General features: G+C 42.8%; 59 protein-coding genes and 2 riboswitches. Of the genes, 37 read left to right on the forward strand and 22 right to left on the reverse strand.

The genetic code is table 11. From position 1 onward, the window contains the following. Positions 1–342: 342 nt before the first annotated feature. Both GD002_RS14460 and GD002_RS14465 read right to left on the reverse strand, forming a co-directional pair. Positions 343–1,833: a glycine betaine uptake BCCT transporter gene (locus GD002_RS14460; RefSeq protein ID WP_153733074.1), complete on the reverse strand. Its 1,491-nt coding sequence runs from the start codon at positions 1,831–1,833 to the stop codon at positions 343–345. A 187-nt stretch (positions 1,834–2,020) separates the two neighbouring features. Further along, positions 2,021–2,506 carry a QueT transporter family protein gene (locus tag GD002_RS14465; protein ID WP_153733075.1) on the reverse strand — a complete coding sequence of 162 codons (486 nt, stop codon included), beginning with the start codon at positions 2,504–2,506 and terminating at the stop codon, positions 2,021–2,023. Positions 2,507–2,660: 154 nt separating this feature from the next. On the opposite strand from GD002_RS14465, the gene GD002_RS17815 reads away from it, so the two are divergent. The 7 genes from GD002_RS17815 to GD002_RS14495 all read left to right on the forward strand — a co-directional run bounded on the left by GD002_RS17815 (position 2,661) and on the right by GD002_RS14495 (position 11,540). Then, entirely contained in the window at positions 2,661–2,837 is a 177-nt protein-coding gene (locus tag GD002_RS17815; RefSeq protein WP_194841621.1) for a hypothetical protein, read from the forward strand. A 258-nt stretch (positions 2,838–3,095) separates the two neighbouring features. Continuing rightward, positions 3,096–3,283, forward strand: a riboswitch (cobalamin riboswitch). Between the two features lie 159 nt (positions 3,284–3,442). After that, entirely contained in the window at positions 3,443–4,969 is a 1,527-nt protein-coding gene (locus GD002_RS14470; RefSeq protein WP_153733076.1) for a prenyltransferase/squalene oxidase repeat-containing protein, read from the forward strand. A 112-nt stretch (positions 4,970–5,081) separates the two neighbouring features. Beyond that, positions 5,082–7,385, forward strand: a complete 2,304-nt coding sequence (locus GD002_RS14475) for an S-layer homology domain-containing protein (RefSeq protein ID WP_153733077.1) — start codon at positions 5,082–5,084, stop codon at positions 7,383–7,385. A 63-nt stretch (positions 7,386–7,448) separates the two neighbouring features. Further along, a complete protein-coding gene (locus tag GD002_RS18110) occupies positions 7,449–8,318 on the forward strand; it encodes a DUF4430 domain-containing protein (RefSeq protein ID WP_153733078.1) in 870 nt (289 codons plus the stop codon). A 17-nt stretch (positions 8,319–8,335) separates the two neighbouring features. Further along, a complete protein-coding gene (locus GD002_RS14485; RefSeq protein ID WP_153733079.1) occupies positions 8,336–9,214 on the forward strand; it encodes an energy-coupling factor transporter transmembrane component T in 879 nt (292 codons plus the stop codon). Then, positions 9,196–10,869, forward strand: coding sequence for an ABC transporter ATP-binding protein (locus GD002_RS14490; protein ID WP_153733080.1), 1,674 nt, complete (start codon positions 9,196–9,198; stop codon positions 10,867–10,869). The genes GD002_RS14485 and GD002_RS14490 overlap by 19 nt, the downstream gene beginning before the upstream one ends. Then, on the forward strand, positions 10,842–11,540 hold the full coding sequence (locus GD002_RS14495) for an ECF transporter S component (RefSeq protein WP_153733081.1): 699 nt from the start codon (positions 10,842–10,844) through the stop codon (positions 11,538–11,540). Before GD002_RS14490 ends, GD002_RS14495 begins: the two co-directional genes overlap by 28 nt. Positions 11,541–11,586: 46 nt before the next feature. On the opposite strand, the gene GD002_RS14500 is transcribed toward GD002_RS14495, so the two are convergent. Together GD002_RS14500 and GD002_RS14505 are read right to left on the reverse strand one after the other, a co-directional pair. After that, positions 11,587–12,183: a hypothetical protein gene (locus GD002_RS14500; protein WP_153733082.1), complete on the reverse strand. Its 597-nt coding sequence runs from the start codon at positions 12,181–12,183 to the stop codon at positions 11,587–11,589. Positions 12,184–12,362: 179 nt separating this feature from the next. Continuing rightward, the gene (locus GD002_RS14505) at positions 12,363–12,548 is read right to left on the reverse strand and encodes a hypothetical protein (protein WP_153733083.1); all 186 of its coding nucleotides are present in this window, start codon (positions 12,546–12,548) and stop codon (positions 12,363–12,365) included. Between the two features lie 182 nt (positions 12,549–12,730). On the opposite strand from GD002_RS14505, the gene GD002_RS14510 reads away from it, so the two are divergent. From GD002_RS14510 to GD002_RS14560, 11 genes are all read left to right on the forward strand, one after another. After that, positions 12,731–13,420, forward strand: coding sequence for a response regulator transcription factor (locus GD002_RS14510; RefSeq protein ID WP_153733084.1), 690 nt, complete (start codon positions 12,731–12,733; stop codon positions 13,418–13,420). Further along, complete coding sequence (locus tag GD002_RS14515; protein WP_153733085.1) at positions 13,398–13,580, forward strand: hypothetical protein; 183 nt, start codon at positions 13,398–13,400, stop codon at positions 13,578–13,580. The genes GD002_RS14510 and GD002_RS14515 overlap by 23 nt, the downstream gene beginning before the upstream one ends. Next, entirely contained in the window at positions 13,577–15,790 is a 2,214-nt protein-coding gene (locus tag GD002_RS14520; RefSeq protein ID WP_153733086.1) for a sensor histidine kinase, read from the forward strand. The genes GD002_RS14515 and GD002_RS14520 overlap by 4 nt, the downstream gene beginning before the upstream one ends. A 149-nt stretch (positions 15,791–15,939) precedes the next feature. Next, positions 15,940–16,290, forward strand: a complete 351-nt coding sequence (locus GD002_RS14525) for a hypothetical protein (protein WP_153733087.1) — start codon at positions 15,940–15,942, stop codon at positions 16,288–16,290. 67 nt (positions 16,291–16,357) lie between these two features. After that, positions 16,358–16,819, forward strand: a complete 462-nt coding sequence (locus tag GD002_RS14530) for a DinB family protein (RefSeq protein WP_153733088.1) — start codon at positions 16,358–16,360, stop codon at positions 16,817–16,819. Positions 16,820–17,164: 345 nt separating this feature from the next. After that, positions 17,165–17,512 (forward strand): lmo0954 family membrane protein, encoded by a 348-nt coding sequence (locus tag GD002_RS14535; RefSeq protein ID WP_153733089.1) that lies wholly within the window; start codon positions 17,165–17,167, stop codon positions 17,510–17,512. 14 nt (positions 17,513–17,526) lie between these two features. Then, positions 17,527–18,144, forward strand: coding sequence for a PspA/IM30 family protein (locus GD002_RS14540; RefSeq protein WP_153733090.1), 618 nt, complete (start codon positions 17,527–17,529; stop codon positions 18,142–18,144). 62 nt (positions 18,145–18,206) lie between these two features. Next, positions 18,207–18,908 (forward strand): cell wall-active antibiotics response protein LiaF, encoded by a 702-nt coding sequence (liaF, locus tag GD002_RS14545; RefSeq protein WP_153733091.1) that lies wholly within the window; start codon positions 18,207–18,209, stop codon positions 18,906–18,908. Continuing rightward, positions 18,905–19,948, forward strand: coding sequence for a sensor histidine kinase (locus GD002_RS14550; RefSeq protein WP_153733092.1), 1,044 nt, complete (start codon positions 18,905–18,907; stop codon positions 19,946–19,948). Before liaF ends, GD002_RS14550 begins: the two co-directional genes overlap by 4 nt. Beyond that, positions 19,923–20,555, forward strand: coding sequence for a response regulator transcription factor (locus GD002_RS14555; RefSeq protein WP_153733093.1), 633 nt, complete (start codon positions 19,923–19,925; stop codon positions 20,553–20,555). Before GD002_RS14550 ends, GD002_RS14555 begins: the two co-directional genes overlap by 26 nt. Before the next feature lie 531 nt (positions 20,556–21,086). Next, positions 21,087–21,917 carry an undecaprenyl-diphosphate phosphatase gene (locus GD002_RS14560; RefSeq protein WP_153733094.1) on the forward strand — a complete coding sequence of 277 codons (831 nt, stop codon included), beginning with the start codon at positions 21,087–21,089 and terminating at the stop codon, positions 21,915–21,917. Positions 21,918–21,960: 43 nt separating this feature from the next. On the opposite strand, the gene GD002_RS14565 is transcribed toward GD002_RS14560, so the two are convergent. Beyond that, the gene (locus tag GD002_RS14565; RefSeq protein WP_153733095.1) at positions 21,961–22,695 is read right to left on the reverse strand and encodes an MBL fold metallo-hydrolase; all 735 of its coding nucleotides are present in this window, start codon (positions 22,693–22,695) and stop codon (positions 21,961–21,963) included. 227 nt (positions 22,696–22,922) lie between these two features. On the opposite strand from GD002_RS14565, the gene GD002_RS14570 reads away from it, so the two are divergent. The 6 genes from GD002_RS14570 (at position 22,923) to GD002_RS14595 (ending at position 30,073) form a co-directional block, all read left to right on the forward strand. Further along, positions 22,923–23,828 carry a PhzF family phenazine biosynthesis protein gene (locus GD002_RS14570; RefSeq protein ID WP_153733096.1) on the forward strand — a complete coding sequence of 302 codons (906 nt, stop codon included), beginning with the start codon at positions 22,923–22,925 and terminating at the stop codon, positions 23,826–23,828. Positions 23,829–24,312: 484 nt separating this feature from the next. Further along, the gene (locus GD002_RS14575) at positions 24,313–25,506 is read left to right on the forward strand and encodes a class I SAM-dependent rRNA methyltransferase (RefSeq protein ID WP_153733097.1); all 1,194 of its coding nucleotides are present in this window, start codon (positions 24,313–24,315) and stop codon (positions 25,504–25,506) included. Positions 25,507–25,603: 97 nt separating this feature from the next. Further along, positions 25,604–25,990: a hypothetical protein gene (locus GD002_RS14580; RefSeq protein ID WP_153733098.1), complete on the forward strand. Its 387-nt coding sequence runs from the start codon at positions 25,604–25,606 to the stop codon at positions 25,988–25,990. Positions 25,991–26,013: 23 nt separating this feature from the next. Continuing rightward, positions 26,014–26,502, forward strand: a complete 489-nt coding sequence (locus GD002_RS14585; protein WP_153733129.1) for a DUF1648 domain-containing protein — start codon at positions 26,014–26,016, stop codon at positions 26,500–26,502. 84 nt (positions 26,503–26,586) lie between these two features. Continuing rightward, a complete protein-coding gene (locus tag GD002_RS14590; RefSeq protein ID WP_153733099.1) occupies positions 26,587–28,284 on the forward strand; it encodes a DUF2207 domain-containing protein in 1,698 nt (565 codons plus the stop codon). A gap of 373 nt (positions 28,285–28,657) precedes the next feature. Beyond that, positions 28,658–30,073, forward strand: coding sequence for a cryptochrome/photolyase family protein (locus GD002_RS14595; protein WP_153733100.1), 1,416 nt, complete (start codon positions 28,658–28,660; stop codon positions 30,071–30,073). Here GD002_RS14595 and GD002_RS14600 read toward each other — a convergent pair. Further along, positions 30,070–30,951, reverse strand: coding sequence for a MerR family transcriptional regulator (locus tag GD002_RS14600; RefSeq protein WP_194841622.1), 882 nt, complete (start codon positions 30,949–30,951; stop codon positions 30,070–30,072). The two genes, GD002_RS14595 and GD002_RS14600, sit on opposite strands and share 4 nt — an antisense overlap. Before the next feature lie 133 nt (positions 30,952–31,084). Between GD002_RS14600 and GD002_RS14605 the strand changes: the two genes are divergently transcribed. The 4 genes from GD002_RS14605 (at position 31,085) to GD002_RS14620 (ending at position 34,732) form a co-directional block, all read left to right on the forward strand. Continuing rightward, positions 31,085–31,525, forward strand: a complete 441-nt coding sequence (locus tag GD002_RS14605) for a hypothetical protein (RefSeq protein ID WP_153733102.1) — start codon at positions 31,085–31,087, stop codon at positions 31,523–31,525. A 147-nt stretch (positions 31,526–31,672) separates the two neighbouring features. Beyond that, on the forward strand, positions 31,673–32,965 hold the full coding sequence (locus GD002_RS14610; RefSeq protein ID WP_153733103.1) for a globin-coupled sensor protein: 1,293 nt from the start codon (positions 31,673–31,675) through the stop codon (positions 32,963–32,965). A 16-nt stretch (positions 32,966–32,981) separates the two neighbouring features. Then, positions 32,982–34,052, forward strand: a complete 1,071-nt coding sequence (locus tag GD002_RS14615) for an ABC transporter permease (protein ID WP_153733104.1) — start codon at positions 32,982–32,984, stop codon at positions 34,050–34,052. Positions 34,053–34,054: 2 nt separating this feature from the next. Next, entirely contained in the window at positions 34,055–34,732 is a 678-nt protein-coding gene (locus GD002_RS14620) for an ABC transporter ATP-binding protein (protein WP_153733105.1), read from the forward strand. Positions 34,733–34,859: 127 nt separating this feature from the next. Here GD002_RS14620 and GD002_RS14625 read toward each other — a convergent pair whose 3' ends face one another. The 9 genes from GD002_RS14625 to GD002_RS14665 form a co-directional block, all read right to left on the reverse strand. Next, complete coding sequence (locus GD002_RS14625) at positions 34,860–35,813, reverse strand: calcium/sodium antiporter (RefSeq protein WP_153733106.1); 954 nt, start codon at positions 35,811–35,813, stop codon at positions 34,860–34,862. Positions 35,814–36,197: 384 nt separating this feature from the next. After that, positions 36,198–36,431 carry a hypothetical protein gene (locus tag GD002_RS14630; protein ID WP_153733107.1) on the reverse strand — a complete coding sequence of 78 codons (234 nt, stop codon included), beginning with the start codon at positions 36,429–36,431 and terminating at the stop codon, positions 36,198–36,200. Between the two features lie 93 nt (positions 36,432–36,524). Continuing rightward, positions 36,525–37,544, reverse strand: coding sequence for a ThiF family adenylyltransferase (locus GD002_RS14635; protein WP_153733108.1), 1,020 nt, complete (start codon positions 37,542–37,544; stop codon positions 36,525–36,527). After that, positions 37,541–38,314 (reverse strand): thiazole synthase, encoded by a 774-nt coding sequence (locus tag GD002_RS14640; protein ID WP_194841623.1) that lies wholly within the window; start codon positions 38,312–38,314, stop codon positions 37,541–37,543. Before GD002_RS14640 ends, GD002_RS14635 begins: the two co-directional genes overlap by 4 nt. Then, the gene (thiS, locus tag GD002_RS14645; protein ID WP_408020097.1) at positions 38,311–38,511 is read right to left on the reverse strand and encodes a sulfur carrier protein ThiS; all 201 of its coding nucleotides are present in this window, start codon (positions 38,509–38,511) and stop codon (positions 38,311–38,313) included. The genes GD002_RS14640 and thiS overlap by 4 nt, the downstream gene beginning before the upstream one ends. After that, on the reverse strand, positions 38,501–39,124 hold the full coding sequence (locus GD002_RS14650; RefSeq protein WP_153733111.1) for a thiamine phosphate synthase: 624 nt from the start codon (positions 39,122–39,124) through the stop codon (positions 38,501–38,503). The genes thiS and GD002_RS14650 overlap by 11 nt, the downstream gene beginning before the upstream one ends. A gap of 87 nt (positions 39,125–39,211) precedes the next feature. Further along, a riboswitch (TPP riboswitch) is annotated at positions 39,212–39,320 on the reverse strand. A gap of 72 nt (positions 39,321–39,392) precedes the next feature. Then, a complete protein-coding gene (locus tag GD002_RS14655) occupies positions 39,393–40,091 on the reverse strand; it encodes a Crp/Fnr family transcriptional regulator (RefSeq protein ID WP_153733112.1) in 699 nt (232 codons plus the stop codon). Beyond that, entirely contained in the window at positions 40,069–41,970 is a 1,902-nt protein-coding gene (locus GD002_RS14660; RefSeq protein ID WP_153733113.1) for a heavy metal translocating P-type ATPase, read from the reverse strand. Before GD002_RS14660 ends, GD002_RS14655 begins: the two co-directional genes overlap by 23 nt. A 15-nt stretch (positions 41,971–41,985) precedes the next feature. Continuing rightward, the gene (locus tag GD002_RS14665) at positions 41,986–42,207 is read right to left on the reverse strand and encodes a heavy-metal-associated domain-containing protein (RefSeq protein ID WP_153733114.1); all 222 of its coding nucleotides are present in this window, start codon (positions 42,205–42,207) and stop codon (positions 41,986–41,988) included. Positions 42,208–42,374: 167 nt separating this feature from the next. On the opposite strand from GD002_RS14665, the gene GD002_RS14670 reads away from it, so the two are divergent. The 5 genes from GD002_RS14670 (at position 42,375) to GD002_RS14690 (ending at position 46,759) form a co-directional block, all read left to right on the forward strand. Then, positions 42,375–43,055 carry a phosphoribosylaminoimidazolesuccinocarboxamide synthase gene (locus GD002_RS14670; RefSeq protein WP_153733115.1) on the forward strand — a complete coding sequence of 227 codons (681 nt, stop codon included), beginning with the start codon at positions 42,375–42,377 and terminating at the stop codon, positions 43,053–43,055. A 591-nt stretch (positions 43,056–43,646) separates the two neighbouring features. After that, positions 43,647–44,171, forward strand: coding sequence for a diaminobutyrate acetyltransferase (ectA, locus tag GD002_RS14675; RefSeq protein ID WP_228548393.1), 525 nt, complete (start codon positions 43,647–43,649; stop codon positions 44,169–44,171). Positions 44,172–44,236: 65 nt separating this feature from the next. Then, positions 44,237–45,517, forward strand: a complete 1,281-nt coding sequence (ectB, locus tag GD002_RS14680; protein WP_153733117.1) for a diaminobutyrate--2-oxoglutarate transaminase — start codon at positions 44,237–44,239, stop codon at positions 45,515–45,517. Positions 45,518–45,529: 12 nt separating this feature from the next. Continuing rightward, positions 45,530–45,919 carry an ectoine synthase gene (locus GD002_RS14685; protein ID WP_153733118.1) on the forward strand — a complete coding sequence of 130 codons (390 nt, stop codon included), beginning with the start codon at positions 45,530–45,532 and terminating at the stop codon, positions 45,917–45,919. A gap of 249 nt (positions 45,920–46,168) precedes the next feature. Beyond that, positions 46,169–46,759 carry a superoxide dismutase family protein gene (locus tag GD002_RS14690; protein ID WP_153733119.1) on the forward strand — a complete coding sequence of 197 codons (591 nt, stop codon included), beginning with the start codon at positions 46,169–46,171 and terminating at the stop codon, positions 46,757–46,759. 89 nt (positions 46,760–46,848) lie between these two features. Here GD002_RS14690 and GD002_RS14695 read toward each other — a convergent pair whose 3' ends face one another. The 3 genes from GD002_RS14695 to GD002_RS14705 all read right to left on the reverse strand — a co-directional run bounded on the left by GD002_RS14695 (position 46,849) and on the right by GD002_RS14705 (position 48,796). Next, positions 46,849–47,139 carry a DUF2653 family protein gene (locus tag GD002_RS14695; RefSeq protein ID WP_153733120.1) on the reverse strand — a complete coding sequence of 97 codons (291 nt, stop codon included), beginning with the start codon at positions 47,137–47,139 and terminating at the stop codon, positions 46,849–46,851. Then, positions 47,124–47,570: a hypothetical protein gene (locus tag GD002_RS14700; protein ID WP_153733121.1), complete on the reverse strand. Its 447-nt coding sequence runs from the start codon at positions 47,568–47,570 to the stop codon at positions 47,124–47,126. Before GD002_RS14700 ends, GD002_RS14695 begins: the two co-directional genes overlap by 16 nt. A gap of 98 nt (positions 47,571–47,668) precedes the next feature. Further along, positions 47,669–48,796: a CAP domain-containing protein gene (locus tag GD002_RS14705; RefSeq protein WP_153733122.1), complete on the reverse strand. Its 1,128-nt coding sequence runs from the start codon at positions 48,794–48,796 to the stop codon at positions 47,669–47,671. Between the two features lie 276 nt (positions 48,797–49,072). On the opposite strand from GD002_RS14705, the gene GD002_RS14710 reads away from it, so the two are divergent. Both GD002_RS14710 and GD002_RS14715 read left to right on the forward strand, forming a co-directional pair. Beyond that, the gene (locus tag GD002_RS14710) at positions 49,073–49,534 is read left to right on the forward strand and encodes a hypothetical protein (RefSeq protein WP_153733123.1); all 462 of its coding nucleotides are present in this window, start codon (positions 49,073–49,075) and stop codon (positions 49,532–49,534) included. Positions 49,535–49,555: 21 nt separating this feature from the next. Continuing rightward, positions 49,556–49,723: a hypothetical protein gene (locus tag GD002_RS14715; RefSeq protein ID WP_153733124.1), complete on the forward strand. Its 168-nt coding sequence runs from the start codon at positions 49,556–49,558 to the stop codon at positions 49,721–49,723. A 204-nt stretch (positions 49,724–49,927) separates the two neighbouring features. On the opposite strand, the gene GD002_RS14720 is transcribed toward GD002_RS14715, so the two are convergent. From GD002_RS14720 to GD002_RS14735, 4 genes are all read right to left on the reverse strand, one after another. After that, a complete protein-coding gene (locus GD002_RS14720; protein ID WP_153733125.1) occupies positions 49,928–52,057 on the reverse strand; it encodes an MMPL family transporter in 2,130 nt (709 codons plus the stop codon). A 163-nt stretch (positions 52,058–52,220) separates the two neighbouring features. Continuing rightward, complete coding sequence (locus GD002_RS14725) at positions 52,221–52,421, reverse strand: cold-shock protein (RefSeq protein WP_009766462.1); 201 nt, start codon at positions 52,419–52,421, stop codon at positions 52,221–52,223. A gap of 191 nt (positions 52,422–52,612) precedes the next feature. Further along, the gene (locus GD002_RS14730; protein ID WP_153733126.1) at positions 52,613–53,623 is read right to left on the reverse strand and encodes an inorganic phosphate transporter; all 1,011 of its coding nucleotides are present in this window, start codon (positions 53,621–53,623) and stop codon (positions 52,613–52,615) included. 13 nt (positions 53,624–53,636) lie between these two features. After that, on the reverse strand, positions 53,637–54,257 hold the full coding sequence (locus GD002_RS14735) for a DUF47 domain-containing protein (RefSeq protein ID WP_153733127.1): 621 nt from the start codon (positions 54,255–54,257) through the stop codon (positions 53,637–53,639). Between the two features lie 196 nt (positions 54,258–54,453). Between GD002_RS14735 and GD002_RS14740 the strand changes: the two genes are divergently transcribed. Together GD002_RS14740 and GD002_RS14745 are read left to right on the forward strand one after the other, a co-directional pair. Beyond that, entirely contained in the window at positions 54,454–55,152 is a 699-nt protein-coding gene (locus GD002_RS14740) for an ABC transporter ATP-binding protein (RefSeq protein ID WP_194841625.1), read from the forward strand. Then, the coding region (locus tag GD002_RS14745) for an ABC transporter permease (RefSeq protein ID WP_194841624.1) at positions 55,142–55,793 on the forward strand (652 nt) is incomplete at its 3' end. The genes GD002_RS14740 and GD002_RS14745, both read left to right, overlap by 11 nt.

Genomic DNA, 55,793 nt, shown 5'->3' on the forward strand with positions numbered 1-55,793 from the left:
GGAAATCAACTTTTCCTGGCGTTTACTCTATTGTAAAAGAAAATAGACTGTAGGAAAACTCCAAATTTCCGGAGTTTTTCTACAGTCTGAAGCCACCGTTGATCGGTGGCTTTTTGGTATTAATGTGTAACCGAGCGAAACATCTATTGCACCGATCCAAAAACTGGTGGAACGAGCGAAAGTCAGTCCGCAACGCACCAAAGTGTTTTGGAACCGAGCCAAAACCTCTCGGGACCGAACATTTATTGAGGCACACCGCTCCAAACTAGCAACCCACGAACATTTCCTCAATCTAGAAACAGACTAGGATGAAGTAAGTTTTCCTCATTAAATATGAAGTAGTCATCGTCGTTTTACTTTCTTTCGCTCTTCCTTCAAAGACTTGAACAAGGAAGTGACCATCATGATCAAAATAATGGAAAAAGGCAAGGCGGCGATGATAATGACATTTTGCAGCGCATTGAGACCACCGACAGATAATAGAATAACTGCAATCGTTGACTGAATAATTCCCCATATAATTTTTAAATTATTGGGCGGTGTTAACGACCCGTAGGATGACTGCATACCCAATACGAAAGTGGCAGAATCTGCAGAAGTGATGAAAAATGAAATGATAAGCAAAATGGCGATCATGGAAATAACAAAGGACCAAGGCAATCCGCTAAACATTTCAAAAATCGTCAGTTCGGTTGCAGTGGAAGCTAAATCAATAATCCCTTCTTTTTGCGTTTCGATGGCAGTAGTACCAAATGCTGAAAACCAGATTGCACTTAACACTGTTGGCACGACTAGCACGCCAATCATAAATTCTCGAATAGTTCTTCCTTTAGATACTCGCGCGATGAACATTCCGACAAATGGTGACCAAGCCATCCACCAAGCCCAATAAAATATTGTCCAATCATTGAGCCATGTACGGTTTTCAGGATCAAGAGGTGCAGTTCGGAAGCTCATGCGAATGAGATTCTCCAAATAACCCCCGACAGAGTCCGTGAACATATTGAAGATCAGTAACGTTGGTCCTAACGCAATGACGAATATTAATAGAGCGAGCGCCAATACCATATTGGCATTCGATAGGATTTTGATACCCTTACCAAGTCCGCTCCAAGCGGAAATTAAAAACAAGACGGTTACAATCGCAATAATGATCAGTTGAGATGTAAATCCGACCGGAACTCCAAAAAGATAATGCAGTCCACCATTTATTTGAACAGCACCAAAACCTAGAGATGTGGCAACGCCAAAAACTGTAGCGAAAATGGCAAATACGTCAATTATGGTACCGAGAGGCCCGTTTACACGGTCACCGAGGATAGGGTGCAAAGTAGCAGAGATCAAACCAGGCTGACCTTTGCGGAACTGAAAGTATGCTAACGCAAGAGCTGTCATCCCATAGACTGACCATGCGTGGAAGCCCCAATGAAAAAAAGTCTGTCGCATAGCTTCTTTATAAGCCGCTTTTGTTTCTACGGCTGTAGTGGCGGGATTCACTGCATAATGGGATAGTGGCTCTGCTGCCCCGTAAAAGACCAGTCCAATCCCCATGCCTGCAGAAAACAGCATAGCGAGCCAAGAAATCATAGAGAATTGCGGTCTATCACTATCTTTCCCTAAACGAATTCTTCCAATTGGACTAAATATCAGAAAGACTGAAATGAAAAATAGCATAGAGACTGTCAATAAATAGTACCAGCCCGCTGTATCAGCAATTATGTTTTTTATAGTAGTCGTCATTTCCTCAAAGTGATCTGGTGCGATCACTCCGTACCCGACTGCGAATATGACGAGCGCCATGGTGATGTGAAATGTTAGTGAAATTTTTTTCATAAGTCCCCCTTTAATGCCTGTAGTCCGCGCAGATACTGACCGGGTAGGTAAATATGGTCACATACCCTTAATTGTACCCATTTGTCAGATGTCACAAACTTTAAAAGTGACCATTAGTTAAATAGCAATCTTTCAAAATATATAAGATGAGAAAATGTCTAATTGACATCCGTTTTTTCAGTAGTAGTCAAATCAACTTAGCAAAGTGCAACCGTTTATTTAGCGCTTGCATAATGGGTATTCCAATTGCCATGACAGCAAACTCTCCTATTGCTACATACAGCCAAGTTAGAAGGAATGGTAGATGTAGCACAATGTTTAATTCCCAAGCGATTAAAAACATAGTAGCTGTGAAGGTGAACGTGTTGAAGACCATCCGTGCTAATATATTGGAAGTGAAGCGGGAAAATAGAATTGTCAGCGATAGAGCAAGGATGGATTGTCCTACGCCGAATACTAGATCAATCGGTCCCAGTTCTGATAGCAGGAGGTTTGAGACGAACACCCCAACTACGACTCCAAAAATATAACGGGGATTAAAGACGATAAGATGATTGAACATTTCGGATACCCGGAACTGGATATTGGTAAAGCCAAATGGAAGAATGGCTAAAGTGACGGCTGTATAAAGTGCCGCAATAATACCACTGACGGTGAGTGTTTTCACATTCATTAATAAGACTCCTTTAAGAAAAAATAGAAAAATCTTTTCCAGTATATCGACAACTGATGTTTTTTTCTAGGTGAATGATCTAATTGCATTCCTAGACGTAATTTCAGACGTGCGTGCTATACTAAAGAAACCAAAGTAATAAGGAGGGAATTTCATGCAATATAATCAAAATAAAATGTCTCAGCTCGTAAAGCAAAGTCCTGAGTTGAATAGACAATTGAAGGCTATTATGAAAGAGCACGAATTAGAAAAAAGTTTCGCTTTAAAAGCGTTATACCATGCAGAAGTGAAAGATGGGGGAACGTACCAGAGAGATTACCAGGAACTTTGATACATTCTCTTCATTACTTAGGTATACAGCCCGTGTTTTCATTGATCATACCAGCTGTTCAAACCAACTAGAAATAATGGGAAGGTGAACATCACCATTGCGGACGTCGAATCAGCAAGTGAAGTTCATCTAAAAAAATCGATCTGTAGTGAAATGAATATGCAAAGGCTGATGGATAGACATGAATCATCAGCTTTTTTTGCTGTTCTCTTAAAATACTAAATACTATAATGGTTCTCTATGGTATACTGGTTTAAAAGTTTAATAGAATATTTTGGTTCTTTGTATTAGGTACAAAGATGAAAAAGGAATCAGGTGAAAATCCTGAACGGTCCGGCCACTGTAAATGAGTAGCGCCTTCAAAAAGCCACTGGTGAATAACTGGGAAGGATGAAGGTGTGTTAGCGCTCATAAGTCAGGAGACTTGCCAAAATAACATGCATTACGCCTCCCGGAGAGAGGTCTGCATATTGTATTGGATCAAATCCTTGATGTAATGTCCTTATACATAGTGCCCTTGTCTCTTTCTGGAGGCGAGGGCTTTTTACGTTTATGGAACAACATCTATTATATATAGATGAAAATTATCTTAAGGGGGAATTTAATTGTACAAGCGTTATTTATCGGTCTTTGCGAGTATTTTACTGGCCTTGACCTTGTTGTCTCCAACAGTAAATGTGGCTGCGAGTGAGCCTCAGGAAACTGTTTCTGTAATGAAAGCCACACAAGATGATGTTCAGCAGGCATTGCAAAAAGTAACTGCTTATATCCTACAGCAGGGTGTTTCCAGTGAGTGGGAAGCAATCGGATTAGCGAAAGCAGGCGTTACTGTTCCAGCTAGCTATGAGGAAGTGTTTTATCAAAATGTACAAGACCAAGTTATCGGACAATCTGGCGGAAGCCGTCTAAAAATAACAGATGTGGAACGCCTAGCTATAGCTTCTGTAGCTATTGGAAAAGATCCAACGAATATAAAAGAGTTTAACTTGTTGGACAAGATCTACAACAGTGAAGATATTAGAGATATCGATACGATGACACGTCAAGGAACGAATGGGTTGATTTTCGCGTTGATTGCATTGGACACGAAAAACTACAGTGTTCCAACTAATGCGCGCTGGGATCGTGAAAAAATTATTGCAGAATTGCTTAGCTATCAAAGAGACGACGGTGCTTGGAGTCTATCAACTAGCAATACAGGTTCTTCAAGTTACGACATGACCGCAATGTCATTGATTGCGTTAGCCCCTTACACCGATCAATCTAATGTTAGGAATGCAGTAGATCGCGCTGTAAACTTTTTATCTGAACATCAAGGGCCAACTGGCGGTTTTGAGGAAGCATTTGTTGGAGGGATTTCTAGCGAAGCAACGGCACAAGTAATCATCGGATTGACTGCGAATAAAATCGATCCACAAGGCGAACGTTTTACCAAGAATGGAATTAGTCTGTTGGATCATCTATTAGGCTTTCAAGCTGTAGATGGCGGTTTTAAACATACAGCAGGAGATTCGGCATCGAACAACATGGCTACAGAACAGGCATTGCAAGCGCTCGTAGCATTCGATCTATACACAAAAGGTCAAGGAAGTTTGTATGACTTCTCGCAAGCAGAGACGCAGCCACAGCCAGAAATTTCAGGACATTCTTCTCTTAAAGGAGTCTTGAATGACAGTCTTCTCAGCGTACAGAAAAACAAATATGGTGCATGGTCTCAAACCTTTATCGAGAAAACGGAGACAAAGGACGGGTACTTCATTGTCCAAGTAGGAGAACAAGGCAATCAGCAAACGGCCTCGATACCACAAGGAACAAAACGAGTCTTTTTGGTGGATAATGATCGATCATACCACTATTTCCCGGCACAAGTAGTCGAGCCAAATAAAAAGTGGAATATCACATTTAATAAAACGCTACAGAATACTCCATCTAATCTAAATAAAATTTATGTGGAAGATGCACAAGGACAGCGAGTCCCGGTCAGCATTACAGTAAATGGAGCTGTAGCAACAGTGACACCGCAAACAAACTATACAAGTAGAGAGTTGTATTCGCTGTTCATCGTAGAATCAGTTTCTGAAGATGGAACAACGTTAAAGCAAGCAACTCGCAAATTATTCATCATTCAATAATATAGGTTCTCCTTTAAAAGAAGAGAGAAATTAGGAGGTATGCTTTATTTCTACCATCAGGAAATTCACTCAGTTAACGGCCGCCTTTGCTTTAGCAAGCGCAGCGATCCTCATGCCGATTGCACCAGTATCCGCACAAGAACCGGCACCAATCTTAGCAAAGCAGGCAACACAAACTCTGCAGCATTCTATCGTTATTTCGTCATCAGAAGTACCGATGCCGATTTCATCCGTAGTAGTTAAGGAGGGCGACACAGTTCTTGATGTGTTAGAACGCAGTACGGCAGAAAATGGAATTCAAATGAAAGCGATCGGAAATGGACCTTCCGCCTATGTAGAAGGTATCGATGGTGTCTTTGAGTTTGATCGTGGTCAAGGCAGTGGCTGGATGTATAGCGTTAATGGTATATTCCCAAATCGCGGTGCAGGAGTGATTAAACTCATTCCTGGAGATAAAGTCGAGTGGCAATATACGACGAACTTAGGTCAGGATCTCAATGCCGAACTGGCACCGTTCAGAGAAAACCTGGAGCCGACGCTCTCGGTTTCAGGAGTAACTTCAGGCGCTACCGTTGAACAGCAAACACTTCCATTGCAAGTAGATGCTAAGAGTTATTTTGGGACACAGCTTGTACCGACAGTAACTGTAAATGGTCAGCAGATGACGGTCACAGGCAACTCCGTGAATGCTATATTGCAAACGGGTGACAATACGATTTCAATACAGGCGACGGATGCGCAGAATGAAACAGTGACGAAAACATTGAATGTCACCTATCGGCCTGCGGTAACAAATCCTGAGCCGGCACCGAATCCAAATCCAACACCAAATCCTGTGCCGAATCCAAATCCTGTTCCACCCGTGCAAAAACCAGATCCGGAACCAATTATCCCACCAGTAAAGGACTACACAAAAGTAGTGTCGGCAGCGATCAATCAAGCGAGTTCCAATATCCTAGCAGGTAAGGTGGATAGCGAATGGCAAGCAATTGGTCTGGTGAAAGCCGGAAAGAAAGTACCGGATTCCTATAAGAAAGAATTCCAAGCACATCTTCAAGATCAAGTCATCAGCAGATCTGGAAAAGGTCGAATGAAAATTACGGATGTAGAGCGTCTAGCGATGACTGCCGCTGCGTTAGGGATCGATCCTAAGAACGCGGATGGCAAAGGCTTTAACTTGTTAGACAAAATATACAATAGTGAAAAGCATGCAACAGGTGCTGACAGTATGACGTTCCAAGGAAATAACGGTATTATTTTCGCTTTAATCGCACTGGATTCAAAAGGATACCAAGTGCCGAGTAATGCGAAATGGACACGTGAAAGCTTACTTGCTGAATTATTGAAATATCAAAAAGACGATGGTTCATGGAGCCTTTCAACAGATAAAGCAGGCTCAACTAGTTTTGATATTACAGCTATGGCATTGATTGCAATTGCTCCATACACTGATCAGCCGCAAGTTCGAAACGCATTGGACCGTGCTGTTCAGTTCTTATCACATGCACAAGGGCCAACTGGTGGTTTCGACGAAGCATTCGTTGGAGGAATTTCTAGCGAAGCGACAGCACAAGTAATCATCGGATTGACAGCCAATCAAATCGATCCGCGTATTCCGATGTTCACGAAGAATGGCAACAATTTATTGGATCATCTACTTAGCTTCCAAATGCCAGACGGTGGATTCCAACATACAGCAGGAGATCGCAGTTCCAATGCGATTGCGACTGAGCAGGCATTGCAAGCATTAGTTGCCTATGATTTATTCACTAAAGAAAAGGGATCATTGTATAGCTTTAGTGAAATTCCGGTCATGCCGGCTCCAGAACCAGAACCAACTCCAGACCCAGAACCAACACCAGATCCAAATCCTACACCGCCGCAGTTTACGGATATTAAAGGACATGGATCAGCAAATTATATCCAACAAGCTGTTGACAAAGGAATTTTCAGTGGCTATAAAGATGGCACGTTCAGACCGAATCAATCTTTGACTCGTGCACAAGCTGTATCGATTTTAGTACGTGCATTGGATCTCAAGACAAATAAAGAGAATCCATTCGTAGATACCAAAGGCTATTCAAAAGATACACAGGCTGAAATGGCTGCTGCGTATCATCATGGGTTAGTGAACGGTAAAGATGGTAAGTTCTTGCCTACTCAAAAAGTCACACGTGCTCAAATGGCGCTCATGTTGTACCGAGCATATGAAGTACAAAACGGTAAAAAGTATCAAATCAGTCAAGTGGCTCCGTTTAGAGATATCAATAGCTATAATATAGAGGCAATTCGTGCCATGACGATGCTATATGATCTTGATATGGCAAAGGGAATCAACGGTAACTTTAAGCCAGGTGATTCCACTACACGTGCACAAGCCGCTAAAATGATCGTAGAGTTTTTGAATACAAAATAATCAAGCAATCTTGCACTCTAGAAGTGCAAGATTGTCTTCATTTTTCCATAAGGAGGTTTCATCTTGAAACAACTACAGAAGTTTACAGGTTTCCTGCTCATTCTGACGCTCGCTTTCCTGCTGACTGCGTGCGGTTCTTCTCTTCAAAAGCCCACAGGACTTGAAGATCAGGACATCGAGAACGTTCCCACTATCGAGGAACAGCCCAATGAACCAATAGATGAAGAATTATCCGGCGATTTGAAAGAAGATAACAAAGGGAATCCTGAACAACAAGCAACAAATGATGGAGAATCTACCACCGACGATAAGGTAGATACAGCTAAAACAGAAACAGCACCTGTTGCTAAACCAAAACCTGCACAGCCAGAAGTGACGAAACCAAGAGAGGAAAAACCTACAACTCCATCGGAAAAACAACCGACGAAAGTAGAAAAGCCGGCACCTAAACCAACGGAAAAACCTGTCGCAAAACCAACAGAAAAGCCAGCGTCTAAGCCGACAGAGAAACCAGCGGTCAAGCCAGATCCAAAACCTACACCTCCTGCTGTAGAAAAACCAGCTGCTCCAGCTAAAAGTAAAATTGTCTACTCAATTGTGATCTCACCAAGTGAAGTCCCTTTACCTCCAACCGAAATGGAAATTCAAGACGGAGATACGGTACTAGCAGCTTTAATTGAAATTACGAAGAAGCATAAAGTGCAAATGGATTATCGCGGAGGACAAGGAGCGACTGCCTATGTAGAAGGAATGGCAAATGTCTATGAATTTGACAGAGGACAGGGGAGTGGCTGGATGTACCGTGTCAATGGAATATTTCCTGACCGTGGTGCGGGCGTTGTGCCATTGATGGACGGTGACCAAGTCGAATGGCTGTATACAACGAATTTAGGTGTAGACCTGAATGCGAACTTAAAGCCGTTCCGTAGATAAAGAGAGGGGAATTACTGATGGGCAACGGAATACAAGCTGTTCACCCTTTCGTGATGTTTTTCTATTACATATGCGTTGGCTTTTTCGCGATGTATTTTAACCATCCCATTTTTTTATTGGCAGGTTGTCTGGCATTGATTGCGGTCAATTTTACGCATGATGGAGGGCAAGCCATGAAACAATGGGCTCCATGGATGATCGGTATGACATTGCTGATCATCTTGATTAATCCGTTCATCAATTCAAGAGGTACGCATATCTTCTTTTATTTTAGGGGGAAGCAAGTGACGCTAGAGGCCACGCTTTATGGTGTTGTAACGTCTATGTCCTTATTGATGATCCTTTTATTATTCATCTCGTTGAACATCGTGTTGAATGGCAATAAATTATTATTCATCTTCTCTAGAATCCTACCGAAAACAGCCTTCTTGGTCATGCTATCGATACGATTTGTTCCATTGTTGAAAAGACGTTTGACGGAAATCCAAGACGTTCAGCGGCTGAAAGGGATGACGATCACGCAAGGAACACTTCGTGAAAGAGCAAAAAGTGGCATGTCCATCCTACAGATTTTGCTTTCTTGGTCATTGGAGGAAGCGATTGAAACAGCAGATTCTATGAAAGCGAGAGGCTATGGATTAGGCAAACGGAAACCCTACATACCCTATCGAATGAACAAATCCGATAAACGATGGCTCGTCTATCTTGTGTTGCTGTTCACGGTCTGCGTCGTTGGAGGATTTTTAGGCTATGGGAAAATCATTATCTACCCTGCGCTTGGCACGTTGCATTTATACCTGTTAGATTGGTTGGTATTTGTAAGTAGCTTGGCTATCGCACTATTTCCAGTATTTGTAGAAGGGAGAGAACAGCTAAAATGGAATTATTCAATTTAAATCATGTGTCGTTTTCTTTCCCTGATGCAAACCAAAACGTGCTGACAGACATTAGTTTTTCTATAAATGAAGGAGAATTTGTTGTAATCGGTGGTGCTAGCGGCAGCGGTAAGACGACATTGTTGAAACTGCTAAAGAGAGAATTGACGCCTACGGGTAATCTGGAAGGTGACATTCTGTACAAAGGCAAACCGCTAAATGAATGGGAACCTCGCCAGATGATAGAGCAGGTAGGCTATGTGTTTCAAGATCCTGACAATCAAATCGTCATGGACGAAGTGATGCAGGAAATCGTATTTGGCTTGGAAAACCTAGGCTATTCTACGTTTGAAATGCGTAAGCGAGTGGCGGAGATGGTTCACTTTTTCGGTGTGGAAGACTTGCTGAACGCCAAGCCTTCAGAATTGTCGGGTGGACAGAAGCAAGTACTAAATCTATTGTCTGTGTTGCTGATGAAACCGCGTGTCCTGTTGTTGGATGAACCTACCTCACAGTTAGATCCGGTAGCTGCAAAAGAACTTGTCCTAATGTTGGAACGGTTGAACAAAGAAACGGGTATGACCATTGTTCTGGTGGAGCATCGATTGGAAGAACTGTATGCCATGGCGGATCGAGTGATTCTTATGGAGAACAGCAGATTGCGCTATAACGGCACTAGCCGACAAGTTATTGAAGAGCTATATGCGGATCAGGAAACAGCATTTTATCCCTATCTCCCAGCATTTGCGCGTCTCTATATGGAGTTTGAAAAACAGCCGATTCGTCAATCTATTCCGTTGACTGTTAAAGAGTGTAAGCAATGGATTGGTCGGGAAGAACGGGAAGCTATTGGTTCTGATGTGCAGCTGAAACCACGCATGGAACAGATGCTGCTGGAGATGGAGGACGTACATTTTCAGTATAAGAAGAAAGAGCCGTTCGTTCTGAAAAGTTTTCATTTAGGGATTCCTAAAGGACAATTCTTTTCATTGGTTGGTGGAAATGGTAGTGGGAAAACGACTGCATTGCGCGTGAGCTTGGGAAGCATCAAGCCGCAACGAGGGAAAGTTCGATTTAAGGGAAGGGATATGAAAAAAAGTAAGGATACGGATTGGCTGGGCAAGATTGCGTATTTGCCGCAGAATCCTCGTACGTATTTCGTTCAGCAAACGATTGAAGAGGAGATGAAAAGTCTGGGCGAACGTCTCGGATTAGATGATACAACGAAGAGGATCGAGCGATTGCTTGAAGCATTTGGAATTGCCCATTTGCGCTCGAGACACCCTTACGATTGTTCAGGTGGCGAGGTTCAAAAAGCAGCACTCGCCTGTATTTTATTGGGGGAGCCGGAGATGCTGTTCATTGACGAACCAACGAAAGGAATGGATCCAATTTCGAAGCAACAGCTCGGTGAATTGCTGTCCGGCTTACAAAAACAAGGACTGACGATTTTCATGGTCACGCATGATATCGGGTTTGCTGCAACATATGCAGAGCGCTGCGCAATGATGTTTGATGGGGAAATCGCAGCGGACGGAACGCCGAATGAATTGTTTAAAGGAAATTATTTTTATACGACGGCGATCAACCGCGCGACACGGGAAACACAACAGCCGGAAGTCTTAACGTATGAGGAGGCTGTTGCGACATGGAGCGTTCCCGCAAATATTTACTAGCCGTCTCTTTAGTGTTATTGGCGTTACTCGTCATTTCGATCGTTTTTCTTCATTATAAGGCATATTTATTGTTGAGTTTGATTATGATTGCGTGTATTATGATACCGTTTTTCGCTCGATTCGAGTGGAGGGAAGTCGCTGGGCGGGAAGTGGTTCTGCTTGCGATGCTAGCGGCGATAGCAGCAGTCGGGCGTGTTCCGTTTGCTGGCTTGCCAAGCGTGCAGCCAACTTCTTTCATTATCATTATGGCCGGACTCGTTTTTGGTGCTGAATCGGGCTTTATCGTCGGTGCAGTAGCTGCCATCGTCTCGAATTTCTTTCTTGGACAAGGACCGTGGACGCCATGGCAGATGTATGCGTGGGGGATGATGGGAATGAGTGCAGGTTTATTGCGCAATACACGGTGGATGAAAACGCTGTGGGGAAAATGTGTCTTTGGCTTTTTATGGGGCTACTTATTCGGCTGGTTCATGAATATATGGATCATTGTCAGCAACATCGAAGCGCTGTCTTGGGAGTTTTTCGTTGGGATTTACGTGTCGAGTATTTACTTTGATTTAGCACATGCTTTGTCCAATGTATTCTTCCTTATCGTCTTTGGTGCTAGTTGGATCAAGATTTTACAGCGGATTCAGCGGAAGTACGGATTATTGGAGCAGCAGACGGGATGAAAAGAAGCAGCCAGACGGTGTCTGGGCTGCTTCTTTTTTCAATCTATTATAAACGAATAATTTTCACAGCATCGGTACGTTTGAAGAAAATGGTTTTGTACTGTACGCGGTTTTGAGAATCTGAAAATAAAGTGATACGTTTAAAGTGGTTATCTTCTACAACACGTGTTTTATAGCCAGTCAAGTCAACCTTAGCAGATAGAGCTTCGTACTCTGGAGTAGCGGGTTTAACAGCTGGTTTAGTAGGCTTTTGTACTTGATCAGCTGGTTGCTCAGTAATTACTTGATTGAATACAAGACCGCCTCGTGTGTTAATAATTTTTAGATGTTTCGTTGTTTTATTATAAATCGTTTTATATTGTGTACGTCCTTTCGCATCATTCAAAAGCATTTTACGAATACTTGGCTGATCGGTTACGATTCCAAAGTTGAGTCCAGTTACGTCTACTTTCGTTGCAATCATTTCATATTCTGGAAGTGTGGTGATGTCAATTGAAGCAGTGTGTTGGTATCCACCTTGATAATGGGAAATGGCAGCTGACTGATGAGATGTGGAAGGTTGGCTCGCTTCAACGTTTACTCCGTGAAGAGCACCTGTTGTTAACATAAGTGCACCTAGTGTAGAAATGATTTGTTTTTTCATGATGAATCTCTCCTTTAGAATGTAGTGAATGTTGCATAATTACATCTTACAGGAGCTAATTTATAAGAAGCTGTGAGGAAAATGAGAGTTTCATGAGAAATTACTAAATATGACCACATTCTTTTTTGAAATATATGAAAAGCACCCATTCACAATGTGATGGGTGCTTGTTTGGATGCTTATGGATTGGTGGTATAGTCGTCACCAGTCTGCACACGTTTCTTATCTTTTTGTGAATTGGCGTTATTCTTCTTTGCCGCATCATTTTGCCCGATCACGTCAAAATCATCTGGACTGAGATCATAGCCGTACCCATACTCTTCTCTCATTTTGTCATTCTTTTTGCGTTTGTCTTTATTCGGCATTGTCGTCACCTCCACTTTAAAAGTGTGGCTTGTTTTATTGGGATTATACGGATGAAGGTTTTTGTTGTGAGTGTTTAAGGATAGACTATATGGAAACCTTAAGATTTTCTTCATACTTATCATGAATCTTTGTTAAGAGATGGGTGGTAGAATGAAGTTATTAGTGAGGCGGGGTGAGGAAAGTGGCAGAGTTTACGGTGTTGGTAGCTGATGATGATAAGGAAATCCGGGATGGGATTGAGATTTATCTAAAAAATGAAGGTTATTGCGTGCTGAAGGCAGAGGATGGTCGAGAAGCGTTGGAACTGCTCGCTTCAAATGAAGTACATTTACTCATTTTGGATATTATGATGCCGAATATGGATGGGATTACAGCAACGTTCAAAATTCGGGAAGTGCAAAATATCCCGATCATCATGTTGAGCGCAAAAGCGGAGGATTCAGATAAAATTCATGGCTTGTCTGTCGGTGCGGACGACTATGTAACAAAGCCGTTTCATCCGCTGGAGCTAATGGCTCGCGTGAAATCGCAACTTCGGCGCTATGTGCAACTTGGAACATATGATGGACAAAAAATGATAGAAGTCGATGGGCTCGTCTTGAATGAAGAGGCGAAGGAGCTGACGGTGGATGGGACACCGGTTCGGCTCACTCCAATCGAATATAAGATCACGGAATTGCTCATGAAGCATCCGGGTCGAGTATTTTCCATCAATGAAATTTATGAGCGTGTGTGGAATGAAGAAGCGTATAATGCAGAAAACATTGTGGCGGTGCATATCCGGAAAATCCGGGAGAAAATTGAGGCGGATCCGAAAAATCCTCGGTACGTGAAGGTGGTGTGGGGCGTTGGCTACAAGATCGAGAAATAGTAGTGGGCTTATTTGGTCAATCATTGCCATTGTCCTTGCAATTGGCAGTCTGTTGTACTGTGCGTCATTCGCGGTCGATTTATTCGCAAATGGATGGGAACGCTTGAGTATGGCTGTTGATTACTTTGGACGCCTTGTAAGAGGAGGGACGATAGGATGAATAAAAAAATACAATTAGGAATCTGGTCAGCGCTAGTTACAATTGTTCTCATCGCATTGCCGTCCGTTTTTCATTATGCTCCGCAGATTGTTGGGAAAACGCTCATTGATCAAGAGGATTTTTCATGGAGAATGGAGCGCACATATGATCACTTAGGTGCTGCTGTACTAAATCCAATTGATTTTGAAAAAGCAGCTAGAGAATTGCCGGTTTCAAAAGATGAGATTGAAGAACATCGCAATAGGTTTGGAACATTAGCTGAACAATTGAGCAATATTCAAGAGCAGTATGCAGAACGGATCATGCAAGCAAAAGAAGAGAAGAATGAAACGCTATTATTAGCCCTAGTGAAAGAGCGTGATATCAAGATTGAAGATATTCAGAAAAATTTTGAAAGTGATGAACATATAGAGGACAAGATTCGCAATCAGAAAGCAAAACAATTGGAACTTTATATAGAAGAAATAGAAAACAGGCGGCAGGATAATTTACCGATTTCCTATGAATTGGTCAATGTGGACACTGGTGAGCGTTTTACGAAAGGTGACGTCAGCGTACCCGTAGCTTATAAGAAAAAATTTGACGAATCTAATGGATATTTTAAGGCGGATTCAATTCTACTAGATCACAATAGTTACTCAGAGTATACAGGAGACGCTGCTGTAGATTCATCTATAGAACTAACAAGTGAAGATGTTCGTAGCGTCAGTCAAAAACCACAATACTTTCGAGGGACCGTCATTGTTTCTAAAGAAGCACTTGCTGCAGGCGGCTTGTATGAAAAGAGTCAAGAATTTACGCGTGGGAAATATAGCATGTACGCATTTTGGGTGGTTGGTATACTGTCACTTGTGGCGTTGCTCACTGTAGTGAAGTTTCGGAGAGAATGGGTATTGTTTTCTCGGTTTGCACCTGCCTATTCACGCTGGAAAATTGATTTGAAAGCTGCTGTCTTACTGCTCACTGTACTCTTTCTCGCAAACTATATACAAACAGAAACATGGAGTATCCTGAATAAATTCACATATTTCACACTGGGAACAGCGGGTAATATGGTGGTAAGCTTTCTCTTATTCGGAGTCTTGTTGACGGCACTTCTAACGTTTCAAGTAGTCCATTTAATAGAGCAAGTCATACAGCCAGGCTATTTGGAGCAGGCATTACGAGATAGTTATACAGCTACATTTATTCAGAATGTTGTGGAGATGTTCAGCAACCGAACAATTGGTGTTCAATTATTCATCTTGCTGATTGGATTCTTTTTGGCAGGTATCGGTTTTGTTGGAGGTTTTATAGAACCTTTCTTTTTCTTAATTTATGCAGCTTGTGTAATGTTTTTGGGTTTACCTGCACTATACGTATTTGCCAGTAGAGGTGCTTACTTGAATCGAATTTTTGCTGCGACGAGTGACATGGCAGCAGGGCATTTGACACAAGCAATTCCAGTCAAAGGAAAATCTGCTCTCGCTAAGCACGCTGCAAATTTGAACAATTTACGTGAAGGAGTCCGTGTCTCCATTAATGAACAAGCGAAAAGTGAACGATTGAAGACGGAACTGATAACGAATGTCAGTCATGATTTGCGGACACCACTAACTTCCATCATTACGTATACGGATTTATTGAAAGATGAAACACTATCTACTGAAGAGCGAGCCAAATATGTTGGCATTTTGGATCAGAAATCACAGCGTCTAAAAACATTGATTGAAGATTTATTCGAAGTTTCCAAGATGGCAAGTGGGAATTTGGAGCTGACAAGGCAACGAGTGGACTTGAATCAGTTAATGCAACAGGCGTTGGCGGAGCATGCGGAAGATTTTGCGGTGTCGAGTTTAGATGTTCGAATTACGTTGCCTGAAATTCCGGTCTATGCCATGGTGGATGGACAGAAATGGTGGCGTGTGCTGGATAATTTGCTTATCAATGCATTGAAATATTCATTGCCGGGTACGAGAGTGTATGTGAACCTTCAAAAAGTCGGCACGCAAGCACGCATTACCATAAAAAATATAGCGAAATATGAAATTGGGGACAATACCGATGAATTGTTCGAACGATTCAAGCGTGGCGATGAATCTAGACAAACAGAAGGCTCAGGTCTTGGACTAGCAATTGCCCAATCAATTGTTGATTTGCATGGTGGAAAGATGGAAGTGGAAGTCGATGGAGATTTGTTTAAAGTAACGGTAGATATAGTCGCTGGGTAAAAGGGTTCAGAGAAAAACAGGTGAAAACTCCTGTCTTTCTCTGAATTTTTAGATTAGAGAAGGAAATGGTTTAGCTGTTGGCGAACTAGGGTATATATAGGACGTGGAGTCTCTATATCATCGAGAGCATGAAAGGGAGGAGTGGTAGCATGACAATTGTTGACGGTAAGTACCCAAACAAAAAAGATTTAGAACCTAAAGTGAAAGACGAGATATATGGTGGGAAGAAAGCGAAACGATCAGATGAACTTCCACTTGCAGATCCTGCAGATTCTGATTCCACTACGGTCTTCAGAGAAAATGCACAAGATCGGACAGGTGAACACAAACCATCTGCGTACAGTCAAAATAAATCGCCAAGCCAAAATTATCACGATCTGAAACCAGGCGAACAATTTCCATATGGGGATCAGGAAGAATATAACAGACAATATAATCAGCAAGCACACGATGAATGGAATGAACATAAATCTATAAAAAAACCAACAGATCCTTCTTGACCTCAGCCAGCTAACCTGCGTGGCTGTTTTTAGATTGATAATAGTGGAATGTGAGAGGGTGGAATAAATGGGAGCAATTCAGCAAGCAGCACTTGCAAGAGGTTACACATTAGGACAGATTAAGAAAGCAAATGAGGATGCATGGGATACGCAACCAGAAGGCTTTTCCAATACAATTCGCTGGAATGTGGGACATATCTACGTATCTACCGAAGAGTTTTTGAGCCAAGCGTTGGATCAGTATGAACCGAGCCACGGGGACTGGTTTTCGTTTTTTAAATCAGGCAGCAGTCCTTCCACTTGGCAAGATACTCCACCGAGTGCCGAAGATTTAGTCGTAGCACTAAAAGAACAAGGTAAACGAATTCCACAAGTTGTAGAGGGGCAGTTAGATCGTGTATTGGAATCGCCTATTTCTATCGGTAAATTGCTGACAATGAACACGGTGGATGAAGTTCTTCAGTTTATTGCGTGGCACGAAGGAATTCATGCCGGGGTGATCGATGGTTTAGCTCGCATAACCAAATGATGATGGACAGTCAGAGAAAATCTGGCTGTTTTTTTTATGGTAAAAATGTCGGATAGCGCGAAAGTCAGGGAGAACCGATCGAAAGTCGAGAAGTACCGCGCCAAAGCCAGAGAGGACCGAGCGAAAGCCGAGGAGAACCGCGCGAAAGTCAGGGAGGAGCGATCGAAAGTCGAGAAGGACCGCTCCAAAGCCAGAGAGAACCGAGCGAAAGCCAAGCAGAACCGCTCCAAACAAGTCTTACACTCCACTCAGCCTTAAGTCGTAGAATGAAATCCGCTGTGGGGCTGTCGGAGAAATGGTGAATTCATTATAAACTAGAGTTACAAATGAAGGGAGGACATACACATGAAAAAATTTGGACTTGTGCTGCTGGGAATCGTAGCGGGTATTACGCTAGTAGCGAATTTGGCACCGATGATCGCACTTGCAGTCTCCGGATTGATTGCGTTTGTTAGTTTTCATTACTGGAGAAAGAGCCAATCAACATTTGCTAAGGTAGTTTGGATGATCGTGTTGATTTGTAGTTTGATCAGCTCGGTTTCAAATATTCCCGCATTCGTCGGCATCATCGCATTGATAGGAGTTTATTATGTGTGGCGGAAATGGAATGAGCGTGAGGTTCAGCCAGTTATCACTAAATCAGATGATCCGTTTACAAATTTCGAACGCCAATGGAACGAACTTACAAAGTAAAGGAGAGATGAACCATGAATGCATTTTGGCATCGTGTAAAATATACAGTACAGGAAGATTTGAATGGATTATTCGATAAAAAAAAGAAGGAAAATCCATTAGCTACTCTGAATCAATACTTTTTGGATGCGCAGCAGCAAACTGTAGAAATTGGTAAATTGCTAGAGCGACAAGGTCGGCTGAAAGAGGAATTGGAGCAGGAGCGACAAGACGCAGAGTTGATGGCGATGAAACGTCGTCGTCAGTTAGAATTGGCGGAAGCGACCGGAGAAGAGGAATTGATTTCATTTGCAAAAGCAGAAGTCGAAGCGTATGAGGGACGTGTGGCACGATTGTCCGCGAGCATTCAAGACGCCACGCATGAATTGCTTTCATTGGAACGAAAGTTTGAAGAGATGAAGCATCGTGTGAAAGATATGCGAGTTCGTCAGCTACAATTGATGGGTAAGGAGAACGTCACGCGAGCGGAGGAGAAGATGAATCGCTTTGTCGCTCCAGAAGACATGTTTTCGACGCTGGATCATTTGCATGCGTATATTGAAAATCTTGGTGGTTCGACGCCATCGAAGCAATCTGCATCTTCCATGGAGCAGCGCTTGGAGTCATTAGAAAAAACCAACGCAAACTCATAGGAAATTGTGTAAACTATAGAGGGAAGCATTGGGCTTCCCTCATCGAGAAGGAGGAGAATGAAATGAATAGCGAAGGCTCCAATAAAGTCGCGATGTTTGCGCTAGGTTTCCTAGTGCTAGTGTTTATAGAAGCGTTTTTCTTTTCAAACGGCAATATCATTTTCCTCCTTTTGGGTGGGGGATTTTTCTACTATGGATATCGAAAACGGGCCAAGTGGACAGCGATCCTCGGTCTGTTTTTCATTGTCATGGCGCTGCTGACACTTTGGAGTCTGCGATTGCTAATTTTGGGCGTTGTGCTATATATTTTAATGAAAATGTGGAAAGGTACGCCTGCTAATGAAATTTTTGGATCGCTGAGGACACCTCAGTCTAGCGTATCCAATGGTTTGTGGAGGAATCGTTTATTTTCTGTTCAATCTACACCGTTTTCTACGTATGAGTGGGAGGACGTGCACATTCAAGGGTTGTTCGGAAATATTCATGTGGATGTGACGGATACCGTTTTGCCAAAAGGAGCTTCTTTTATTTCCATTCGTCAAAGTGTTGGAAAAATTACGATTGAGCTTCCGTACGATATTCCAGTGCGTGTCCATTACGCTACACTGTTTGGAGAAACACGTATCTTAGGGCGTGCCCCCAAGCGATTGGTGAATGAAACCTTGCAAGAAAAAGATGGCTATGAAACAAAACAACCGAATGATCCAGAACTCATTATTTCCATATTTACTTGGATTGGCGATGTGGAGGTGCGGAGGAAATGAAAGCGATTATAGGCCGTACCTTATTCCTAACATTGATGTTTAGTGGGCTAGTGGCTGTGTTTTTTTATGTATTTATTGATCTGTCTGTAGAGGAATACGGACGACTGTTATTAAATACAGAAGCGGCTGACATGCCACTGATTGCATGGTTACTGACGACTATCTTTATCATCAGTTTAGGAATTTCCAGTTGGATGAATCTCAACAATCGGACGAGAGAGAATTTCATTACAAAGAAATTAGAGGATTTACATTCTAAACAGGAATTTATCACTTCCAATAAAATGAGGAAACAAACGAATCACTCGATTGAACAATTGTATCAAGTTCTGGAAGCGCAACGCAGCAGCTTGAGGCGAATTACAGATGAACGAGTGGAAGCGCAGGATAAAATTATTCAAGAACGAATCGTCCAAGAACGGCAGCGATTAGCAAGGGAGCTTCATGATTCGGTTTCCCAGCAGTTATTTGCCGCTTCCATGCTGTTATCCGCGATCACAGAGCAAGCGAATGAAGGACCTATTCAAAAACCACTGTTACAAGTGGAGAAAATGGTTCAACAAGCACAGCTTGAAATGCGTGCATTGCTTCTCCATTTACGACCGGCTGCCTTGCATAATCAGACCCTCGCAAAAGGTTTGGAAGAGTTATTGATCGAGCTGAAGGAGAAAGTGACATTCGACATTCGGCATCGTTTAGAAGAAATTCAACTTTCCAAAGGTGCGGAAGATCATTTATTCCGTATTGCGCAGGAAACTTTGTCGAATACGTTGAGACATGCTCAGGCAACTGAAGTGGAAGTGTTATTAATTGAACGAGATGGATTGTCCATTTTGCGCGTACAAGATAATGGTGTTGGTTTTAAGCAAGACGATGGCAAAGGCGGATCGTATGGACTGCAAAATGTTCGCGAGCGGGCAATTGAAATCGGTGGCAGTTGTAAGATTGTGTCGGTACCATCCCAAGGAACGATTGTAGAAGTGAAATTGCCAATCCAGAAAGGAGAGCTGTCGGATGATTCGGATCTTGTTAGTGGATGATCATGAAATGGTGCGCATCGGCGTATCGACCTATTTGCAAATGCAGCCTGATATGGAGGTCATTGGGGAAGCTACGAATGGCAAGGAAGCGGTGGAAAGTGCGCTAGAGCTAAGACCTGATATTATTTTGATGGACATGGTCATGCCGGAAATGAATGGGGCGGAAGCGACTGCTGCAATCATTGGGAAGTGGCCGGAAGCCAAAGTGATTATCGTCACGAGCTTTCTTGACGATGATAAATTATATCCAGCGCTTGAAGCAGGAGCCGTCAGCTATATTTTGAAAACATCCAATGCCAAGCGAGTGGCGGATGCGATTAGAGAGACGATGCAGGGGCAAACTGTGCTAGAACCCGAAGTGACATCGAAAATGATGAACAAGATGCGTAACGGACAAGCGCATGCCTTGCATGAAGATTTGACAGAACGGGAACTTGAGGTTTTATTACTGCTAGCAAAAGGCAAGTCGAATCAAGAAATTGCAGATGAATTGTTCATCGCGCTAAAGACTGTGAAGACCCATGTCAGCAATATTTTATCGAAGCTAGAAGTCCAAGATCGTACACAAGCGGTCATTTATGCGTTTCAAAAGAAGCTGGTGGATTGATTTATTGCTGGAAAATGCGAAAAAGAGGTCGCACTGAGCAATTTTCTACTGCTGGGCCGAGTGAAACTAGTACGGAACAGAGCAAATCAGACAAGAAACCAAACAATTCCATCTAGTGACCGATTTGTTATATTTATGTAGAAATCCTTTCCGAAGCAGATCGCGCGTAGGAAGGATCTTTTGCGTTCTGGTAGTAGAAGATTCCAAGTGATATACTGAACAAGTTTACTAGCAAGTTGAATCATACCAATTTATTTGGCATATAATCAGATAGCATCTAGTTTTGTGGATAACAACTATTTATTTCATGAAATAATCAGAAATTACTAACTTTTCCACAATCTATCCACTGGTAAATGTGTATAACTGTTATATTTACACAAAATGTTAGATTATGAACATGTGGATAAAAACTTCACGTGAAACTTATCCACTAACTATGCGTCATGATTACGGTGTATTATTAAGGTTGTATTCAAGAAAAAGAATAGGTGAGGGGCGACCTTCGCGGAAAGAGAGTCAGAGAATCATATGGAATTATTCGATTTAATTAAAGCGTTAATTTTGGGATTTGTAGAAGGGATGACCGAGTTTGCACCGGTGTCCTCGACGGGCCATCTTATTATTGTTGATGATATGTGGTTAAAGACAGAGGAGTTTTTGGGGAAATATCCGGCTATTACGTTTAAGATTGTTATTCAGCTAGGTTCGATTTTGGCCGTTGTCGTTGTATTTTGGAAACGATTATTTAGTCTGGTCGGTTTGTACAAAGTGGATAATGATGTCAAGATGAGTGAACGTTTCAACTTGCTTCATGTAATTGTTGGTATGTTGCCAGCAGTCATTTTCGGTTTTGCATTTAAGGATTTAATTGATGATTATTTATTCGGAGTCGAGACAGTCATTATCGCGTTAGTTGCAGGGGCTCTATTGATGATTGCGGCGGATCGTTTTGGACCCAAACATCCAAAAGTACAGACGCTGGATCAAATTACATATCGGCAGGCGTTTACAGTCGGGCTCGTTCAGTGTTTGTCGTTATGGCCAGGGTTTTCTCGTTCGGGTGCGACGATTTCTGGAGGGGTGTTATTCGGAATGAATCACCGGACTGCAGCAGATTTCACGTTCATCATGGCAGTACCGATCATGGCTGGTGCAAGTCTTGTGTCCGTGTTGAAAAACTGGGAGTATATGTCGATGGATCATATTTGGTTCTATGTAATCGGGTTCTTGAGCGCATTCGTCTTCTCGCTCATCTCCATACGATTCTTCCTGAAATTGATTTCTCGAATTAAGTTAGTACCATTTGCGATTTATCGTATTGTGCTAGCAGTAATTTTAGCAGTTATTGTATTTTTATAAGAAGGAAAAACGACCTTGCCATGTGTGCATGGTCGTTTTTTCGTCATAGTGTATATAACTTTCCAACTTCCGCAAGTTCTGTTGGGCCACTGAAAACGGTTTTCGCTGCATATAAAATATCTTGGATGTTGCCATGATGTGGCAAGTGAGTGAGTACGAGTTGACCAACTCTAGCATCATGGGCTAGTTTTCCTGCCTGACTGCCCCCGAGATGTCCGGGCGATTTACCGATATGCTCTTCATACAAATTTGCTTCACTAAACAGCAAATTCGTTTGCTGTGTGAATGAAACGAGTTGATCTGACCATTCTGTATCTGCCGTAAAGACGACTGACTTGTCTGCAACAGTAAATTTCATTGCCAGACAGTACACCGGATGAACGGTTGGACAAAATGTGACAGTGAATGGACCGATTTGTACCGATTGATCCTCTGAAATTTCCACACCGCGTGTCTGCTCTTTGTACGTTAGCTTCGAAAATTGTTCTTCATCTTGAGCATGACCATAAATCGGCAAGACGGGTGATGGTTGTCCAAGATAGTACTGAATCAATCGGCTATATTGTAGGCTGCCAATATCCGCGATATGGTCAGCATGATAATGGCTGATCATGACTGCATCGAGTTGTTCGAGTGTGATATGGTTTTGCAGAGCAGCTAACACGCCACTTCCACAATCCACCAAACAATGAAATCCGTCATGTTCGATGAGAAAAGAAGATGTTGCGCTATTTGCTTTCGGGTAGCCGCCCCAAATGCCGAGTGGGATAATTTTCATGGGATTCCTCCTGTTTAATTGACCTTAACAAATAAATACACAAAAAGCAGCCCCACTAAGACCAATTCAAAATGACTAAACGTGCTAAATTACCTTCTATTGTGAACATAGTACCCTATATTCACCAAATTATGTGGCTTCCAGATACATGAACATGCACAACCTCCTCGTATTCTACTTTTCTTTACTATACACTTATATCAAATTGACTTCTGGAGGAATAGAAAATGAAATCTATAAAGGTTTATCATTACGATGCATTTAGTAAAGAGCCCAATAAAGGGAATCCTGCGGGAGTCGTGTTGAATGGGGATCACCTAACCGATAAAGAGATGCAAGAAATTGCTTTCAAAGTAGGATTCAATGAAACTGCTTTTCAAATGAAATCGGAAGTGGCTGACCTGAGGATACGTTTTTTTACACCGGGCCAAGAAATGAACTTATGTGGTCATGCGACAATGGCTACAGTATATGCGCTAAAAACAAAAGGATTATTAGGCGAGAAAACAGAACTTACAATTGAAACAAGGGCAGGGATTTTGCCAATAAAAATCAAATCAACAACTGAGAGTGGAATAATGATATCAATGAAACAAGCTTCTCCGCAATTTGAAGAATTTAAAGGGTCTAAGGAAAAACTAGCGAGTTCGATTGGTTTAAAGCGATCAGATATTGATGATGACTTGCCTCTTCTATACGGAAGTACGGGTGCTTGGACACTATTGATTCCAATAAAAGGATTGGGTGCTTTTAAAAGAATGAGACCTAATAATCAGGAATTCCCTTCAATTTTAAAGGAAATGCCTAATTCATCTATTCATCCGTTTTGTTTGGAAACGTATGATCAACATGCTGATATGCATGCGAGACACTTTTCTTCCCCATTTTCAGGCACTGTTGAAGATGCGGTCACGGGAACGGCTTCTGGGGTAATGGGAGTATTCTTTGCTGAGTACATAAAATGTGGTGATTTTGAAGATTCCTTAGATCTTATAATAGAGCAAGGTCAAGAAATGAATAAGGATGGTAGGGTCATGGTGTGTGTATCGAAAAATAGTGAATCCTATGATGTTGAAATAACAGGAAATGCAGTTTATGTCCAAGAGTTTGATGTTTGTTTTGAAGAGGAATGAAGTTTTTCAACAAAAGGGTCTTTTTAGCAATTCCTCCAACGTCTGTAACAGCTACCCGACGCCTTTCACTTTTGGTTCATCCAGTTGCAGGTGGCAGAGGCTCGGGACATAAGCCAAAGCTGCTGTGCGGCAAAAAGCGCCGCTTCGCATCTTTGTCTTATGCCTGCCGCCTCTAAGCGCCACCTTTCACTTTTGGTTCATCCAGCTCCAGCGGCTAGGGTCTCGGGTCATAAGCTAGCCTGGTCATGAGGCAAAAAGCGCCTCAAGTCCAGTCCGTCTTATGCCTGTCGACCCTGACCAAGCCGCTTTCGCTTTTGGTTCATCTAGTTGCAGGTGGCAGAGGCTCGGGACATAAGTCAAAGCTGCTGTGCGGCAAAAAGCGCCGCTTCGCATCTTCGTCTTATGCCTGCCGCCTCTACCCGACGCCTTTCACTTTTGCGTCATCCATGCGATAATGTAGTAAATACATTTTAAGGATGACGATATGAGTAAAATAGTTGAGATACAGTTAAATGCGCAAGGGACAGTGGCTTTGAAGAAGGGCTATCCGTTAATTTTGAAAGATGCAGTGATGAGTGAGGTTCGGGCGGAGGAAGGTAGTTTGCTTCGTTTGACGGATCGCTATCATAAATTTTTGGCAAAAGGCTATTATGGGAAGCAAAATAAAGGCATCGGTTGGGTACTGACTTCGAATGAAAATGAAGAAATTGATTTTGATTTCTTCGACCAGAAAATGACGACGGCTTTTGAGCGTCGTGCATCGTATATGGAAGATCCGGACACAACGGCGTTTCGTTTATTCAATGGTGAAGGCGACGGAATTGGCGGCTTTACGATTGATTATTTTGATGGGTATTATATGGTCAGTTGGTATAGCGAAGGAATCTATGCGTTCCGTCATCATGTCTACAATGTGCTCGACAAACGTGCGGAATACCAGGCGATCTATGAGAAAAAGCGCTTTGATTCGAAGGGGCAGTATGTGGAGCAGGATGATTTTGTAAAGGGAACACCTGGAGATTTCCCGATTATCATTAAAGAAAACGGAATGCAGTTCGCGGTCGATTTAAATGATGGGGCGATGACGGGGATTTTCCTAGATCAGCGAGATGTGCGAGAAGCAATTCGTGATCACTATGCGGAAGGGAAAGAAGTATTGAATACTTTCTCTTATACTGGGGCGTTTTCAGTGGCGGCAGCTTTAGGTGGTGCCAAGAAAACGACGAGTGTCGATTTAGCTAAGCGTAGTGTAGCGAAGACGATTGAACAGTTTAGCGTTAACGGTATCGATTATGAACAGCAGGACATTAAAGTGATGGACGTCTTCGATTATTTCCGTTATGCCAAGCGTCATGACATGAAGTTTGGACTTGTTGTTCTCGATCCACCTAGCTTTGCTCGTTCGAAGAAATATACGTTTAGCACAGCGAAAGATTACCCGATGCTGATGAAAGAAGCAATTGCAGTAACGGAGAAGAATGGTTTTATTGTGGCTTCTACAAACAACGCTAGCTTCAGCATGAAAAAATTCAAAAGCTTCATCGATCAAGCATTCAAAGAGACAGATATTCGCTATAAAGTAGTGGAAGAATCTACATTACCGAGAGATTTCCGTACTCCACGCGACTATCCTGAGTTTAATTATTTAAAAGTCGTGATCGTGCAGAAGTTGAAGTAATAGGAGTGACCGAAATCGTCACAAAAACGTTGGGTGACAATTGCCATATTCCCTAGTACTCTTGTGGTAACGAGTTGTGAAACGGGAGGTAGTGGATATGAAACAGTTGCTCGCGTTCTTGATCGTAACGGGATTGCTATTCGTCACGGGATGCTCCAACGTATACGATTCTGCCGATGGCTACCGAATGGCGGTAATCAATCAAGGATTCCCTGTACCGAAAAATGCCTATGAAGTGAAGCCGGAAGATTGCACAACCGAAATCTCCAAATCAGCGAAATATAAGTTGCAGGGTATAGGGGATCAGGATGGCAATCCACCTGCTCATTATCTGAATACTATTGAAGAGTGGGGTTGGACGGAGCTTGAAGATGAGCGAAGAGGTTCCATTCATTTCTATGAGAAAAACGGGAAGATCATGTCATTGAATATTAAGCAAAACGTATTCGATGTCTTTGAAATGACGAGCCACCCAGATTCGTAAGCAAGGGAGGTCACGATGTGGAGATGGAAAAACCGAAGCTGGATATACCGAAACCTGGTTTTGCAAAAGCTTTTGATGTGTTGACCATCGCTTTATTTGCTGCGTGTATAGTGTATATGTTTTTGCAATGGAGTCAATTACCCGATAGGATTCCAGCCCATTTCGGTGCTGCTGGAGAAGTGGATCGCTGGGGATCTAAGTATGAACTGCTTATTTTACCAGCCATTGGTATCTTTCTTTGGGTTACTCTGTCGTTTTTAGAAAAGCATCCCAATCTATATAATTACATCAACTTACGTCCGGATAATATCGAAACACAGTATCGTTATGGCGTTGTCTTCATGAACGTGACCAAAAATGTTTCTACCTTGTTGATCATTTTCATTATGTGGCAAACGAATGAAATTGCATTGGAAAGAGTCCAATCCCTGAACAGCTTATTTTTCTTTGGCATTTTAGGAGCCCTTTTCATTTCAATCGGTTACTATTTCTATAAAGTAATGAGATTGTAAGTAACTACGTTTTCCAAAATTTCTGTAACTATATGAAACTAACCACCACCTCTTACCGTATATAAATGGTAAGAGGTGATTTTGATGAGGTGGAAATTATTACTTTTCGCTCTGTTAGCATTTATGATATTTCCTGTATCCGCTGGCGCAGTTGACTTTAGCATTTCAGACGTGCAAATTAATGCGCACCTACAACCGGATGGTACGGTTCAGGTTAACGAGCAGCACACATATGAATTTGATGGGAAATTTAAAGGGATTATTCGCGAAATGAAACCAAAAGAAGGTGCCAAGATCGAAGGGTTCGAAGCCTTTGAAAATGGCAAGAAATTAAAGGTTGAGAAAAAGAACGATGAATATCGCGCCTATCGTAAAGGGAAAAATGAAACCATTACAGTAGAACTACAGTATACGATTAAAAGTGGAATGGAAAAGTATGAGGATGGAGCCCAGTTTTATTGGCCGTTTTTTGATGAACGGAATGAAACGGATTACGGCAACATGACGATTACGGTGATCCCACCAAGCCAAGCAAACGATGTACTCTTTCTGGGGTACGACAGTGCAGAAGAAACAGGAGCGGTGCAAGAAGACGGAAGTGTGAAGTTTGCAATGGGTGAGGTGTACTCCGGAGAAAATGGAGATATTCGAGTAGTGTATGAATCTTCTTTATTTCCACAGATGACGGTTATTGATAGGAAAATTCGACCTAGTGTGAGAGCAGATCAACAACTCCAAGCGATTGAAAAGGCTCAATTTATTGCGAATCAGCAACGCGTGGAGAAAATCGGAGGCGTTGTTTTAGGTGCAGGCTCTCTACTCGTCATCTTGATTAGTGTGTTCGCTAGGATCAGAAAAAAACGCTTCATCCATGAAGCCGATCTACAAATTGCTACTAATGGTTTTTACGTTCCGACTTATGATATGAGCTTGCCAGCAATTCTTCTTTTCAAAAAAGGAAATGCCGCAGTAGAGTTGATGTCCGCAGCGTTACTAGATTTGGTTCGCAAAGGATATGTGCGCCAGTTGTCCGATGATGAATTTGAATTGGTAAACCCCCATTTCGAATTAGAGCATGAACAACAATTGGCACAGCTATTGTTCTTTCAAATCGGGAAAAATGAGCGATTCACTTTGGAACAGTTGAAAACATATACCAAAGAGGAGAAAAATTATGCAGAGTTCCAAAAGTCCTTTGTGATGTGGCAACAATTACTTAAATCAGAAGTAAAGCAATATCAGTTGAAGAAGCCCAGTATAAAGACGCGTGTAGCACTAGTCTTGATTGGTTTGACGGGAATTACACTCTCTATTCTATTCATACTATACGAGTTATATTTCTTGTTAACTGTAGCGATCGTTCTCTCGCTATATTCTCTGATTTTTTCCTTATTCTATAGACCCCTTAACTATGCAGGGACTTTGATGTTGCAGGAATGGAAGGAAGTAGAACATTGGATGAACGAGATGGATCCGAAAAAATGGGATGATTTATCTCTTGATGAACGTTTCCGAGTCCTAGTCTATGGAGTGGGAATCCAACATAAGGAACTTGCCTCCTACTATGAAGAGTTTGCCAGTGCGCAAAAATCGATTAATCAAAATCGATCTTCAGATTACACAGAATCGGGTAGCGGAGGCTTTTACGTTCACAATCCCGTTTTCCTAACAGGTTCCTTTAGCCAAGCCTCCACCAACGTATCTGCCAACGCCCCTAGCGACTCAAGCAGTAGCAGTAGTGGTGGTACAGGCGGAGGAGGCGGAGGATCAGGTGCATTTTAATAACAAAAGCGGAAGGCGCCGTATAGCCTCGACAGGCGTTGGAGGACTTACCAAAAAGGCGTACTTTGCCTTTATGGTAAGTCCGAAACGACCCGAGAGGCTGGCGCCTGCAGCTAGATGAAACAAAAGCGGAAGGCGCCGTATAGCCTTGACAGGCGTTGGAGGACCTACCAAAAAGGCGTACTTTGCCTTTATGGTAAGTTCGAAACGACCCGAGAGGCTGGCGCCTGCAGCTAGATGAAACAAAAGCGGAGGCGCCGTGTAGCCTTGACAGGCGTTGGAGGACCTACCAAAAAGGTGCACTTTGCCTTTATGGTAGGACCGAAACGACCCGAAAGGCTACACGGCGCTAGATTCAAAAGGAGAGAAAAACATGGGGAAAACCATCGTCTGGTTTAGGAAAGACTTGCGATTACATGATCATCCAGCCTTAGTAGAAGCGGCAGCGCATGGAGAAGTGCTGCCGGTTTTTATTTTGCCAGAAATACGCCATGAGGCAGCTGATTGGTGGTTGCATCATAGCTTATTAGAGCTTCAGCAAAAATTCGGATTACAGCAAGTACGATTGATCATTCGAAGAGGAGACCCTGTTGAGCAATTACGACTCATACAAAAGGAGAGTGGGGCACAACAAATTGTCTTCAATGAATTGTATGATCCAGTTAGCCGCCAACAGGAGCAGGAGTTGACTACTGCCTTTGAACAAATTGAAGTGCAAGTTCGCTCCTTTCAAGGAATCGTACTCGTACCGCCCAATGTTATATTCAACAAATCCGGTCAACCGTATAAAGTATTTACTCCCTTTTGGAAACGCCTCAGGCAAGAACCGATAGGGCTTCCTCTACCAATTCCTAAGGATATTCCGCCAACTACAGTGCAACTTGCTTCTTTATCTGTAAATGAATGGGGGCTGATCGGGGAGACATCTTGGCATGAAAAATTTTCGAAACATTGGCGACCCGGAGAAACTGCCGCTATTGAATTATGGGAAAAGTTCCAAGATCATGGGTTGTCCTCCTATAAAGAGGGAAGAGATATACCAGCAGAACCCCATGTCTCACGATTGTCACCTTATATAGCTAATGGCAATATTAGTGTTCGTTCTTTATGGCATAATGCGCTTCTAGCAACGGAGTTTATTGGAAATGATCAGACAGAGGCTTTTTTGCGTCAGTTGGCGTGGCGAGATTTTGCTCATTACCAGTTACTTTATTTTCCCAAGATGCTGACTCAGCCCATGCGCCCTGAATTCGAATCTTTTCCCTGGCAAGCGGTAGAAGAGGAATTGCATGCATGGAAAAATGGAAAGACCGGTTACCCGCTAGTCGATGCAGGAATGCGCGAACTTTGGGAGACTGGTTATATCCATAATCGTGTACGGATGATCGTAGCATCGTTTTTGGTGAAACATTTATTGGTGGATTGGCGCGAAGGGATGGCTTGGTTTGAACAAACGCTTGTGGATTGGGACGTGGCAAATAATGCGATGGGATGGCAATGGGTAGCGGGAAGTGGATTCGACGCATCGCCTTACTTTAGGATTTTCAACCCGACCACACAAGGTGAGAAGTTTGATGAAGCAGCGGTATATGTGAAAAAATGGTTGCCTGAGTTGCGAGATATTCCCGAAAAGTATGTATTCAGGCCTGCCGAAGCGCCAGCAGACGTTTTGGAAGCGGCGGGCGTAAAGATAGGTGATACCTATCCATCGCCGATTGTCGATCATCAAGCTGCCCGAGTCCGCGCACTGGCAGCATATGATACTTGTAAAAATCTCACCGATGCCTAGATCTTATCAATTGTTTCGATGATGCGTATATTTTCTAGTTCCAGCTTTTCAGACCGCAATAAGGCACCATACCCACCCAAATAAAATTCTGTATTTGCATGGAGACCTGCAAACTCATCCAACTCCTGGATGACGAGCGGATCGGTTTCAAACGGTGTAGTAGTAGAGGCAGAGAGCAAAACTTTGACAGGTTGTATTTTTTCTACAAATGATTGAATTGCACCTGGAGCTGGTGACGATCCGATCATTGCAGTTCGCCAACCACGCAACATTAATTGTAATAATATGATGTGAACTGGAATTTCATGAGATTCGTAAGGCAAGCAAGCGCCCAGCAATATGGGAGAGTCTTCTCTGTATTGGAAATTGCGTCTTATTTGGACGAGCTGATCACGTACGACGAGACTCGAAAGTGCTTCCTGATATTCATCCCATTCGCCACTCGCCCAATTATCGCCAACCTTTTGCAAAAATGGAATAATGATTTGCTGTAGATAATGTTCTAGCCCCAATCGGTGGTAGGCAGCTTGCAAGGAAAAGTTTAATTCCAGTTCATCACAATTTGTCCCATGGTGAAGAAGTTCACGCAATATCGCATCCAAGTATGTCTCTTCGGGATTAGACTGTGTGAATGGTACCTCTTGGGATTTAGCCATTTCTGCTGCTTGAGAAAGAGCAAAGCCTTCTTCTGCATATCTCTTCATCAGCGAAAAAAGCCGAATATCTTCGTTAGTATAGGTGCGATAGCCGTTATCAAGACGTTCTGGAACTACGATATCATAGCGCTCTTCCCATTTTCTTAGAACTTGTCTGGATAAGCCTATTTGATCCGCAACCTGTTTAATTGTATAGGTGGGTTTTTCAGATGACGGCTTCACAGCAATCAACCTTTCTGTACTGACTAATTTGGCGGTATATATGCCGCGATTTTCTTGATACTGTCTAACATTATACATAGATTTGACGAGATGAGTCAAATCTGTTATTTTTACTGTGTAGGAAGGTGTCTAAATGAACAGTAAAAATAGTATGAAAGCTACGTGGATTGGGATTATTTCTGGTGTTATATTAGCTCTCTTTTTGAAAGTAGTGCAATCAATCACTGATCATCAAGTGTATACACTTCTTCTGAACGTAGATTACATACCCATAGTGAAAGAATATCAGTTTCCAGAGGTAGTAGAGGTGCTATTTCATTTAATCGTCTCCGTCATACTTTGTACTGTATTCGTCTTTTTATATGACAGAGGCCGCGGTACGTTTAGAAAGCATATCATCTTTTTTTCATTAGCCATTAATGTGCTTATAGGCTTATTATTGTACCCCACTACTTCATTTTCCGAACGAACGCCCAGTGTCACAAGTATACCTGCACTGTGTTGGTGGGTACTAGGGCATACGATTTATGGAGCTTTAGTTGGGATACTACTGGGTAGAAATAATAAGAAATAGGACGAAACTTATAGTTATCTCTAGCAATTTTCTCGCAGCCTATGTATACTAAGCTATAACAAACATTATACAAAGTGTAAACAAACAGTACATCACTGTGTATAATGCAGCTTGGTTGCGTCTGTTGAAGAAAAGGAGAGTAAGCCCATGTGGATCACGAAAAAGCGTAAGTCATCTTCACTAGTTCAGCCGATTTCCTCTATTCCTGTCAAATTGCAAGTGCCTACTAAAGAAATTCAATTGCAATTGGATGCCATTCAGTTGAAAGAGCGTGATTTGCAACTCCTGCGTGCATTAAAGGAGCCTATGCATAATAGAATAGACGATATTGTCAAAGCTTTCTATGATAGTGTAACAGCAGTCCCGCTTTTATCCAATACGATCCGGAAGTACAGTAATACGGATTACTTAAGTAAGACGTTGGCAGCTCATCTAGGCGGCTTGTTCGACGGCGTCATCGATGAGGCATACATCGCCAATCGAAGCAAAGTGGCACAATCTCATATGCGAATCGGACTGGAACCGAAGTGGTATGTGGCGGCATTTCAAAATTTACATGCGACAATGCTAGACATTTTGTTTTCATTGGAATTGGAGCAGGTGGAAGAGCGAGAAATGATTGTTGCTTTAAGTAAGATTCTAAATTTTGAGAAACAGCTAGTACTTGAAGCTTTCGAAAAGAGTGCGAATGAAGCGTTGCAGACACAGCAACAGGAGATAAAAGATCGTGTTAAACAGCAAATTGGTAGTATTGCGCTGGAGATCGAAGAAAAGTCAGAATCTACTTACTCCGTCGTCAATGAGCTGATCGAGCAATCGGCAGAGTTGGATGGTAAAATACAAGAAAGTATCGCACGTTCTGAAACTTCTGCAGGTCAGGCGCAGTCAGGAATCGAGCAGATGGCACACCTCGTTTATACTTCGGAGACGATTGTGAAAGAAACGAAAGGGATGGCGGCACTGATTGGAGAGCTAAACCGTGCATCCGTGCAGATCGAAGAGGTAGTGCAATTGGTAAAAACGATTGCGGATCAAACGAATTTATTAGCTATTAACTCAGCGATTGAAGCAGCGCGCGCAGGAGTTCACGGGAAGGGATTCGCAGTGGTGGCCGATGAAGTTCGTAATTTAGCTGATCAGACGAAACGATCGACCGACAATATTACCCAGCTCGTAGCGGAGTCAAAAGCTAAATCACAGGCTGTCCACGAAGCAATCGATGTCGTGATGAAGTTTGCGAATATGGGCATGGAAGAAACAGAGTCTTCTAAGGAGACGTTCCAAAACATTACGGATACCGTGCATTTGACCATTAACGACATTAATCATTTCTCTGATCATATGAAAAACTTGCAAGATGTCATTACGTCCATAGGCGGTGTATCAAAAGAAGTCGTTTCAACATCATATGAACTGGAAGAAGCAATTGAAGTTCTATAAAGGAAGTGAGTACTAGATGTTTTTAGCGTGGAGCGAAATTAGACGGAATAAATTACGATTTTTATTGATCACTTCGATTTTATTGCTCGTCTCATTTTTAGTATTTTTCTTATCGGGTCTTGCCACAGGGCTAGCCAATTTGAATAGGGAAGCAGTAGATAAATGGGATGCGCAGGCAGTAGTGTTGACGGAGGAATCAGATAAAAGTCTCTATCAGTCTTCATTGGATCGAGGAGAGGCGGACGCACTGGATGCGAAGGAAACGGCAATTGTCGGTCAGATGGGTTCGATTGCAAATAATGGCGATGTGAAGAAAAATGTTGTCTTGTTCGGCATTGACCCTGATGAATTCATTATGCCGAAAGTGAGTGAAGGAGAAGCAGCATTAAGCACTGAAAATGGTGTCATCGCGGCAGATGTGTTGAAGGATGAGGGATTTGCAATTGGTGACACGCTTGAATTATCTTCTACTGATACGAAGCTTGAAATTATCGGTTTTACCGATCAGGCACGGTTTAACGCAGCACCCGTACTGTATATGAATCTAGATGATTTGCAGCAACTAAAGTTCGGGGAAGCAGCGGAAATGAATGCCGACTTGGTCAATGCTATCATTATAAAAGACGATAATTGGAGCAAGTTGAAAGCACCTGATGACTTGGAAATCATTGAAATGGAAACTTTCATTGAAAATCTGCCGGGCTATACGGAGCAGAACATGACACTGACCTATATGATTTACTTCTTGTTCGTTATTTCCGCAGCGATCGTAGCGATTTTCCTCTACGTATTGACGGTGCAGAAAATCAGCATGTTTGGTCTGATGAAAGCACAGGGGATTTCCAGTGGCTATTTAGCGAAATCAGTTGTGGCGCAAACGTTCATTCTAGCAACGATCGGTGTCGTAGTCGGGTTTGGATTGACGTGGCTGGCTGGCAGTTTCTTACCGAGTGCGGTCCCTGTCCAATTTGATCTGATGACCATGATCATATATGGTCTCATTCTAATTGTGGTGGCAATCGCGGGGGCAGTCATTTCGGTCTGGACGATTATTCGAATTGATCCACTAGAAGCGATAGGAGGGTAAGCATGGTACTGGAATTACGAAAAGCGAAAAAGACGTTTGGAGAAGGCAATACACAAGTCGATGCGCTGAAAGAGACGAATTTCAAAGTCGAAAGAGGCGAATTGGTCGCAGTCATCGGCCCTTCTGGTTCAGGAAAAAGTACATTTCTAACGATTTCCGGTGGTCTGCAGGCGCCGAGTGAGGGCCAAGTGATCATCAACGGTAATGAATTGTCGAAGCTAAATGAAAAGCAACGGTCCAAAATTCGACTGCAAGAAATTGGTTTCATATTGCAAGCATCCAATTTAGTGCCGTTCTTGTCAGTCGACGAGCAACTCGAATTGCTGAATAAAGTGAAGAAAGGCAATATGCCAAAGGATGAACAGCGGCAACTGTACGAGGATTTAGGGATTACAAAGCTGAGCAAAAAGTATCCTTCTGATCTGTCGGGAGGGGAGCGACAACGTGTAGCGATCGCCAAGGCACTCTTTAGTAATCCATCGATTATTCTGGCGGATGAACCGACTGCTTCACTGGACTCGGATCGAGCGTTTGAAGTGATGGAGTTGTTACAGCATGAAACGAAATCTAAACAGACGGCTACCATTGTTGTGACGCATGATATTCGGCTGATCAAGTACTTTGATAAAGTCTATCAGATGACAGATGGCGTGTTGAGACTTGATCAAGAAGCGCAATGAACGTGTCCAAATAAAAAAGAACCCATCTGGATCACTATCGAGATGGGTTCTTTGCTATTGAATAGTTAAAAAATTTTGGTTCAATGGAATAGTGTTAAAACGGCATCCCAGTACTTGACGGGTTCCTTTAATTTCGTAATATAATATATACTAAATAAATAATGTAGGCCACGGCAAGCACCGATCCTTCACGCTTCCCAATTTTGAAACCGGACCTTGAGAAAATCAGTAGTACAACAGTCAGTACAATCATAAACACGACATCAATGAATACTTTATCGTTCACCGCTAATGGAGAAATTGTAGCCGAAGCACCAAGCACAAATAAGATGTTAAAAATATTACTTCCAACAATATTTCCAAGCGCAATTTCACTTTCTTTTTTCAATGCCGCTGAAATAGACGTGACAAGTTCAGGAAGAGATGTCCCTATTGCAATAATCGTGAGCCCCACCAATGTTTCACTCATGCCAAGAGAGTAGGCAATTTTCGTCCCATTATCTACTACCAAATCTCCTCCAAATATAATTGCAGCCAATCCTAGTATGGTAATTACTATATTTTTACCCCAGCTGATGTTCTTAGGTGCGGATTCGTTCACTGCATTCTTTCTGCTTTTTAGGCCAAGCTCAATAACATAATACATAAAAATGGAGAGGAACAGCAGGAAGATGAACCCATCACTGCGGGTAATCATGTTGCTGCTGAACCCCTGCAATGCAATGTCACTCATAAGAATAAGCAATGCCACACTTGCGAGTAAGGTAAAAGGGATTTCTTTTCTAATCGTCTCACTTTCAACCTTCAATGGATATAGAAAAGCAGCTATCCCTACCACGAGAGTAATATTGAAAATATTACTGCCAACTACGTTACCCACTGCAACATCAGCACTTCCTTCCAGTGCTGCAATAATACTGACAGTCGCTTCCGGAGAACTTGTCCCAAAAGCTACAATGGTTAACCCGATTAAAATAGGCGGCACCTGGAGCAGTCTTGCGATATTGGAAGATCCATCAACAAAAAAGCCAGCTCCTTTTATCAACAATGTAAATCCAACAAGTAATAAAATATAGGCCATTAGTATTTCCCCCCCTAACACATTCACGTGTTCTAACTATTATTTTCTGATCGCTTTAAATACATACCCTGTAATTATAGAATATAAAAGCGGATGTCGTAAAACCATTTCTATAAGGACCACTTATTTAATATGTACGCTCGATTATAAAATATTGGTCAGTGAATAAATGCCGATTCTTTCGCTTTGCACAATCGAGCGTCTCAATTTACACGCTAATTCTCTTGGAGTCGCCATCATCTCTGGAAAGGGGAAATGCGCGGTTCACGGCTTGTTTGGCACGGTGCGGTTGCTTTTTCGCTCGGTTCTCGTGAAGAATGGATCGGTTGTCCAGAAGTTTGGCGCACTCTAGTCAGACTTTCGCTCGGTGCCGCTTCACAGCCTTTAATCACTTGCGTTTTTCTTGCCTTTATCCGTTCGGTGGTACTCTGAAATCTGCACAACACGCACATTGCGAGTATCTAGCTCATGATAAATACCGCGGCTGTCGCAGAACGATACATACAGTCCGCGTTCATCGTGTACGAGTTGTTTCGCTTCCTCGAATGAATTTATATGGACAAATCGTCTGATATAGTGATTTTCGTCAAAAAAATACGTGATTTTAAACTCTTTCATTTGCCTAGCTCCTTTTCATCGTCATTCTGTGATATCCAGTGTAGGTCAGAAAAAAAGAATCCGCCAGTGAGACGGATTCTTAGAATAGAGTAGTCAGCCGAGTAAGCCTGCCGCGATTTTGCGTGCTTCGCTAACATCTTTCGTTCCATGTACAAGCATGCGACCATCGCGGAACAAGACGAGCCGATGGTTGTTGTATTCGCAGGATACGAGAAATGGATTATGGATCAAGTTCGAGACAGTACCCCGGACCGAGTCTGCAAATGGTGCGAGCTCAATTTGTCGGCTCTTCGGCCAAGTCAGTTGCACCGTGTCCCGTCCGCATAGTACTGCCGTCCGAACGACTTCGGTGGCTGATAAAAATGGAAAGGTAGGCTGATCAGAGCAACTTGGACAGCCAGATTTCTTCATGTTTTTTACGTTCATTGACGCTCGCTCACCTGACCATAAATCTGTAGATTCCAAGCGAGGTTCCATTTCGGCACCTGTTATATACTTCAGGAGCTCTGCCACTTGGCGTGCAGCTGTCGTCACGACAATGGGGCTGATCACACCAACGGTATCACAAGTCAAAGACTGCGGTGGCAAGGCTTCCAGCAGACAATGCAAGCATGGCTGACCCTCCGCCACGCCAATCGGGAACGTCACACCGTAACTGCCCACACAAGCACCCATGAAAAAGGGTATTCCTCCTAGCTGCAGGCAAGCATCATTTGCTAATAAACGAGTTTCGATATTATCCGTTCCGTCGAGCACGAGATGATGGCCTTCAACTAACTCCAACACATTTTCAGGTGTCACGTCCGCTACAACTCCGCGGATTTTCACATCCCCATTAATGGCTCGTAAACGTCTTTCTGCCGCAATTGCTTTCGGTAATTGATCCACGACATCTTGTTCTGCGTATAATTGTTGTCGGTGCAAATTGGTCCATTCCAGAATATCGCGATCCACAATCGTTAGTTCGCCCACGCCAGCACGTACGAGCATTTCAGCCCCAGAGGAACCTAGTGCACCTGCGCCAAGAACGAAAACTTTGGCTTCACGTATCCGTTGCTGACCTTCCGCTCCAATTGGTACAAACAATTCCTGTCGCGAATATTTTTCGATCAATTTGTTACTAGCCCTTCTAACGGACTGCTCGCCACGCCGTAATCTCTTACTGGCATCCGTCCCGCTTCGTAACCGAGACGACCTGCTTCAATTGCTAACTTCATTGCATGTGCCATTTTCACAGGATCTGCCGCTTCGGAGACGGCAGTGTTCAATAGCACCCCATCCGCACCAAGCTCCATCGCGAATGCTGCGTCTTTAGGAGAACCGATCCCCGCATCTACAATGACCGGCACAGGGGATTGTTCAATGATGAGTGATAAGTTTAGTGGATTTAGAATCCCTCTGCCTGATCCAATCGGTGCAGCGCCTGGCATGATCGCATGGACACCTAATTCACAAAGCTTCCGAGCCAACACGACATCATCTGACGTGTAAGGAAGAACGATGAATCCTTCTTCAAGCAGCATTTCAGATGCACACAACGTTTCCACAGGGTCAGGCAACAACGAACGGCTGCATCCAATAATTTCAACTTTGACCATGTCACATAATCCCGATGCTTTCGCTAGCTTTGCAATATGCACCGCTTCTTCCGCTGTACTTGCACCTGCTGTGTTCGGTAGCAATGTATAGCGCTCTAAATCTAATTGTTCTAAGAAGTTTGGCTGTGATGCTTCGAAAATATTCATGCGTCTTACAGCGAACGTCAAAATCTCTGCTTCCGACACTGCCACTGCCTTTTTTTGCGTCTCGAATGAAGGGTACTTCCCAGTTCCTAACAATAAACGTGAAGAAAATTCTTTATCTGAAATTCGTAACATATTCAACCGCCTCCAACAAAATGTATGATTTCAATTTGATCTTTGTCCATAATCGGTGCATCATAACAATCCTTCTGCAAAATCTCTTTATTCTTTTCTACGATCAAAATTCGATCGCCAAGTTGTAAGTGCTCCAATAAGTGCTGAACTGTTTTCACTTCAGGAACGATCGTATAAGACTTGCCATTCAAATCAATCGTTATATTCATTGAGTATCACTCCTTTTTCATTCATTGCATCTCGGTATCGTTTCACTGCATGCGCGGCATCTTCCTGGCGCAAAGGTGACAATATAGCTGTACCTGACACGTTGTTTTGCTGTAGGTCAGGTACATGATGCGGCTGGATTCCTCCGATTGCATAAACGGGGACTTGGCAAGAAGCGGTGATCGCAAATAACTCTTTTGTTCCGCGAGGAGTTTGTCCTTGCTTCGATGCAGTCTCGTAAAGATGACCGTACAGCAACCAATCTGCTCCCGCCATTTCTGCTTCTTTTGCTTCCACCAATGAATGTACTGAACAGCCGAATGACAGTGCAGGGTAGGAAGACTGTGCACTCCTGACAGACAGGCCATAGCCTGTTAGTTGAACTTTAGAAATAGACAACTTGTTTGCTACGTGAGGATTAGCATGCAATATGAGCTTATCGAGAGGGAAGTGGACAGCTGCAAGACACATAATTAATTCGGTCAGCTGTTCATCTGACTTAGACTTTTCCCTTAAGATAAATGCATCGATATACGGTTCTGTTTGCTGCAATTTGAGCAGGAGTTCTGGCACGGAATGTTGATCATCCGTCACACCGATCAGTTTCATTTGCTACTCCTTTCCAATAAAAAAACCACTTTCCTGAATCGGAAAGTGGTGGATGTGTCTATGGACATAAACATACTGAGCGTACGCCAAAGAAACTTGCCACTTCCCTCCGCAGGTACAAACCTGTTCAGGTAATAAGGGTTTCAGAGTCACACTCTTTTCTCAGTCCTTGTAAAGGATTCCCCTAATGGTCAAAATATTTAATTTTCAAGTACAGCATAGCACTTACAAGAATGAAAGAAAAGCAGTATGTTGAACTTTCTGAATGCTATACAAGTAATAAAGAGTCTAAATCGAGAATTTCTATAGTCATGGAACCTGTCTGTCGAATCCAGCCTTGTTCTTCGAGTACGCTTAATTTGCGGCTGATTGTTTCAGGAGTCGTGCCAAGATGAGAAGCCAGATCTTTGCGGCTCATCGGCAACTGGACCTTCAACTGTTGCTGTTCTTCCGACAAATCTGCCAGGTATAAGGAAAGGCGAGTTTCTGCTGATTCCATGGCGATTCTGGCAGCCCGCTGTTCTGTATCTGCAAGGCGGGCAGATAATTCCATCAGCATCCTCAATGAAATCTCAGGGTGGTCCTGCAAGAGTTGCTGCATCTCTTCTCGGTGGATAATGCACAGTTCTACCGCTTCCAATGTTTCTGCATAGGCATCATGAGGTTTCGCATCGAACAAGGAAAGTTCCCCGGTGAAACTACCAGGTTCTAGAATACGGACGAGTTGTTCCTTTCCGTTCTCTGACAGGCGGTACACTTTAATTCGCCCTTTATGCAAAATATATAAGCCTTCCGAATGGTCGCCGCTATGGTAAATCGTCTTACCGCGCGGATGACTTACGCTATGAGCAAGTTCGACAATTTGATCCATCTGCTGCTCATCCAAATGATTGAAGAGGGGGACGAATGACACGCAGGAACGATGATGGTCTTTCATGCCAAATTCACAATGCGACTTTTGATTCATCCGTTATCACCTCACGTTTATTTTGTTTCAATGGTTTGTCGCTAGTATAGCGTATTAACCGAATTGCGTTCAAGATGACAAGCAGTACGCTCACTTCGTGGACGAGCATGCCGGAAGCGAGGAAGACTTTGCCGAGCAGTACACCGAGCAGCAGTAGCATAACGGTTACGACTGCAAAGAATGTATTTTGCTTCATGTTCCGTACAGTCGTTTTTGCTAGCGCATAAGCATGGGAGAATTGATCGAGCCGGTCCGCCATCAAGACGATATCAGCAGTTTCCATCGCAATATCCGTTCCGCCTTCACCCATGGAAAGTCCGATATCTGCAGTAGCGATTGCAGGGGCATCGTTGATTCCATCGCCTGCCATAGCAACGCGATGTCCTTGTTCTTTCAGACGCTGGACGGCTGCCACTTTATCTTCAGGAAATAGTTCTGAATAAACTGCATCGAGACCCAGCTGTTCGCCTACAAGCTTTGCTGTGTAACGATTATCGCCTGTCAGCATGATGAGCTGTTTAATTCCATTCTTCCGCAATTTTGCAATTGCATCTGCGGCTTCCGGACGAATATTATCGGCAATGGAGATAATGCCTGCAATTTCCCGGGAAATACTAACAAATATCGCCGTATTTCCTTCTTTTTCACGCTTTGCAGCATAACTCTCTATTTCAGTATGAATCGGAATGGCTTGTGCTTCCATTAATTTACGATTGCCGATTGCGAGACGTTTTCCGTCAATTGTAGCCAAAATACCGTTGCCTTTGATGACTTCCGTATCTTTTGGCTGATTGGCTAAATGAATCGTGCGTTTCTTCGCTTCCCTAACGATGGTCTGTCCCAGATGATGTTCGGAAATCATTTCGGCTTCAGCTGTCAGACGTAGCAACTCTTCTTTCTCCATACCTATTACATGAATATCCGTCACTTCGGGGCGTCCTCTTGTCAGAGTGCCTGTTTTATCAAAAACGACAGTATCTATTTTCGCCAATTGTTCCATCACTTCACCGCCTTTGATTAAGACACCGTTTCTTGCGCCGTTTCCGATCCCAGCAACAATTGAGACAGGAGCGGAAATGACGAGTGCTCCCGGACATGCAATGACGAGGAATGTCAGTGTCATTTCGATGTTTCTAGTGAAAAGATAGACTAGTATAGAAAGCACGACAATGGAAGGAGTGTAGATATTGGCGAAGCGTTCCAAAAACTTTTCCGTTTTGGACTTGGTTTCCTGCGCTTCTTCCACTAATTCGATAATACGTGCGAATGTTGTATCATCACCCACTCTTTCAGCGTGTACTTCAATATAGCCTTGATCCACGATGGTACCGCTGAACACTTGATCCTCCAATGTTTTACTGGCGGGTACCGATTCGCCTGTAATGGCTGCTTCATTTAGATTTGCGCTGCCTGAAAGAATCTGGCCATCTACAGGAACTTTTTCACCTGAACGAATGATGACGCGATCGCCCAATTTCACATTATCTACCGGGATGGTCAATGTTTCGCCATCTCGCATTACTCGGGCTTCGAGGGGTGTTAAATCAGTCAGTGCTTTAAGAGAGGAACGTGTTTTTTCCATAGTGCGAATTTCGAGCATAGCACCGAATAAAAACAGGAATGTCACGGCGGCAGATTCGACGTACTCCCCAATGAATAAGGCACCGATGACGGCAATCGTGACGAGTAGCTCTATACTGAACGATTTCATTCGGATTGCTTTGAACGCTTTAATAGCGATTGGAGTTCCGGCAAGCAAAGTGGAAACAATCAATATCAGCTGGCGTGCATCATGCCATCCGCTTATGTGGAGCGCTATTGCAATTCCAAGAAGTATTGCTGAGATGGCGGTAATTTGTACGGTTTGTTTGGCATTCATGTGAATCTCTCCTTTTTACACGACTTTTTGACTGAGCACGGGATAACCGAGCTTTTCGACAAGTTCTTGCAGCTCACTGGCTGTTACGACAGCATCATCGAATTGGACACGTACTTTGTCTGAATGGAATAATACTTTCACTTGCTGGACTCCGTTAGTACCAGCCAAGGCATTTTCAATTTTTTTTACACATGACGGACAGCTGAACGGTTCCATTAAGAAAACTGCTTTTTTCATTGATCTCATCCTCTTTGTTTGTATTTGTTGACTTAAGTATAGGATGAATTCAGAAACTGTTCCTTGACCTTCATCAAGTTTTCCGTAAACTTTACTTTTTCTTCAGCGCAAAGTGCATTATACTTAAAAAGAAGAACATTATTCATGAAATGGGGAGAATCGTTCGTATGAAACTAACATATTCTGGTAAAACAAAAGACGTCTATCAATTGGAAGACGGCCACGTGCTATTGAAATTCAAGGATGATGTAACAGGAGAAGACGGTGTGTTTGATCCAGGTGCCAATACAGTTGGACTAACTATTGAAGGTGCAGGGAAATCGGGACTTCGCATGACGCAGTACTTTTTTGAGAAATTAGCAGAGCAGAATGTGCCAACACACTATATCAATGCTGATTTGGATGAAGTGACGATGACTGTCAAGCCTGCCACAGTCTTTGGTAAAGGACTAGAAGTGATTTGTCGATTCCGTGCGGTCGGAAGTTTTTTGCGTAGATATGGCGCGTATTGTTCAGAGGGACAAGCATTGGATGCATTCGTAGAAGTGACATTGAAGGACGATGATCGTCAAGATCCGCCAATTTCAAAAGACGGATTAGCTCAGTTAGGAATCTTGTCACATGAAGAATATGATGTGTTAAAACAATTGACAAAACAAATTTCAGAAATTGTTAAAGCAGAAATGGCCGATAATGGCTTAGACCTGTATGATATTAAGTTGGAATTCGGACGAGATCCTGAAGGAAGCATCATGTTAATCGATGAGATTTCAGGTGGAAATATGCGTGTTTACCAGGATGAAACGTACATCGCTCCAATGGATTTAGAAAAGATATTATTTTCATAAACAACAACCGGAAACGAAAAAAAGTTTCCGGTTTTTTAATTCCCTCTGAGGCTATATACTGATTGACCTTACGCGACTTTATTTTTTTATTAAATATATAAAATGATATATTTACTGTTGACAACGTTTTCATAGTTTCTTATAATTACAAACAGTGTCAGAGGAGACACATCGTTTGCTTCTTCACCAGTGTTTTGAGCGTTGGTTGGATGAATGCGTATGGTAGTGAATTCAAGATGATGAAAGTGTCTTTCATATCAGCTATTTTTCATGAACAAAAGCACCTAGCTTTTGTAAAGGCGCTCTTTTTTGCTCTTCATACCGCAAGGCAGAAAGTTAGCACCCTAGTAGCCAGTATCAATCTCCATTTGGCTTTTCTACGTAAGTACCCTTGCTATATCCACGAGATTCCTAGAAGAGGGATCTGCTGAGTATTTTCTCAGTCCTTAAAAAACCTCACCATGACTAATTTTCACTTTTGTTTGACGGGACCACGTTCTCGGGTAAGAAGTAAACATACATCTTAGAAATATTCAGAGAATGAACATTTGTGTAGTAGATGCAAATGACAAGATTTGGAGGAAACGATGTTTGCAGAATGAAGAGAAACGTTCAATTGCAGAACTAGATCCTGACGATGGCTATACTTTTCGCATTCCAACAGTGGAAGACGGCAAGTTGATATGGCAACTTATTAAAGACACCCAAGTACTCGATTTGAATTCTTCGTACAGTTATTTGCTGTGGGCCGATCAATTCAGTGATACGAGTATTGTAGTGGAGAAGAATGGGAAGATAGTAGGCTTCATATCTGGATTTATTCAGCCAAAAGCACAAGATACGTTGTTTATCTGGCAAGTGGCGGTTGATGAATCGGCACGCGGTCAACGTTTGGCTTCACGCATGTTGCAAGGCATTTTGCAGAGCCAATCATGTCGGAGAATTCGGTATTTGGAAGCGACTGTAACACCATCCAATATTCCCTCAACAAGGCTTTTTAAAGGTTTAGCGCGTGATTTGCAAACCGACTGCGTGATTACGGATGGCTATACAGAAGATCAATTCCCAAGCGGTGCACATGAATCGGAAAAACTGTTCCGCATAGGACCATTCTAATCAACGGACCGACTGCCGCAATTGGACATGGAAAATACTAATTTAAACGGAGGAATTAATTACACATGGTACTGACCAAAAGTCAGAAGGTAATGGAAGTATTTGAGAATCATGAGTCGCAAGTGAGAAGTTACAGCAGAAGTTTCCCAACTGTATTTGAACGAGCTAAAGGCTATAAGATGTGGGACACGGAAGGTAAGGAGTATATTGATTTCTTTGCCGGCGCCGGTGCTTTAAACTACGGCCATAATAATGACAAAATGAAAAAGAAGTTAATTGAGTATATCCAAGATGATGGAATCGCACATAGTTTGGATATGGGCACGACCGTCAGAAAAGAATTTCTTGAACGATTTAACGAAGTGATCTTAGAGCCGAGAAACATGAATTATAAGGTGATGTTTCCTGGACCTACCGGGACGAATACAGTGGAAAGTGCACTGAAAATTGCTCGCAAAGTGACAGGGCGCCAGAATGTCGTCAGCTTTACGAATGGGTTCCATGGTATGACGCTCGGTGCATTGTCAGTCACGGGTAATTCATTTAATCGCGGCGGAGCGGGTGTGCCACTAAATAATACGACGCCTATGCCGTTTGATACATTTTTGGAAGAAGGTCAGTCATTGACATTCCTCAAAAAGTATTTGGCTGATGCAAGTAGTGGCTTAGATTTGCCGGCTGCGATGATCTTGGAAACCGTGCAAGGTGAAGGCGGCATCAACCCCGCAAGTTTTAGTTGGTTGCGTGAAATTGAACGTCTCTGCCGTAACTACGATATCTTGCTGATTGTTGATGATGTGCAAGCAGGATGTGGTCGTACGGGCACATTCTTCAGTTTTGAACCAGCCGGCATCAAACCAGATATCGTTTGTCTGTCCAAATCAATTGGTGGCTATGGACTACCTTTAGCGTTGACGTTAATTAAGCCGGAATATGATGTGTTTGGTCCGGCCGAGCATAACGGAACATTCCGCGGCAACAACTTGGCTATTTTAGCAGCGACAGAAGCGTTAACGTATTGGGAAACAGATGAATTCGCTAAATCGGTACAAGAAAAATCCAAGCTCATCACAGAGCGTATGGAGACAATTGTCGAGGACTATCCTCAATTAAAAGCAACCACACGCGGTAGAGGTTTTATGCAGGGAATCGTCTGTGGGGAAGGCAAGGAAGACTATGCAGGGAAGATTTGTGCCAAAGCGTTTGAAAAAGGATTGATCATCGAGACCTCAGGACCAGATGGGGAAGTCGTCAAATTCCTCGGTTCATTGATTATAGATGAAAAGGGAATTCAAAAAGGGTTCGACATTTTAGAAGAAGCGATTGAAGAAGTCGTTCAGGATTAAGGAGGATTCGTAGTGATTGTACGTACGTTAGATGAAATTATAGGCAGTGAAAACGAAACGAAAGCAGAAACATGGTCCAGCCGCCGTTTCTTGCTGAAAAAAGATAATATGGGCTTTTCGTTCCACGAAACCATCATTTACGCTGGAACCGAAACGCATATTCATTACCAAAACCACTTGGAAGCTGTGTACTGTGTGGCAGGAGATGGAGAGATCGAAACGGTGGCAGACGGCAAAGTATATCCGATCCAAAATGGTACGATGTATGCCCTCAATGAACATGATGAACATTACTTGCGTGGTGGTAAGGAAGATATGCGCTTGATCTGTGTCTTCAATCCACCTGTTGTAGGTACGGAAACGCACGATGAGAATGGTGTCTATCCATTGCTGACGGATTAATTTATAAATTAAAGCTCTAAAGCAGGAAGTCTCCTGTTTTGGAGCTTTTTTATTTGCAACAAACATATAGCGATAGGCAGAGTTAGTCAAATCAGTTACTAATCGAGTAAAAAACATTGAAAGAAGGGTAGATCATCTAAATTTGATTTCACTGTTCGAGAATTTGGTACAGCCAAATAGAAGCTCAGTGAATAGTTCGCGGTGAACAGGCAAGAATGTACATATGAATAGACAAGGAGGCAATGAATTATGTGGAAATTATCTGGTGTCGTATTAGGAGCCGTTTTATTGACGGTGGGTTGTGGCGGAGCAAAAGATAAAGTACCTGTCAGCGGTAACGAGGATACGGTGGTGAGTCAAGAGGGGACAGCGGAACCGCAAATTGTGACGCCAATTATCAATACGGACGGTGACAAAATTGGAAAGGCGACGCTGAAGCAAGAAGATGGCGGTGTGTCGATTAAAGTAAAAGCATCTGGGCTGGAACCGGGCAAGCACGGTATTCATATTCATGAACATGGTGTGTGTACAGCTCCTGACTTTAAAGCATCTGCTGGCGGTCACTTCAACCCCACGAATAAAGAACATGGCTTTGACAACCCGAAAGGATACCATGCGGGAGATTTAGAAAATATAGAAGTAGATGAAGAAGGGAAAGTTAAAGCACGTATCACGACCGATCAAGTGACACTCCACAGCGGAAGGGACAATTCATTGCTCGATAACGATGGCTCAGCGCTTGTAATTCACGAGGGAGTAGATGACTATAAAACGGATCCTGCAGGGGATTCTGGAAAACCGTTTGCTTGTGCAGAAATTACGATGGATCAGTTGAAATAAAAAAATAGCGGCCTTCTCGTCAGACGAGGAGCCGCTTGTTTGTGTATTAGCAGAAAAAAACGCCCCTTCTTAAAGGAGCGTCTAAAAACTCATCGTACAATCGCGATAATACCTTCTTCGTCATCCAATTTCAGTTGGATTCCTGCTGCCATCGGATCCATGTCAAGATACTGTTCGATCCAAAGACGAAGTGCTTCAACCAGTCGTGTCGTATTCAAATGATGTACGTTGCCATTTAGCTCTGCTTCCGCTGAAAAACCATCGTCATCATCGTAAGCTAACTCGACTTCCACGTCATCTGGCATCGCGCGAGATTCTTTGGCAATCAAGACACATACGGCATTTGCCACGTCTTGTTCAACAATTATCTGCTGTTCCATTGGTTCATTTCCTCGTCTCGTTTACGTTGCTTATCTTTAAAGATTGTAAAAATCTTCCGTATCATTACGATGATAAATACGATCGCGAGTACATTGATCATCAAGCCGAGGATTGATCCAAGCATACCCATATTGGCAAATAAGCTACCGAATAATAGACCTGCTAATCCACCAACGAGTAGACCTTTCATCAAGCCGCCACCCATACCAGGTTTTGAAGTTTTACTTGCGGCTGCTTTATTGTCATTTTGATTTGTATTATCTTGTTTCTTTTCTGCTTTACTTGGTTGCACTTTATTTGGTGTGCTAAAGCTTTTCTTTCCAGATTTGTAGCCTCGTGCCTCTGCTGTGATCTGATCTTGGAAGATGATGTTCCCGATAGGCGACAGTACTAATACCGCAGCCAAGAAAAATGCAGCAAATTTTTTCAATTCGTATTCTCCTTTAAGGCTTAGTAAAGGCTCCTGTTATTTCTAAGGGCCTTCCTTATATTTTAATAGATATGAACTCATAAAGAAAGGAAACTCCCTTATTTAGCGAAGAAATTTTCGGTATAAAATGGCTGTTCTTTGTCATTGAAATCTACACCAATTCCTAAGAATTGATGTTCCCTTACCAAAATATTATCACGATGGCCTTTCGAGTTCATCAGTCCTTCGTGAGCGAAGATGCTGCTAGATTGTCCATACGCTAGGTTTTCACCTGCACTCACGAACTTGATCCCATCTTTTTTCATTCGATCGAACGGTGATTCACCCTGTAAATTTTCATGGCTGAAATAATCATGGGTTGCCATATCGATACTATGTTTACGGGCTGTTACTGATGCTTGGTCATCCCACGTCAGGATCGAACGGCCATGCCGCACTCTCGCTGCATTCGTCAAATCAAACAGCTGGATTTCAAAACCTTTTCGCATGGCATCATTTTTAGGCGCGTACAATGCGGTCTTGCGTTGCTCCAGTTGATCGGATATGAGCTGAACCGCCGTCACTGTATCTTGCTGATGCAGATCATAGAACACATACATATAGATCCCATCCGAATGAAAAATATCCATCCCTTCATTGTCTTGCAGCTTATAAATATTCGTGCCTTTACGGATTTCTGTAATTGGTTCTCCGAGGCTAGCTCGGACATCGGCTTTCGGTAAGCCGTATTCAATTCCTATTGAGGAAGAAATCAGCCGATCATTTGTATAAATCGCGTTCACTCGTCGCTTGATATCATAGGACAGCATGACGAAGTTTTGATAATTTTGATGAAACGTCAGCCATTCGGTTCCATATTCATTAACGGACTTGCGCATCGGTTCACCTAGTTCCGCTACTACTTCAGATTCTGGCGTACCGATTTCGATATTATGGATGGAAATGAACCCTTGCTTTGGTGTTTCGAGCGCAGGTTGTGCAACTTGTTCTGGAGCACTTGACTCTGCAGTTTTATTTGAAATGAACGCTACAACTTTTGTAATTGATTGTTTTGTATAAGCTAGCGCAGATTCAATCATTTCCTCATCAAGTACGGTTTCTACGCGCGCATCTAGGGGGTCGAGGAACGATAAATCCACGTATTCGGATACCGGACCTTCCCATAACGGCTTGGCTGCGTATAAAATCACAATGAGAAAGAGCAACTGAAAAAGGCGTTTTAACATGTGACACCCACTCCTCTATCTTATTGTACTCTTTTTCCGTCCTGGCAATACAGCGGAAACTATCGAATTGTTGAAATTTATCGTCCGAAGATGCTGTAAAAAGGGTATACTAAAAAAAGAATGGAAGTCTGGAAGGAGTGGGTGGCATGTTCGGTGGTTTGAGTAGTGTTCCTTCCTGGTTCTATGTAGTCGCATTTACAGTTATATTACTGCTTGTCCTGTTTATCGAATGGAAAACGAGATAACCATAGAATTTCAGAAGAAAGAAGGAATAGGATGTTAACATTTGAAGAGAAACAACAGATCATAGAGGAATTCCCGGAGCTAGTGAAAAAAGAAGTATCGATGAAACGCCTGAACTATCATTATGAAGAGTCACTTTTTGATAAAACAGTGGTTGTACAGCATTTGCATCCGAACGGTAATGGCTTTGTCTACGTTGCAGATGTAAAAGGTTATGAGCCAGATGAACGCGGATTGGTCAATATTCGGGAGTTCTCTGCGGACGAGCTCCGAAAGATCATCCGTGCATCAGTCGAAGGGCTTGCTACCGAAGCGCCTGAGGAAGAAGTAATCGAAGAGGTTTGGCAGCATCCCAATGGACAAAAGTTGACACTACTTGAGGAAGATAACTTTTTTAATGTCTACCACGGTTACAACTTAGAAGAAGGTTTTGGCGATTACGAAGAAGCGGCTAGCTATTTGAAGGAAGAAGGATTTTCAATCAAAACGAAATAAAGGCAATAGGAGTGAAAACGAATGAAAGGCAAAACAGTGGCGATTGGACTAGTCATTTTTGTCCTCGTGGTAGTGGCCGCTATTTATTTTATGGTCATGGCTACCTTTAAGAATAATCCTACGCAAAAAAATCACCAATCTACCGAAAATCAGTCGTATATCGAGCCTGGCACATTTGGCTGGCAATAAGGATTAAAAACAGAAAGGCTATCATAGAAAGTCAGTGAAAAATGACTTTCTACGATAGCTTTTTGTTCATTTATGTGTTGCGATCTTTTGCTGGCGCTCATAAATTGCAGCAGTCGCTCATAAACACCAGTCAAGCGCTCATAGACATCCTATAATCGATCATAGAAACTCTATCACCGCTCATAAACCTTGTCGTAAGATTACTCACTGATTCCGTGAACGATACAAACCTTTCCCGAACGGCAGCCACCAATTCCATTTCCCAAACAATTTCATTAGACTGGGTACGAGCAATAGTCGAATAATTGTCGCGTCGATAGCTACGGCAATCGCAATACCGACCCCAATTTGCTTCACAGGCATGACATCCGTAAAGGCAAATGCACCAGTCAGCACGATCATAATAAGTGCAGCTGACGTAATCACTTTACTCGTCGTCGCTAACCCTTCCACCGTCGATTTATCATTATCAAATGAATAGGAAAATTCCTCTTGCATCCGTGAAATTAAGAACACTTCGTAGTCCATACTCAACCCGAAGACTAGACTGAACACAATGACGGGAATAATCAACGCAACTGTTCCTGGGTGCAAGCCAAAATGGCCATACTGGAAAATATATACGAGTATTCCAAACGTAGCTGACAGACCTAGGATATTCATCAGGATCGCTTTGATCGGAATGATCAAGGAGCGGAAAGCGATCATTAGAATGAAAAATGTAGAGACGACAATGATCAACAAGACATAGACGATATGATCGGCAATCTCATCAAAAATCTCCTGATTGAAACGTGGTTCACCGCCGATTAATAAATTCCAGTCCGTTTTTTTAGCCGACCAATCCCGGACCCAATCTTGTGCTTCATTGGAACTGCCTGCTGCCCGTAATGTAACGGGAACGAGCAATTTCTCACCATCCGTAAAATTCTCTATCAGGGGACTCAACTGCTCTTCCATACCCGGTGCCAACATCGATTGTTCCCATTGATCAGGCGTATCGATGCTGCTTTCTGTGAAAATGGTAGATACGTTGTTCACAAGTGGGTCTTTCGTTAATTGGTCTTCAAGCCGTTTCATTTCTTTTAGTCCATCGGCATCTTTCCAACCGTCTGAACGTTCAGCCAACAAGAAGACCGTGCTTTCATTATCCAAACTAAACGTTTCCTGCATCTTTTCGAAAGCAAGTCGCGTATCAAATGTTTCAGGCAACGAATCGATCTGTGGAATGGTCAACTCCATATTTTTTACTGGTATAAGTGCAACTGCCAATAAAATAAAGGCGATTAGCGCGATCGAAATAGGTCGTTTAATCACCGCATTGGCAAACTTCCGCCACCCATTTGCTTCTTCACCTCGATCCTTCAACAATCTACCTTTATGGATGCGTTCACCAAGCAGTAGCAGCACAGAAGGTAGTAAAGTTAAAGAGGAAATGACCGCCATACCGACAACAATCATACCGCCGAGTGCAATGTTTTCGAAAATATCGACTTGGATCAGCAACATTGCGCCGAGCCCAATGAACACACAGACAGCGGAAAAGATGATTGAACGTCCCGCCGTGCGGATGGTCATCATGACGGACTCTTCCGTACTCCGATTCTTCAGTTCTTCTCGATAGCGGCTAATGAACAGCAACGCAAAATCAATACTGAGCGCCAATCCGAGCATCGGTACAATATTTAGTACGAAAATAGATAAATCCACTTGATTGCCAAGTAATGTGAGTACGCCAAGTGAAGAAACTACTGTGCCGATACCGACCAACAAAGGAACGATAGAAGCAACAAGCGTGCCAAACGCGAACAGCAGAACAATAATGGCAATTGGCAAACCGATCGCTTCTGCAGTCATCAAGTCGCGCTGGCTCGCTTTATTGACGTCGTGTTCAAATGCGCCTCCACCAGTCAACGTAATCCCGCTTTCGTTATCGAGAGAAGCGCGAATGTCGTCTACCACTTGTGGCATATCCTCTGGTTCTTCAGTAAATTGCAGCATTGCATAGGAAAAGTCGTCCGTATACTGATCCTTTTCCGTCAAGGGAGACACAATTTCTGAAGTGATACCAAGTGAATCCAATGAGGAGAGTGTCGATTCAATTTGATCGTCCGTCTTCTCGTCAAACACTACAAATAACGTCTCCGCAGGCAAGCCGAAGTCCTCTGACACAATTTTCATGACTTTCTCATGTTCACCATCTACTCGAAATCCATCACCTGCTAATAAACCTGGCAACTGAATCGCGAAGTAGGTCATCACGCCGAACAGCAAAATCCAAAAAGCTAGCAACCATTTATAGGACGTTGTCACAAACTTAGCAAATCTATGCAATCCAATTCCTCCTGTCTTGTATGTCGATATATGTATAAAATTCAGGGTTACCGTAGTAGTGGTATGTTTATCATAACGAAGAATTAGATAGATGTCTTGCTGGAATTGGTGAAAAAGGCATAAAAAAACCACTTCCTAAAAGGAAGTGGTTTGTAAGGTTAAATTAGTTTTTAGTAACGTTAGTTGCTTGAAGTCCGCGTTGTCCTTGTTCGATTTCGAAAGACACGTCTTGACCTTCTTCAAGAGTTTTGAACCCGTCGCCTTGGATAGCGGAGAAGTGTACGAATACATCGTCGCCATCTTCACGTTCGATGAAGCCATAACCTTTTTCTGCGTTAAACCATTTTACTTTACCTTGTTCCATGTTTGTTTCCTCCTCGTGCACACTCGTGTACACATTGTATTACTATCCTTGCTCAATTCTTGAAAACGGTCGAGATAAAATCGTAGACCAACGTCGAACAAAAATAATTCTTCTTTATCATAACAGGAAATATCATACATTGCAAGATAAAAGATTACATGAAATGAGCCAGCGTCTAAACGCTAGCTCATTCACATAATAAACTTCATCAGTTGGTGAAGTATTTGATAAACAATCGCTGCAACCAGTGCAGAAATCGGCATCGTAATGACCCATGTCAACACAATTTTCTGAGCCACGCCCCATTTCACGCCTTTTAATCGCTGTGCAGATCCGACCCCCATAATGGATGACGAGATGACATGCGTTGTACTGACAGGTAAATGAAGGAGTGTTGCACTAAAAATGATGGCAGCAGAGTTCAAGTCTGCCGCAATACCATGGATTGGACGAATCTTCATTATTTTTCCGCCAACGGTCTTAATGATCTTATAACCACCTATTGATGTTCCAATTCCCATCGCAGTGGCGGCCGCAATCCGTACCCAAAGTTGAATATCATCGGAGGTCTGCAAATTTGCCGCAATAAGAGCCATCGTAATAATCCCCATCGCTTTTTGCGCATCATTTGTCCCGTGGGTAAATGATTGAATCGCAGCAGTTCCAATTTGCATGTATCGAATCCGTTTATTCGCCTTGAACAAATTACGATTCTTTAATACCGCTCTCAGCAGGGTCATTACAATAAAACCTCCGACCAACGCAATAATCGGTGAAAGAATGAGCGCTTGAATAATCTTGATAAAACCGCTGTAATTCAGAATACCAAAACCAGCAGCGGAAATAGCAGCGCCTGCAATAGAACCGATCAAGGCATGAGAAGAACTGGAAGGAATGCCGAAATACCAAGTCACCAAGTTCCAGATGATAGCGGAAACGAGTGCAGCCAGAATCACAAGCGAACCGTTTTCTAATAAAAAAGGATCGACAATATCTTTCGTAATGGTTTTGGCCACGCCAGTGAATGTCAGTGCCCCCACGAAGTTCATCGTAGCCGCCATCATGATCGCGGTACGGGGCTTCAACGCCCGAGTGGACACGGATGTAGCAATCGCGTTGGCTGTGTCGTGAAAACCATTAATGAAGTCGAATGCCAAGGCAAATACAACGACGAGAATGGTCAATATGAGAATGATGTCCATCAATTGTTACTCCTCACGCGTTACGCATTATGATTGTTTCAATGGTATTGGCCACATCTTGGCAATGATCTGCGATATCTTCTAGCAATTCATACAGATCTTTAAACTGAATAATGCGGATCGGGTCTTTTTCTCGAATGAACAATTGCTTGATCGACGTCCGAAGTACCTCATCACAAATCCGTTCATGCTCCTTAATTTGCACGGCATGTGTTCGCATTTCAACTAGCTTTTTCTTCGTCAGCAACTCCATCGCCTTAACGATTTCGTCCGTACTCTTGACAATGTTGAGCATGAATTTCTGCATGTATTCATCCACTTCAATAAGAGAAAACATTTCAAGGTTTCCAAGGAAATGCTCAATCCCATCTAAAATATCATCCATTTTGATGGCGAGCTGTAATATATCTTCTCGTTCAATAGGTGTCATGAACGATGTGTTTAATTTCGTGATCAATTCATGAATTAGCGTGTCACCCGCGGTCTCATAGGCTTTCATTTGAATACTGACTTCTTTTAAATCAGCAATTGTGTGCACCTTGAAGTCATCCGCATAATGTAAGGCTTCCTGAACATGCTTTGCAATGTCCAATAAAGCTGTAAAAAATGGATCGGGTTTGCGTGGGCTTAACATGTAATGTTCCTCCATCCAATGTTGGATTTGATAGTTTACTTATCATACCAAAAGTTTTATATAAAAAGATAGCGAATTGTGTAGGATTTTGGTGATTTTTGCGCAGAACTTCAGAAAATCTTAAGAAACATCCTTATGATTCCTTAAGAAGCGATTTATATACTGAAAGTAGCAAAGTCAATAGGAGGAAACGATGTTGATTACTGTAGAAAATATAAATCATTCATTTGCGATCGGAAGAAAAGGTAAAGAAACGCATGTGCCCGTGTTGAAGCGTATTTCATTTTCGATACGGCAAGGAGAAATCGTCTCGATTGTCGGAAGAAGTGGCTCTGGCAAGTCAACGCTACTTCATATATTGGCGGGGTTTTTAAAGCCGGACAGCGGAGAAATCGTCGTGAAGGATACAGTTACTTCGACGTTTACGGAACAGCAAAGTGCCCAGTTCCGGCTGGAGAATTTCGGCTTCATTTTTCAAAACTTTCAGCTCATGCCTGGTTTGACGGCATTCGAAAATGTAGAATTGCCCCTTAAGTTAAAAGGGATGAACCGCCACCAGCGAAAAGACAAGGTCAAGCAGCTAATGAAACATGTCGGCCTTCATTCCGTGCAAGATCATTATCCAAATGAATTATCAGGAGGCCAACAGCAGCGAGTGAGTATTGCTCGGGCGTTAATCACCGATCCACCGATCATTTTTGCGGACGAACCGACCGGTAGCTTGGATTCGGAGACCGAACAGGAAGTATTACAGCTCATTCAAACGCTCAATGACACACTCGGCATCACGTTTGTCATCATTACACACGATGATGAAGTCGCACGAACAGCTAGTCGGATGTATCGGATGCACGACGGGATCTTGACGGAAGAAGGTGTGCCCAATGCAGTTTAAAGATCAGATCGATTTTATTCGTCAACATATTAAGAAGAATAAACTACGTGTTTTCATGACCGTTCTCGCTGCTACGATGGGGACTGCGTTTCTCATCGTTCTGGCATCTGTCGGATTCGGGATTCACGATACGCTGCGTAATGAAATGCTGGATAATCGCCTGGTTACGCAAATTGAGGTGTATTCTGGAGATGTAGATGCTAAGAAAGCGGAAGAGATGAAAGGAATGGACCATGTCAAAGCTGTCGTCATGCATCAGGGAGCGAATGCGCTACAGCGAGCGTCTCTTGAACAGTATTCATCGTATGGAAATTTGCTCGTAACGGATTTCGAAGAAGAGGCGAAAGTCGGTTTCGCTTTAGAAGAAGGACGACTACCGAAACATGCTCATGAAGTCATAGTGGGGAATGGATTCGCTGAAAGTTTGATTGATGAACAGGCGGCTGAGAAACTAGCTGCAGCGGTTCCCGCAGATTCACAGGAAGAGCCAGAAATTCCTTCTTACAAAGGGGAGTTAATAGGCAAGAAAATTACTTATCAGCTTGGAGATTACAGCAATGGAGAGTTTTATGATGATAAAACCGAGTTGACCATTGTCGGTATAGCCAAAAAACCGTCTAAAGACTGGGTGGTGGACAATA

This window comes from Sporosarcina obsidiansis (assembly GCF_009651005.1).
Lineage (GTDB): Bacteria > Bacillota > Bacilli > Bacillales_A > Planococcaceae > Sporosarcina > Sporosarcina obsidiansis.

Excerpts from the sequence above, each read along its gene's own strand:
- GD002_RS14460 (WP_153733074.1), bottom strand. The coding sequence starts at position 1,833 with ATGAAAAAAATTTCACTAACATTTCACATCACCATGGCGCTCGTCATA.
- GD002_RS14465 (WP_153733075.1), bottom strand. The coding sequence starts at position 2,506 with ATGAATGTGAAAACACTCACCGTCAGTGGTATTATTGCGGCACTTTAT.
- GD002_RS17815 (WP_194841621.1), top strand. The coding sequence starts at position 2,661 with ATGCAATATAATCAAAATAAAATGTCTCAGCTCGTAAAGCAAAGTCCT.
- GD002_RS14475 (WP_153733077.1), top strand. The coding sequence starts at position 5,082 with ATGCCGATTGCACCAGTATCCGCACAAGAACCGGCACCAATCTTAGCA.
- GD002_RS14485 (WP_153733079.1), top strand. The coding sequence starts at position 8,336 with ATGGGCAACGGAATACAAGCTGTTCACCCTTTCGTGATGTTTTTCTAT.
- GD002_RS14490 (WP_153733080.1), top strand. The coding sequence starts at position 9,196 with ATGGAATTATTCAATTTAAATCATGTGTCGTTTTCTTTCCCTGATGCA.
- GD002_RS14495 (WP_153733081.1), top strand. The coding sequence starts at position 10,842 with ATGGAGCGTTCCCGCAAATATTTACTAGCCGTCTCTTTAGTGTTATTG.
- GD002_RS14500 (WP_153733082.1), bottom strand. The coding sequence starts at position 12,183 with ATGAAAAAACAAATCATTTCTACACTAGGTGCACTTATGTTAACAACA.
- GD002_RS14505 (WP_153733083.1), bottom strand. The coding sequence starts at position 12,548 with ATGCCGAATAAAGACAAACGCAAAAAGAATGACAAAATGAGAGAAGAG.
- GD002_RS14520 (WP_153733086.1), top strand. The coding sequence starts at position 13,577 with ATGAATAAAAAAATACAATTAGGAATCTGGTCAGCGCTAGTTACAATT.
- GD002_RS14525 (WP_153733087.1), top strand. The coding sequence starts at position 15,940 with ATGACAATTGTTGACGGTAAGTACCCAAACAAAAAAGATTTAGAACCT.
- GD002_RS14530 (WP_153733088.1), top strand. The coding sequence starts at position 16,358 with ATGGGAGCAATTCAGCAAGCAGCACTTGCAAGAGGTTACACATTAGGA.
- GD002_RS14535 (WP_153733089.1), top strand. The coding sequence starts at position 17,165 with ATGAAAAAATTTGGACTTGTGCTGCTGGGAATCGTAGCGGGTATTACG.
- GD002_RS14540 (WP_153733090.1), top strand. The coding sequence starts at position 17,527 with ATGAATGCATTTTGGCATCGTGTAAAATATACAGTACAGGAAGATTTG.
- liaF (WP_153733091.1), top strand. The coding sequence starts at position 18,207 with ATGAATAGCGAAGGCTCCAATAAAGTCGCGATGTTTGCGCTAGGTTTC.
- GD002_RS14550 (WP_153733092.1), top strand. The coding sequence starts at position 18,905 with ATGAAAGCGATTATAGGCCGTACCTTATTCCTAACATTGATGTTTAGT.
- GD002_RS14555 (WP_153733093.1), top strand. The coding sequence starts at position 19,923 with ATGATTCGGATCTTGTTAGTGGATGATCATGAAATGGTGCGCATCGGC.
- GD002_RS14560 (WP_153733094.1), top strand. The coding sequence starts at position 21,087 with ATGGAATTATTCGATTTAATTAAAGCGTTAATTTTGGGATTTGTAGAA.
- GD002_RS14565 (WP_153733095.1), bottom strand. The coding sequence starts at position 22,695 with ATGAAAATTATCCCACTCGGCATTTGGGGCGGCTACCCGAAAGCAAAT.
- GD002_RS14570 (WP_153733096.1), top strand. The coding sequence starts at position 22,923 with ATGAAATCTATAAAGGTTTATCATTACGATGCATTTAGTAAAGAGCCC.
- GD002_RS14575 (WP_153733097.1), top strand. The coding sequence starts at position 24,313 with ATGAGTAAAATAGTTGAGATACAGTTAAATGCGCAAGGGACAGTGGCT.
- GD002_RS14580 (WP_153733098.1), top strand. The coding sequence starts at position 25,604 with ATGAAACAGTTGCTCGCGTTCTTGATCGTAACGGGATTGCTATTCGTC.
- GD002_RS14585 (WP_153733129.1), top strand. The coding sequence starts at position 26,014 with ATGGAAAAACCGAAGCTGGATATACCGAAACCTGGTTTTGCAAAAGCT.
- GD002_RS14590 (WP_153733099.1), top strand. The coding sequence starts at position 26,587 with ATGAGGTGGAAATTATTACTTTTCGCTCTGTTAGCATTTATGATATTT.
- GD002_RS14595 (WP_153733100.1), top strand. The coding sequence starts at position 28,658 with ATGGGGAAAACCATCGTCTGGTTTAGGAAAGACTTGCGATTACATGAT.
- GD002_RS14605 (WP_153733102.1), top strand. The coding sequence starts at position 31,085 with ATGAACAGTAAAAATAGTATGAAAGCTACGTGGATTGGGATTATTTCT.
- GD002_RS14610 (WP_153733103.1), top strand. The coding sequence starts at position 31,673 with ATGTGGATCACGAAAAAGCGTAAGTCATCTTCACTAGTTCAGCCGATT.
- GD002_RS14615 (WP_153733104.1), top strand. The coding sequence starts at position 32,982 with ATGTTTTTAGCGTGGAGCGAAATTAGACGGAATAAATTACGATTTTTA.
- GD002_RS14620 (WP_153733105.1), top strand. The coding sequence starts at position 34,055 with ATGGTACTGGAATTACGAAAAGCGAAAAAGACGTTTGGAGAAGGCAAT.
- GD002_RS14625 (WP_153733106.1), bottom strand. The coding sequence starts at position 35,813 with ATGGCCTATATTTTATTACTTGTTGGATTTACATTGTTGATAAAAGGA.
- GD002_RS14630 (WP_153733107.1), bottom strand. The coding sequence starts at position 36,431 with ATGAAAGAGTTTAAAATCACGTATTTTTTTGACGAAAATCACTATATC.
- GD002_RS14650 (WP_153733111.1), bottom strand. The coding sequence starts at position 39,124 with ATGAAACTGATCGGTGTGACGGATGATCAACATTCCGTGCCAGAACTC.
- GD002_RS14655 (WP_153733112.1), bottom strand. The coding sequence starts at position 40,091 with ATGAATCAAAAGTCGCATTGTGAATTTGGCATGAAAGACCATCATCGT.
- GD002_RS14660 (WP_153733113.1), bottom strand. The coding sequence starts at position 41,970 with ATGAATGCCAAACAAACCGTACAAATTACCGCCATCTCAGCAATACTT.
- GD002_RS14665 (WP_153733114.1), bottom strand. The coding sequence starts at position 42,207 with ATGAAAAAAGCAGTTTTCTTAATGGAACCGTTCAGCTGTCCGTCATGT.
- GD002_RS14670 (WP_153733115.1), top strand. The coding sequence starts at position 42,375 with ATGAAACTAACATATTCTGGTAAAACAAAAGACGTCTATCAATTGGAA.
- ectB (WP_153733117.1), top strand. The coding sequence starts at position 44,237 with ATGGTACTGACCAAAAGTCAGAAGGTAATGGAAGTATTTGAGAATCAT.
- GD002_RS14690 (WP_153733119.1), top strand. The coding sequence starts at position 46,169 with ATGTGGAAATTATCTGGTGTCGTATTAGGAGCCGTTTTATTGACGGTG.
- GD002_RS14695 (WP_153733120.1), bottom strand. The coding sequence starts at position 47,139 with ATGGAACAGCAGATAATTGTTGAACAAGACGTGGCAAATGCCGTATGT.
- GD002_RS14705 (WP_153733122.1), bottom strand. The coding sequence starts at position 48,796 with ATGTTAAAACGCCTTTTTCAGTTGCTCTTTCTCATTGTGATTTTATAC.
- GD002_RS14710 (WP_153733123.1), top strand. The coding sequence starts at position 49,073 with ATGTTAACATTTGAAGAGAAACAACAGATCATAGAGGAATTCCCGGAG.
- GD002_RS14715 (WP_153733124.1), top strand. The coding sequence starts at position 49,556 with ATGAAAGGCAAAACAGTGGCGATTGGACTAGTCATTTTTGTCCTCGTG.
- GD002_RS14725 (WP_009766462.1), bottom strand. The coding sequence starts at position 52,421 with ATGGAACAAGGTAAAGTAAAATGGTTTAACGCAGAAAAAGGTTATGGC.
- GD002_RS14730 (WP_153733126.1), bottom strand. The coding sequence starts at position 53,623 with ATGGACATCATTCTCATATTGACCATTCTCGTCGTTGTATTTGCCTTG.
- GD002_RS14735 (WP_153733127.1), bottom strand. The coding sequence starts at position 54,257 with ATGTTAAGCCCACGCAAACCCGATCCATTTTTTACAGCTTTATTGGAC.